Below are 56,215 nucleotides of genomic sequence, written 5' to 3' on the forward strand. Positions count from 1 at the left end.
TCCAATTGAACTGCCAATACGCCTCGATATTCACCCCGGCACCAAGCCCCGACGCCAGGCTCAACATCGGGGCCGGCAGCAAGGCTTCCTTGAGCTGGGTACCGGGACGCGACAATGCCATGACATCGTAAGCGTTGGTGTTGTTGATGCCGCCAGCAGCGAACAGACTCTCGCCCCAGTTGATCACCTGATTACCCAGGCGAGCGCGAACACGTTGGTCACCGACATCGAAACTCTTGCTCACCCACAGATCCAGCAGACGCGCCTTGAACTCCAGATCGTCTCGGGCGCCACTGGTGAGGCCGTCGCTACCGACACCTTCAGGCCGGTTAGCCGATAGCGCACCGCTGGTGTCGGTCGCGGCAAAGTCCCGAATCCAGCTACCGCGCGCCATGAACGTGTAGTCTTCGGGAAACTTCAGCACCAGTTCATGGATGCCTTTTATGTAGTTGGTGAACAGGTCGCCCCGGTCGTAGTTCAAGTCGCCCTGGTCACCAACACCTGCGCTGGGCGCCAGACAGCCGCTGGGTGGATTGTGCCCGCCGGGGCCGCTGGTGATAAGGTTGCAGCCGCGCGATTCGGTGCGCAGTCCCATGCCCACGGCGATGGTGGAGTCGAAAGAGCCGCGAATGTTTTCGGTTTCAAAGGTGAACGCCATGGCAAATGGGGTTGCACACGCGATGACAAGACCTGAGGTTCTACTGATTATTTTTTTCATGTCTGTTCCCGAAAGCCGCTATCAGCGTTCGCTGTTGGCGCGCAGGTTGTCGGAGGTGTAGAAGTCGCGTTTCAGGCGCGGATTGCTCGCCCCGTCGGTCAGCCAGCGATGGTCGTTCTTGCCGGTGCCAATGGAGGTCATGTCGTACAGGTAGCGACCATCAACCAGGTTGTATTGCGCCTGGGCTTCCATGTCGCAGGTGCCGGTCTCGTACACCGGGATCGTGTAACCCTCGCGGACCTTCCAGATTTGCCCCTGCTTGTCGTAGTCCACCGCCATCAGCGCGTTCCAGCTGTCTTCGTCGATGTAGAACAGACGCTTCGGTGCCTGATGGCGCATGCCTTGGCGGACGGTCGCTTCGACCACCCACACGCGGTGCAGCTCATAGCGACGCGATTCGGGAGCGATGAAGTCGCGCTTGGCCACCTCCTCGATCTTCGCCGAGTTGTCGTAGGCCCCGAACGAGTTGTAGGGCACAAGCATTTCCTGCTTGCCCAGCAGCTTCCAGTCGAAGCGGTCCATGGGGCCGAAGAACACGTTGGATTCATCGATGGTGTATTGATTGTCCAGGCCGATTTGCGGTGCGTCGTAGGAATACGCCGGCATGCGCCGCACGCGGCGCTGGCCCGGGAAGTAATAGAACGTGGTGGCTTGCTCGCCGGCCTTGGTGGTGACCACCCCGGCTTGTCCGGCAAGCGCGGCGGGGTCGGTGTAGCTGAAGTAGGTGGCGACTTCCAGGCGATCGAATGACGAGAACAGCGCGCTGCCCTTCACGCCCCATGGTGTGTACATGAACCAGTCGGTGGAGGTGCGCAGCCAGTCTTCACTGCCCTTGCGTGGCGAAATTCCGGAAACGGTTTTCGACATATCGAAGCCAACGCCGCGATAGCGCATTTTCATGTTCCACATCACTTCGGCACCCGAGGCTGGAAATGGAAACGGAATGCCTGGAACATAGGCTTCCTGCAACGCCAGGCCGTCGCCGTCGAGCTTGGCGAAACCGACGTTCTTCTTCGTGTTCTGCGCGACGAAATCCGGCACGCCACAGCTGCGTCGTGTCGGGTACACGTCCATCCGGTAGCCGGGAATCTTCTTGAACATTTCTACCTGGCCCGGTGAAAGCTTGCTGGCGTATTTATCGACGTTGCCCGAGTCGATGCTGAACAGCGGCTTGTCATCCTTGAACGTCCATTGCTTGCCGCGCACTTGGCCATGGGTCCAACTGCCACCTTGAGGACCGGGTGCTGTCCACGCGGGAATCACCCCGTCGGCACTGGCCGCCGCCTCGCCTCCCAGCGGAGTCAGTTTGGTGCCGAGTAATGCTGGATCCTTATCTGCTGCCTGTGCCGTACAGAAAAACGCCGAGGCCGCGACGGCCGCGACCAGATGCCGGATTACGACGCCAATAGAAAAATTGTTATGGGGGCGCTCAATCACTGTGTTCATGGGAGGGATCCTCGTGGGCCTTGATCAGCAACGGGGTGGTCTTTACGGTGGCAACCCGTTGCCTGCGCTAACCTAATCAACTGACTTGATCAAATGACCAAGTCGAGTAATCAAAGCAAGCCCGGTGCCAAGATCCACAGAGCGGGAATTAGTCGTTTCTTATCAATCGATTGCGCGATCGCGGGGTATACAGCGCGATAAAACTGCCGGAGGATGTTTCCGTTTGTTTCGCCGAAACGCACCGATTCGGGAAATAACGAAACAGTTGTTACCATTATTGGTGCAGCCGTTTCATGTCCCCTTTCCATTCATGACGCCTGGTGATTTGTTGCTGTAGGATCCGCAAGCGTCGACATCGCCCTTGTCGTTATAGGGCGCCAGGAATAAAGGAGATTGCTGAACCATGGCCAGAATGGGCGCTGAATTACGCCGGCAGGATTTCGTCGAGGCAACGATCAGAGTGATCGCCGAGCATGGCGTAGCCAATGCCACGACCCGCCGTATTGCGGCGCAAGCCGGCTGTCCGTTAGCTTCGTTGCATTACGTGTTCCATACCAAGAACGACCTGTTTTATGCGGTCTACGAATCGCTGTTCAGCCTGCCACCGCAAGCGCTGGAACAGGTACCGGCCGGGGCCACTGCTGCGGCGACGGCAGCCGAAGTTCTGCGGCAATTGATCACTTGGTTCATCGATCATCCGGATGCGGCCAGGGCGCAGACCGAGTTGTTCTTCTGGGCAATGCGCAATGACCCGCAAATGGCCAGCAAGATTTACTCGGTGGCCATTGAAGCCACCGAGCAGGCGCTGCAGCGAGCCATGGGAACTGAGTTGAGCGAAGCGTTTTTAAAGGCGTCCAGCCGCTTGCTGATTCAACTGGTAGACGGGCTGACCATTGCCTGGTCGGCCCACGGTGATCTGGATCGATTGCGAGCCGAAACCGAAACTGCTTGCACTGCGCTGGCCTTGTTGGTGGCCAGTCACTGAGTCGATCCTTGCCCAGGCGCCGCATGGGGATCAGATCGCGCAGGCTTCTTACAATTCATGACATTCGAACGGTGCGCAACGCCGATCCCGTGATGAACAAAAACTGTCTCAGATGAAGTCATTTGCTCTATTTCGGTGGTTTTCGTTGCAGTAATGAGCTTTTCCTGCACAATTCGGCGGATTGAAACTCGATTCGAGACCGACTGATGACCCTGACTCCTCAAGACGAACGACTTATCAAGGCGCTGGCCTTGGCCATCGTGGATCGCCCTCGGGCGACACTCAAGGAACTGGCTGAAGCGGCTGGCGTCAGCAAGGCTACGCTGCATCGTTTTTGCGGCACCCGTGACAACCTGGTGCAGATGATGGAAAGCCACGGTGAGACGGTGCTGAACCAGATCACCACCACCACCGACCTGTTGCACGGCGAGCCGGTACAGGCGTTGCGCAGTTTGATCAACGAGCATCTCGCGCATCGGGAAATGCTGGTTTTCCTGCTCTTTCAGTACCGCCCCGACACGTTTGCGGTCAATGGTGAGGGCGACCGCTGGCAGACTTATGCTGACGCTCTGGATGCTTTTTTTCTGCGTGGCCAGCAACTGGGCGCGTTTCGTATCGATGTCACCGCCGCGGTTTTCACGGAGCTGTTCCTGACCATGATTTTCGGCATGGTTGATGCCGAGCGCCGTGGGCGCGCGGCCAGTGCCAACTCGGCCAATGTGCTGGAACAGATGTTCCTGCATGGCGCGGCCGGCGCAGCGAGTGCGTTGTAAGCCTTACTCGGTTTTCCTGGAAAAAAAAGCCCCGAGACCTTTCGGTCTGCGGGGCAAAGGCGGTTGGATGCGCCAACCAAAGGAGCTCTTGTCAGGCGTTATCTAACGGTTGTCGGCGTGGACCAACCTCCGCCCAGCGAACGGAACAGATCGACCAGAGCAATCTGGCGTTGCGTGCTGACCTCGATAAACGTTGTTTCATTGACGAAACTGGTGCGCTGCGCATCGAGATAACGCAGGTGGCTGTCGATACCGCCTTCATATCGGGCCTTGGCCAGACTCAGGGTTTCAGTGCTGGTATTGGCCAGCGCGCGGCGCGCGGCCTCCTCCCGGCGCAAGGTGTCGGTGGCAGCCAATGCATCGGCGACCTCGCGGAACGCCGTCTGAATCGTGCCTTCGTAGGCCGCCACAGCTGAATCCTTGCGGGCTTCGGCCAGACTCAGCCCGGCACTGTTGCGACCAGCATCGAACAACGGCAGCGAAAGGTTCGGTACGAAACTCCAGGAGCGCGAACCGCCGTCGAACAGACCGGACATCTGCGCGCTGGAAGTACCAAAGCTGCCGGTCAGGCTGATACGCGGAAAGAACGCCGCCCGTGCCGCGCCGATATCGGCATTGCGCGCTTGCAGTCGATGCTCGGCCGCAAGAATGTCCGGCCGGCGCTCGATCAGCGTCGACGTGGTGTCCGCAGCGATGTCTTGCACCAGCATCGGCTGCGTCGTCAGCCGCTCGGGAATCACCTTGCCCGCGTCCTTTGTGCCCAGCAGCAAAACCAGCGCGTTGAACGCCTGCTGCTTCTCGCGCAGATTGCGTTCCTGTTCGGCCCGCGCCTGTTCCACTAGCCCCAGAGCTTCCTGATAATCCAGCGCTGTCGCCGTGCCGCTGGAGCGGCGCTGACTGATCAGCGCGAACGAGTATTCGCGGCTGCTCAGGGTTTGTTGGGTCAACTCCAGCCGACGCTGGGCGCCGTCGTGAACCAGATAGGCCTGGCTGACTTCGGCGATCAGCGCGATCTGCGCGGCGCGGGCTGCTTCTTCGGTGGCAAGGTATTCCTGCAGCGCAGAGTCACTGAGGCTTTTTACCCGGCCAAACAGATCCAGCTCGTATTCGGGCAGCGACAGACCGACCTGATACTGGCTGGCCACCCCTGCCCGGCCGTCACTGGCCAGGTCCGACGGTAAGCGCTGGCGATTGCCGGACGCGCTTGCGTTCAGCCCCGGAACCCGATCGGCTCGCTGAATGCGGTACTGCGCCCGGGCCTGCTCGATGTCCAAAAGGGTCTGGCGCAACGAGCGGTTGTTAGCCAGCGCAACACCCACCAGACGGCGCAGGTCGGGATCGACGATGAACGACTGCCACGCCAACTGGTTGATCGGAGCGCCCTGTTTCAACGACTCGCCCGCCCAGTTGTCCGCAATCGGTGCGATGGGCCGCTCATAGGTCGGCGCCAACGAGCAACCGGCCAACAACATGGCGATCACCAGCGTAGAAAATCCTGAAATACGCATGTGTCACTCCTGAGCCAAAGCGGGTTGTTCAATGGGAGCCGGTTTACTGCGCAACATCGACAGCACCCACACAAAACAGATCGGTACAAACAACACACCCAGCAGTGTCGCGCTGAGCATGCCGCCGATCACCCCGGTACCGATTGCCCGCTGACTTGCAGCCCCTGCCCCGGTCGCCAGTGCTAGCGGCACCACGCCGAGAATGAAGGCCATGGAGGTCATCACGATTGGCCGGAAGCGCAGCCGTGCGGCCTCGATCGCGGCGTCACGCAGGCTGTAACCTTTCTCCCAGAGTTCCTTGGCGAACTCGACGATCAGAATCGCGTTCTTCGCCGCCAGACCGATGATGGTGATCAAACCGACCTTGAAGTACACGTCGTTAGGCATGCCGGCGACCATCACCGCGAGTACCGCACCGATGGCGCCGATCGGCACAATCAGCATCACGGTCAACGGAATCGCCCAGCTCTCGTACAGCGCCACCAGCAGCAGGAACACCACCAGAATGGCCAGCGCAAACAGTTGCGTGGCCTGACCACTGGAGACCTTCTCCTGGTAGGACAAACCGGTCCACTCGTAGCTGAAACCGGCCGGCAACTGCGCGGCGATACGCTCCATTTCTGCCATGGCTTCACCGGTGCTGTAGCCCGGCCCGGCATCACCGACGATGCGCACCGACGGATAACCGTTGTAGCGCACTACCTGCACCGGACCTTCCTCCCAATGCGTGGTGACGAAAGCGCTGAGCGGCACCAGATCGCCCGCGCTGTTGTGTACGTACAGTTTGAGCACGCTTTCCGGAGTCATCCGGTCGCCCTGCTCGGCCTGCACCACCACGCGCTGCTGGCGGCCGGCATTGGTGAAGTCGTTGATCACCTCCGAACCGAAAGCGGCAGACAACGCACTGCTGATCGATTCAAAACTCACCCCCAGGGTGCGCGCCTTGTCACGGTCGATCACTACGCGCAATTGCGGCGACTCCGCCAGACCTTCCATCATCGCATAGAGAATTTTCGGGTTGCCGTTGGCCTGACCAAGCACCTGATCACGAGCAGCGAGCAACGCTTCCCGACCCAGGCCGGCACGATCCTGCAGGCGTAGGGCGAAACCACCGGAGTTGCCCAGACCGTCAATCGGCGGCGGTGGCACGGCCATCACCGCACCGTCGTTGGCCACGGCAAATTGCTCGTTCAGCGCATTGACTTCTGCCATGGCCGATTGATCTTCGCCACGCTCCGACCAGTCCTTGAACACCGGGAATGCCAGCGCTGCGTTATCGCCCATCCCGGAGAAGCTGAAGCCGGACACCAGGAACGTCGACTGAACCGCGTCACGGGTAGCCAGGTAACGCTCCAGTTGTTCGCCAGTCGATTCGGTACGGGTACGGGTCGCGCCCGGCGGCAGCTGGACGTCGACGATCATGTAGCCCTGGTCCTCCACCGGCACAAACGATTCCGGCAGGCGCAGGTAGAAGTAACCGAGCATGGCGATAATGCCCAGGTACACCAACATCATCCGGCCGGAACGCGCCACCAGCCCGTTGTTCAGGACTGAATAGCGATCGGTGAGCTTGGCAAAGCCACGGTTGAAGGCGCCGAAGAAGCCGCGCTTTTCATGGTGCCCTTGTGGAATCGGCTTGAGCAGCGTGGCGCATAGCGCCGGGGTGAACGTCAGCGCGAGGAACCCGGAGAACAGAATCGACACCGCCAGCGATACCGAGAATTGCTGGTAGATCACACCGACCGAGCCGGACATGAATGCCAGCGGCATGAACACCGCCGAAAGCACCAGGGTGATACCGATGATCGCGCCCGATACCTGCCCCATCGCTTTCACCGTGGCGTCGACCGGCGACAACCCCTCCTCGGCCATGATCCGTTCGACGTTCTCCACCACGACAATGGCGTCGTCCACCAGAATGCCGATGGCGAGCACCATGCCGAACATGGTCATCATGTTCACCGAGAAGCCCAGCACGTACATCATCAGCAGCGTGCCCAGCAGACACACCGGTACCACGATCGACGGAATCAAGGTGTAGCGGATGTTCTGGAGGAACAGGAACATCACTAGGAATACCAGGACCATCGCTTCGATCAGGGTATGAATAACCTTCTCGATCGCGACATCAACGAAACGCGAGGTGTCGTAAGGAACGGAATATTCCACGTCATCCGGGAAGTAGGCCGACAGTTCGGCCAGGCGCTGCTTGACCGCAGTTGCGGTCTGGATCGCGTTGGCGCCCGGCGACAACTGGATCGCCGCTGCCACGGCGGGTCTGCCATTCAGGCGCGAGTTGAAGTTGTAACTTTCCTGACCGATTTCCACGCGGGCGACGTCGCCCAGTTTGACCGTCGAACCGTCCTCGTTGGCACGCAGGACAATACGAGAGAATTCTTCCGGATTATCCAGCGTACCTTTCACCGCCAGGGTGGCGGTCAGTTCCTGCTGGCTGCTGGTCGGCGTACTGCCGAAGCTGCCAGCCGGCACTTGCACGTTCTGGCCACGGATGGCCGCGCTGACGTCGTCGATGGATAGCCCGTAGCCCACCAGTTTCTGCGGGTCGAGCCAGACGCGCATCGCCGCTTCAGAGGAGAAGAACTGCAGCTTGCCGACGCCCGGAACCCGGCGTAGCTCGTTGTTGATATTGCGCGCGGCGTAGTCGCCCAATGCGGTGGTGTCACTGTGCTGGGTGCCTTCCTTATAGTTCAGCGCATAGATCAGCAGGAAACCGGCACTGGTTTGCTCCACCTCCAGACCTTGGGTCAGCACGGCTTGCGGCATCCGCGCTTCGGCTTTTTTCAAGCGGTTTTGCACATCAACCTGAGCGAGCTGCGGATCTGTGCCCGGCTGGAACGTCACTGCAATTTCGGCGATACCGTTGGAGTTGTTGGTCGACTCGAAATACAGCAGGTTCTTCGCACCGTTGAGCGACTCTTCGATCACGCTGGTGACCGAGTCCACCAGCACCTTCGCGGAGGCGCCGGGATAGGTCGCCGTCACCTTGATCTGCGGCGGCGCGACGTTGGGGTACTGCGCTACCGGCAGCATCGGAATGACCAGCAGACCGGCCAGAGAAATGAACAGCGCTACCACCCAGGCGAAGTTCGGGCGTTTGATAAAAAACAGAGACATCGGAATATCCTCGCGGCGACGGCGCCCTTACTGGTGCGACTCAGGCGACTGAGCCTGGGCTTGGGGCTGGGCGGGTACGACCTTGGCACCTGGTTGCAGGCCGCTCAGTCCGCTGACAATCACCTGATCGCCAGCCTTCAGGCCTTCACTGATCTGCCAGCGCGAACCCTGCATGGAACCGGTCGCCACATTGCGCGCTTCGGCGCGGCCGTCGGCGCCGACGACCATGACCTGCGCGCCGCCATCGCTGCCGCGCTGCACCGAGCGCTGGGGCACGAGAATGGCCTGTTTGTCGGTGCCTTGAGGCGTGCGCACGCGCACGAACATGCCCGGCAGCAACACGCCGTCGCTGTTGGCGAACTTGCCGCGTAATGACACCTGCCCGGTGCCGCGATCAACGGCGATATCGGTAAACATCAGTGCGCCCTGACGCTCAAAAGCGGTGCCGTCGACACGAATCGACAACGTCTTACTGTCATCAGCGGAGAGTTTTCCGCCATTGAGCGATTCGCGCAGGCGCAGCGCGTCGGCGGCCGACTGAGTGAAATCGACATAGACCGGATCAAGCTGTTGAATCCGCGCCATCAACGTCGCGTCCCCCTGACCGACCAACGCACCTTCGGTTACCAGTGCACGGCCGACACGCCCGGAAATCGGTGCAGTCACCGAAGCATAACCAAGGTTCAAGCGCGCGCTTTGCAGATCGGCCTGAGCCGAGCGCGTGGCCGCCTGGGCGCTGCGCAGGTCGGCCATGGCACTGTCGAAGTCTTGCTGGCTGACCGCCTCGACCTTCACCAACGGTTCATAGCGCTTGACCCGCGCCTGTGCCTCAAGTGCGACGGCCTGGGTGCGGGCCAATTCACCCTCTGCTCGCGACAAGGCCGCCTTTAGCGGCGCCGGGTCGATCTGGAACAGCAGGTCCCCGGCTTTGACATCCGCGCCCTCTTCAAAACGCTTTTGCATCACGATGCCTGGCACGCGCGCGCGCACCTCGGCGACTCGCATGGGCTCTACCCTGCCCGGCAAATCCGAAGTCAGAGCCAGAGGCTCCGTCTTTACTGCCAGCACCTCTACAGCACGCGCCACTTCGGCCACATCCGTTTGTTCATTCGACGGCCCACACCCGGCCAGCGCAATGGCCGCTGCCAGCGAGCCTGCCATCCCTATCGCACGCAAATTTCCCATCTCTCACCCAAGGCTTGATTGAACTTGGTGCGGATGCTACTTTGCAAACTCTAATGAGTCAACATTGTCTCATATGAGAATATTGTGATCCCTGTATAAACATCGCTAAAGGCGTGGTGATGACACCCAATTCCCATGATGAACAAATGCTCAAGTCGCTGACTATGGCGGTTGTCAATCGCCCCCGGGCGACAATGAAAGAGCTGGCGCAACTGGCGGGCATGAGTAAAGCGACCCTGCACCGCTACTGTGGGACACGGGAAAATCTAGGGCAGAGACTGGAGGAGTACGCCGAAAGTACGCTCAATCTGATTATCCGCAGCGCCGGTTTGCAGCACCTGCAGCCCTTGGACGCGCTGCGTCGATTGATCCGCGAGCAATTGGCTCATCGCGAATTGCTTGCCTTTCTTATGGCGCAATACCGCCCAGACTTCCTCGACTTCGAACGGGGTGACACACGCTGGCAGTTTTACCTGGCGGCGCTAGACGAGTTCTTCCTCAGAGGTCAGCAAAGAGGACTGTTTCGCATCGACATTACCGCAGCGATTTTTACCGAGCTGTTCATCACCCTGGTCTACGGCTTGGTGGATGCCGAACAGCGCGGGCGTGCAGCCAACGCCGAGTCGGCCCGAACGCTGGAGCAAATGTTCCTGCACGGAGCACTTTCTAGTGGCGAGTTCCGCGAGCACGCCTCTGTGCAGGAGCACGCTTCAGTCCTCAGAAATGCGTGAAGGCATCGCTGATGCTGGCAACCGGCGGGTGATTGGCATGATGAACAACATTGTGGTCAGCGGGCCGTGGCTGAACATACAGCGCACCCGAAATCAGCGCGACCACCAGCAAAGCGAACAGAAACCGACGCATCGTATACCTCCATCGTCCAGCCTTGGGCCGAACGCAGGTCTTTTGTTATTGGTCGTTCGAGTGTGGTCTCGGGACAAGGGTGAAAGCTTTGCATATCGCGCCAGAGATTTTGCATATCGTGCCAATACTTCTAAGGCCAAAGGCAGTATTTCATTCGAGAGGCTCAGATGATGTCCACAGTGCGTGGTGTTGCTTTGCTTGGTTTCAAGGCGTTTGCTACCAGTCAGGGGATTGATCCGGTTTCGGCGCTGGCGGAGGTAGACCTGCCCGAAGATCCGCTGAACGCTCAAGTATCCGGCGCTCAATTCAATGCGTTGGTCCAGTTATGTGCGTTACGGTCGAGCAATCCCTTGTTCGGCTTACAGTTAGGCTTGCACCAAGGCACGCAAAGTCTAGGCACTCTGCTGTACGCCATGCGTAACGCGGCCAATGTGGGCGAATCGCTGAATCTGCTGACACGCTATTTCCATATACACAGTGACGGCGCACTAGTGCGCCTTGAACGCCGAGGCGGCAGTGCCCTTCTTGTGTACGAAGTCATTGACGGTACGTTGGCCTCAGTACATCAGACAGTGGAACTGGCGATGGGAGTTGCCGCATGCTTGCTCCGCGAACTGCTAGGGTACGCCTGGAAACCGAGAGCTCTGATGTTGCGCCACAGCGCTCCGGCCAGCCGCATTGCCTATCGCACGCTGCTGGGTGTCCCTCCGCGCTTTGACAGCACCGTCAATGCCTGGGTTTTCGATGAGTCATTACTGGCGAGACCTCTCGGAGCTACAGACTTCAGGTGTCAACTATTAGCCCAGCAACAGATCGACAAGTTAGCGCGCGTAACACTGCAAGAATTACCGTCTTATGTGCAAAAAAGGCTACGCAATGAGCTTGCCAATGGTCCGGTCACGCTTCGCGACATGGCCAAGTACATGATGATCAGCCCGCGCACCTTGCAACGTTATCTTCGGGCACAAAACACGCGATTTCAGGAGCTGCTGGACGAAACGCGCCAGACGATGGCCGCACGCTACCTCTGCGACTCATCGATCAGCCTGACACAGCTGGCAGGTATGTTGGGTTATGCCGACCTGAGCACCTTTTCCCGGGCTTTCACGCGCTGGAATGGCGTCAGCCCGCAGAAGTGGAAGCAGCGCATGCAACAAACTCTTGGGTAAAAAATGGCGTCCAATCCATTTATTCGTGCAATCAGTCTGACAGGGTTCGATCAATTTGCCCGGCGTCAGGGTCTGGACCCAAGCCGTATACTGCTACAGGCCCGTGTGCCTGCGATGTCGCTGCAGCGCCCGGAAGATATCCTCTCCTTCCAACAATATTGCAGCTTGTTGCAAATGTGCCGGCAGCGTTCGAATAACGCATTGTTCGGCCTGGAATTCGGGCTCCACCAAGGTGTCGACGTCTTCGGTGATATGTTTTTCCTGATCCACAACGCTCGAACCATCGGCGATGCATTGCTCGAACTGCGCGCGAATTTCGGGCTGTACAACGGCGCGGCACAGGTTGATTTGGAGGTTGTCGAAGGCGTCGCGTTGCTGAGTTATCGAACCGATGAGATGTCGATTGTCGGATTGCCTCAAGCAGAAGAACTGGCGTGTGGTGTCGGTTTAAAACTGATGCTCGCGTTGGCGGGGGATCAATGGCAACCTGAGGCGGTAATGCTTCGTCATCCGCCCCTTGCCGATGAGTGGGGCTATCGCCAGGCACTGGGTATTACACCAACGTTCTCAGCAGCACGTACTGGTCTGCTATTTGACGCATGCGTGCTGGCGCAACCACTGGATCGCTCCAGCGAAGCACTACATCAGATTCTTGCTACACATCTATCAGGTATAGAGCGCTTGTCGACAGACGTGATGCCTGGCTACGTCAGGCAATTGCTGCGTAACTTGTTGCCCAGCGGACGTGCAACGATCGACAAGGTGGCCGATTGCATGGCAGTCACCCCAAGAACCTTGCAGCGCCACTTGGCTCAAGAAAATACGTCTTTTCAGCAGTTGCTGGATGAGACTCGCCAACAACTGGCACGCAATTACCTGCTGGTTCCGACAGTCAGTCTTACACACGTGGCGCATCTGCTGGGTTACGCCGATGTCAGCACTTTTTCGCGGGCGTTTCATCGCTGGTTTGGTATGTCTGCGCTTGAGTGGTGCAGCCAGTCGGGGGTGAGCAGGCAGCCTTTATTGATTACGAGCCGGATGAAAGATCAGCTTTGAGCGGAGCGACCCAGCCCCTGCGTTTGCGGGGAAGACAAACCACGTCCAATGGCTCGTCTTGCGGCCCGCGCGCAGCTCGTCCATGACCCGACTGAACACCCGGCGCTGCGCCTCGACGAAACGGGACAGATTGAACGAATCCTGCATTATTCGCTCCTCCTACGATGAGCGCGTCGGTAATCTCAGTTCAGCGCACAGTCCGCCGCCTTCGCGGTTTCTCAAGGTCAGGGTGCCGCCGAGGGCTTGTGCCAGTTGCTGGGCGATAGCCAGGCCCAGGCCCGTGCCGCCGGTGCTGCGGTTGCGCGAATTTTCCACGCGGTAAAATGGCTCAATCACACGGGCCAGCTCCTCTTCGGCAATGCCGGGACCACGATCCATCACGGTCACCGAGAGGCTGTCGCCCTCCTTCGGCTCCACCCGCAGTTGCGCTGCACCGGCGAATTTGAGCGCGTTATCCGTGAGGTTTACTAGCACTCGGCGCAGCGCGTGGGGCCGCGTGTGAATCACTGCGTTGCTTTTGCCGCTGAGCTGCACGTCCTTGCCCATGTCCTGGTAGTCGAACACGAGGCTGTCGAGGAATGAATCAAGATCGGTACGGCGGCTTTCCTCGGTGGCGCCATGCACGCTGCGGGCATAGGCAACGCCTTCACGCACCAGATGTTCCATCTCGCCGAGGTCATTCCACAATTTGTCTTTGTCACCGCAGTCGTCCATCAACTCGGCACGCAGCTTCATGCGCGTGATCGGGGTTTGCAGGTCGTGGGAAATCGCCGCCAGCAGTTGCATGCGTTCTTTCAGATAGGCCGCAATGCGCGCCTGCATGGCATTAAAGGCGATGGCAGCGTGTGCGACTTCGGACGGGCCTTGTTCATCCAGATGCACCGGGTGAGTGTTGGGATCAAGGTTTTCCACGGCCTGGGCCAGTCGGGTCAGCGGGCGTATGGCAATACGCACAGCCAGCCACGTGCATAGAATCATCAAGGCCAACTGGCCCAGCAAAACCACCGGCAGCCACGGCGACAACGGCACCATCGAGGGGCGCACGTCGATGGTCACCGGGCTGCCGTCGGCCAGTTTCAGATGGACCTGGAAATGTTTGATAGCCCCGGGAATGTCTGTCACGGTCATCGGGTAATCCTTGCCGATGGCCTCCTTGATCGAGGTCACTGCAATCGGCGTGTCACGCAGAGCGACGCCTGGCGAGCCTTCGCCGAGCAAATAGCGGTAATTGCGTCGATCCAGTTGTTTCAACCAACTCATGCGTTCCTCGGCGGGCAAGCGGTCAAGGATGGCAATGGACGTCGATACATCGGTTTCCAGGTTACCGAGCATGGTGTTTTTCGCGGTTTCGTAACGCTCGTAATACTGCACGCCGAAGGACAAGGCTTGCGCCAGGGTCAACCCGACCAGAAAGATCAGCGACAGCCGCGAGATGAGGGTACGAGGCCAATGCAGCGAAGGCTTCATGCCGGTGCTCCAAGCACTTCCACTGGCAGCGAGAAGACATACCCTTCGCTGCGCACGGTTTTGATGTAAGCCGGCTCGCGGGCATCGTCAAGCAGGCGTTGGCGCAGGCGGCTGACCAGCAGATCAATGGAACGGTCGAACAGGTCGGCGTCACGGCCCTGGGTCAGGTTGAGCAACTGGTCGCGATTGAGTACCCGTTGCGGATGATCGAGGAACACCCGCAGCAGGCGATATTCGGCGCCGCTGAGGGCGACCATGGTGCCGTCGTTATCGAGCAGATGGCGGGCGGATGTGTCCAGGCGCCAGCGCCCGAACCCCAGCAACCTTCCGGTTTCGGTAACAACCAGGTTGGGCGGCAGCATGCGCGTGCGGCGCAGCACAGCGTTGATGCGCGCCAGCAATTCACGGGCGGCGAACGGCTTGACCAGGTAATCGTCGGCGCCCATTTCCAAGCCGATGATGCGATCGGTTTCGTCGTTGCGGGCGGTCAGCATCAGCACCGGCGTGGCCTTGTGTTTGCCGGCGCGAATGTCGCGGCAGAGCACCAGGCCATCGTCGCCGGGCATCATGATGTCCAGCACGATCAGGTCTACCGGCGTGGCCTCGAGAAACGAGCGCATCTGGCGGCCATCGGCAACCACGGTGGTCCGCAGGCCGTTCTTTTTCAGGTAGTTGCCTACCATCTCTCGAATCTCACGGTCATCGTCCACGATGAGGATGTGATCAACGTGTTCCATGGGCCAAGCCTCTGTCAATGGGAATTGCGGCTCAGTCTATAGGGACTGAGCCCGTTCGCCCGCGGCGGTTTGTATTGCAGTGTATCTGCTGTGGCGAAGGATACATGCAGAGGCAAAACAACAATTTCCTAGGTTTTGTATGGCTGTGTATCGGGACGGGGTCCTGATACGAACCGATTTATCCGCGCCTGTTTTTGACACAGACGAGATACCTCGCGGGCTTCTAATGAGCCACATCGAGGCCAACCCTAGCGCCTCGGCTCAACTGAACTACCCAACCCTTGAAGCCTTGAGGAAACGACCATGAACACCAATACCCTCTATGCCACTTGCCTGTTTGCCGCCCTGAATATCTGCACCTTCTCGGCCCGCGCCGAAGCCGACGTCACGCCGCAGACCTACACCTACGGCACGCACCTGGACATCCAGAAAGTGGTGGCATTGACACAGGATGCCGGGGCTGCCTGCGACATTGTCGATGCCCAGCTGACCTACCTGAATTCGCAGGGCAAGACCGAGATCCTGAACTACCGCAAATTTGCCGAATGCCACAGCGATAACTGAGCCCTGCCCACATTTCATCAGGAGACCCTTATGTTCCTCATCGCATTCCTGGGCGGCTTATTGACCGTCCTCAGCCCTTGTATCCTGCCGGTCGTGCCATTTCTGTTCGCCGGTATCGACCGCACACGCTCCTCGATCCTGCTTACCCTTGGTGGCATGGTTCTGACCTTCGCGCTGATTTCCAGCCTGGCCGTGGTCAGCAGTGAATGGGTGATTCAGGCCAACAACGCCGGGCGTTATGTGGCACTGGTGGTGATGGCGCTGTTTGCCTTGTCGCTGATCTCGGCACGAATCAGTGGCTGGCTGGCCAGCCCGTTCGTGTTACTGGGCAATCGCCTCGACCCCCAGACGCGCAAAATGTCCGGGCCGCTGGGTTCACTGATGATCGGCGTCGCCACCGGCCTACTCTGGGCGCCGTGCGCCGGGCCGATCCTCGGGGTGATCCTTACCCGCGCCATGCTGCAAGGCGCCAATGCGCAAACCAGCCTGCTGCTGGTGGCCTACGGCCTGGGCAGTGCACTGTCTTTGGGTACGCTGATTTTCGCCGGACGCGGTTTAGTCAATCGCCTGAAGGCCTCGATTCCGGTCACTGGTTGGCTGCGGCGCGTCACCGGTTTTGCGGTCCTGGCCGCAGCGCTGATGATTTCTACCGGTGCCGACAAGACGCTGTTGGCCGGGGCGTCGTCCGAAGGCGTCAGCGTGCTGGAAAAAGGCGTGCTGCAAAGCGTCCCCAAAGTCGTCGAATACTTGGTAAGCAAGGCCAAGGCCGAACCCACCCTCGACAACGCCCGAGGCCCGATGCCGTCGCTGTCCGGCGCCGTGGAATGGCTCAATTCGCCCGCACTGACCAGTGAATCGCTCAGAGGCAAAGTGGTGCTCGTCGATTTCTGGACTTACGACTGCATCAATTGCCAGCACACCCTGCCGTACGTGAAGGACTGGGCGCGGAAGTACGAGAAGGATGGCTTGGTGGTAATCGGCGTCCACACCCCGGAATACGGTTTTGAACGCATCATCAGCAATGTCAGGGATGAGGTGAAAAAGCTCGGCATCACTTACCCGGTAGCCATCGATAACAACTACGCGATCTGGCGCAACTTCGATAACCAGTACTGGCCCGCGCACTACCTGATCGACGCCAAAGGGCAAGTGCGTTTCACCCACTTCGGAGAAGGTCGCTACGAGACGCAGGAAAAGATGATTCAGCAACTGCTGCAGGAGGCGAAAGCTCCAGCCGCGTAACCCTTGAAAACCCATGGCCCACAGGCAACGTGCTGTGGGCCATTAGCTTTTTCTCCTGCGGCCTGGGTTGCGCGACCACCCTCTCCCGCCAACCCCAGGCTAATCCGACACGATGCTTTTGGCCTCAAGAAATGCTTCCAGCCCAAAGACTCCAAACTCCCGGCCGACACCGGACTGCTTTACCCCGCCGAACGGCGCCAGCAGCTCTGGCGAAATTCTGTTGATCAACACCGAGCCGGCCTGCAGCTGGGTCGCCAGGCGTTGGGCACGTTCCGGTTGCCGGGTAAACACATAAGCCTGCAAACCGTAGAGACTGGCATTGGCAATAGCGATCGCCTGTTCTTGCGAGTCATACGCAATGATCGATAGCACCGGGCCGAAAATCTCCTCTTGCGCGATGTCCATGTCATTGCTGACGTCGGCAAAGACCGTAGGCCTGACGAAATAGCCCTTGTCCAAGCCGGTCGGCCTGCCCTCCCCGCCGATAATCAACGTCGCGCCTTGCGCCTGCCCGCGGCGGATGAAAGCTTGTACGCGGTCGAATTGGGCGCGATTGACCAGCGGCCCGAGAGCAGTGGCCGGATCCTGCGGATCGCCGACGACCATCGCTTCAACCAGGCTTTTCACGCGCTTGATAATATCCTCGGCGTGCGAGCGTGGCACCAGCAGACGTGTGCCAGCGACACATGCCTGACCGTTGTTCATGAACGCAGCATTCAGAGCCAGGGGAATGGCGATGTCGAGATCGGCGTCATCCAGGATGATAGAGGCCGACTTCCCCGTGAGCGACAGGCTCACTCGCTTCATGGTCTCGATTCCGGCAAGTGCAATGAGCTTTCCGGTGGCGGTGGACCCGGTGAATGAAATTTTCGCGATGAGTGGGCTGGCGCTGATTTCGTCACCCACGTCACTGCCGCGTCCCAACAGAATATTGAAAACTCCGTTGGGCAACTCTGCGCGATGCAGCGCTTGGGCGAGCACGGTGGTTTGCAAGGGGCTCAACTCGCTCGGTTTGATGACCGAGGCACAACCCGCCGCGATGGCCGATGCCAGTTTGCTGCATATCGTCCCGGCGGTGCTGTTCCAGGGGGCAAACAGCGCCGCGACTCCGACCGGCTCCATCACCACGGTAGCGTCACCGACCGAACGACTCAGGTCGAAGTGTTTCAACACCTGCGCCGCATTGGTAAATGACTGTGAAGCGTAGCGACTGACCCATTGCGCACGGGCAAACGGCGCACCGTACTCTTCGATGGCGGTATCGCGAATTTCATTCGTGCTCGCCAGCACGGCAGCCTGCAACTGCTCGAGCATGTCGATACGTTCGGCCTTGGAGGTGCGGCCCATCGCGACTTGAGCATGCGAAGCCGCCGCGATAGCGCGCCTGGCATCTTCACGATCAGCCAGAGTGAGCGTACCGATGACCGCCTCGGTAGCCGGATTGATGCATTGCACCGTTTCATTGCCATGAACAGGAACGAATGCTCCGTCAATGTAACTGTGATTGATCTTCCACATCGTGGCGTACCTGATTGATTGCGGTTGCCCGCGATAAGCACAACGCCCGGTGTGCCCAGGCGTTGGCCGCGTCGAATACCCCCCTCTCTTGCGTTTCAGCGTTGCACAACTTCAAAACGAAACCCGCCGGGCGACGTGCAAAACTCGCCTCGGCGTAGAGCGCTGAAAGCGCCGCTTCGCCCTTGGCGTGTCATTTCGCCGTGGCGGCTTTTTCGATGAGGCGGGCAACCGGTTCCGGGTTCGAAACCATCACCACATGTGAAGCGCCCTTGACCACTTCCACGGCTTTGGCAGCGGCGCGCTTGGCCATGAATGCCATGGCTTGCGGGGGAATGTTCTTGTCCTTGTCGCCGTAGATGTACCAGGACGGAATATGCTTCCAGGCAGGGCTGCCGGATGCTTCGTTGAGCGCCGCTTCCGTTACCGGGCGTTGGGTGGCGGCCATCAATGCCGCCTCTTTCGCGGGGACGTCAGCGGCGAACTGGTTGTGAAATTTATCCTGCTGGATGTACAAGTCCTTGCCCCCATCGGCCAACGGTACAGGCGCAGCCAGCGTTGGACCCAGCGTGCTGCCCGGGAATTTGCCGGCCAGCCCGGCGACGGTTTCCCCGGCCTCAGGTGCAAACGCACTGACGTAAACCAGGGCTTTGACGTTTGCATGATCGTTGGCCGCATCACTGATAACGTTGCCGCCATAGGAGTGGCCGACCAACACCACCGGCGAATGAATGCTCGTCAGCAATGCCGAGATTGCCGAACCATCGCTCTTTACACCGCGCAATGGGTTGGCAGCGGCAACCACCGGGTAACCGTCCTTCTCGAGAATCTTCACGACGCCATTCCAACTCGACGCATCGGCAAAGGCGCCATGTACGAGCACAATCGTGGTTTTTTCAGTTTGCGACCAGGCGTGTGTCGCCATGCTCAGGCTGACGGCGACGGCCAGTGCGGTTAATACTTTTTTCATTGTTGACTCCGGGTTTGACGGGAAATCAGGGAGCGAAGCGCGTGAAGACAAAGTCGTGATTACGCACTCGCGCCTGGTGACAGGCGAAGCAGGTTTCGTGTTGGGCTTCATCGGCCGGTTTACCGTTGATAAACCGCCCGAATCCCCAGCCACCGGTTGCTGCATATCTTTTCGAGTCCTTGACCATCACCTGCACGGTGGTGGCCGGCCCCGGGATGGACGCCGGCTCGAATTCCGGGGACTGCACATGTTTCCAGGCCAGCTTTACCAGCACCGTGCCATCAGGGAACGGCAGCGTTGAATCCTGATAAGCCTTGATGGCCAAGTCATTGCCCAGCACGGCTCGCAGTTCGTTCAAGGGGGCCGCTTCCTGCGCGGGCGCAATCAGCGGCCATAGGCGGTAGTTTTCAGGCAATTTCACGCCATAGATCGGCGAGGCGTCGCCCTTACTGGCGTCGCCCGAGGCAACACCGGTAGCGGTCAACGCTGCGATTGCAATGGCAGCCGACATCGCGGCCAGAAATTTCAGCTTCATTCTCGCCATCCTCTCCGCCGGTTTTCAAAGATGATCGGCGTCGATCACCGCCTGGGCGAAGGCTGTCGGCGCTTCCTGCGGCAAGTTGTGGCCTACTCCACCGGTGATCAATCGGTACTCATACTTGCCAGTGAAGCGCTTGGCGTACGCTTCGGCAGGTGGATGCGGTGCGCCGTTCGCATCACCTTCCAGGGTGATGGTGGGCACACTAATGGATGGAAATGCCGCGAGTTTCTTCTCCAGCGCGTCGTATCTGGCCTCGCCCTTGACCAACCCCAGGCGCCAGCGATAGTTGAAAATCGACACGGCCACGTGATCAGGGTTTTGCAAGGACGCCGCGCTGCGCTCATAAGTGGCGTCGTCGAAATTCCACTGTGGCGACGCCAGCTTCCAGATGAGCTTGGCGAAGTCATGGGTGTTTTTCTCGTAGCCCAGGCGCCCACGCTCGGTCGCGAAGTAGAACTGGTACCACCACTGCAGTTCGGCGGCTGGCGGCAATGGCGCCTTGCCTGCCTCTTGGCTGCCTATCAGGTAACCGCTCACAGCGACCAGGGCTTTCACTCTTTCCGGCCACAGTGCCGCAACGATATCTGCAGTGCGGGCGCCCCAGTCAAACCCACCCAACACCGCGGTCTTGATCTTCAGCGCGTCCATGAAGTCGATCAGGTCGGTCGCCAGCGCAGCAGGTTGACCATTGCGAGCAGTCTTGGCCGAGAGAAAATGCGTATCGCCATAACCACGCGCAGAAGGGATCAACACTCGATATCCCTTGCCCGCCAAAGCAGGAGCGACATCAGCGTATGCGTTGATATCGTAGGGCCAGCCGTGCAACAAAATGACCACAGGACCATCGGCTGGGCCGAGTTCCGCGTAAGAAACGTTCAGCAGCCCCGCTTTCACATGCTTAAGTGCACCGAGAGAGGTGTGAGCTCCCGGGGTGATAGCCCCAATGGTGGACGCGGGTACATCAGCCGCGCTGGCTTGGGAAAAACCGACAGCCACCGCCGCGAATTGCAGCACCGCTGCTGCCAACAGCGATGGGGCAAGACCCCGCAGGCGGCTGGATTTATTTTGATTGTTCAGCAAGGTCATCTCCATGGTATTTCTCCGTAGCGAGCCGCCGAATAGCGGCCAGGTGTGTTGGCTGGGTTGCGTGTGAGCTACTGGGCTGTCTTCGTTGCGCTCAGCTTGGCGCGCAGCGGCCGGAAGGCCTCCCGCAACTCTTCGCTGAACAATTGAGGTTGCTCCCAGGAAGCGAAGTGGCCGCCCTTGTTAACCTCGCTGTAGTAGGAAAGTGATGGGTAAGCGCGTTGCGCCCAGCTTTTAGGCGCCTGATAGATCTCGTGCGGGAAGACCGTGATCGCCACCGGCACCTTGATGCTTGCGGTGTTCTGCGCGGCAGCGCTGAAATTGTTGTTGTTGTTTTCCCAGTAGAAACGCGATGACGATGCGCCTGCGTTCGTCAGCCAGTACAGGCTGATATCGTCCAGCATCTCGTCACGGGTCAATACCCGTTCAGGCTGGCCATCACTGTCCGTCCACGCGGCGATTTTTTCGTACATCCACGCCGCAGTTCCGGTAGGCGAATCGGCCAGCAGGTAACCGATAGTCTGCGGGCGCGTAACCATCATCGCGCCGTATGCTGCATTGCGGCCGAAGAAGGTGCTCAAGGAATCAAACGCCTTGCGTTCAGGCTTAGTGAGCCCTTCAGGGGCCGGGTCACCACTATTGATCGGCTTGACCAATTCGGGCGGGATGGTGGCCGGCATGTTCAAGTGAATGCCCAACAGCCCCGGCGGATTCAGGCGGCCCAATGCATCCGATATGACCGAACCGTGATCTCCGCCCTGGGAGACATAGTGGGTATAACCCAGACGCTTGATGAGCACATCCCAAGCCTTCGCGACCCGATCCGGCCCCCAGCCCAATTCAGTTGGCTTACCGGAAAAACCGTGTCCCGGAATCGATGGAATGATCACGTCGAACGAATCTTCAACCTTACCGCCGTAAGCAACGGGATCCGTCAGCGGGCCGATCGTCTTCAGGAACTCAAACTGTGAGCCAGGCCATCCGTGTGTCAGAAGCAGCGGCATCGCGTTGGGGTTTGGCGAGCGAACATGGATGAATTGAATATCCACGCCGTCAATAGTCGTGATGAATTCAGGCAGCGCATTGAGCTTCGCTTCGGCCTTGCGCCAGTCATAGCCGCTGCCCCAATACTTCACCAGCGCCTGGACCTGGGCCAGCTGCACGCCTTGGGAAACGTCACTGACGGTCTCTTTGTCCGGCCAGCGGGTCGCCGCAATGCGCTTTTTCAGATCGGTCAATTGAGCCTCATCGACGTGAATTCGATAAGGTCTAATCGATTCGGGATTGGTCGAGGCCGAGGCAATTGACGCATCGGCGGCCGGGCCAGCAGCCCAGGCACCACCGCTGCCGGCTATCAGGGCCAACCCCAAAGCGCCCATTCTCACGGAAGAAGCCAGACAATGGCGCCAGGTGAAACCGAACGTAGCTGCAGGCATTTTGAATTTCCTATAAGTCATTGGTCGACAACGTCGCGAAACGCGCAGAGATAGCCGCGAGTTAAATGAGTCATCCATTGAAGAAGGTTTGCGCCTTCTCGTTGGGTTCATTTAGAGCCCCGCAGGTATCCCGTATGTGTCATCAACCGACTTAAAGGAATCGCTGTGTATCTATCCAAAGCGCAGATACAAAACGATACAAACCGACCACTCGCTCATAAAAAAGCCAATGCCCCGACTTGTCGGGGCATTGGCTTTTCTGGGACCTGGAAAACATAAGGGCTTTTCAGCCCATCAAGCTCGGCAAAGGGCATAGAGACCGCGTCGATTGCCAGGCAGCATGACTTGGTTACCCAAGGAACAGGCAGATACCCCGCTCCACTTCACGCCCTTCCACGCCTGCAAGAAACTCCAGAAATTTGCCCCTGATTCTGGTTAGCGTTCACCATCGTCTCTACCGTGCCAGCAATCTTATTGAAGCTACTGCTGTTCAGCGACCAAGCAATCTCTTCAGCACCAGTAGAGCAACAGCCCCGATTGCCAGTGCAGCAACCGGTTTTTCCTTGACGAATGTAGAAACGCTGTCCAGTGCGTCACCATAGGTTTGCGTCAGTTGACCCGCAGCCTGGCGTCCAGCGCCCTCAGCTTCCAACTTCGAATCGCCAAAAAGCTTCCCGACTGCGCTCTGCGCTTTGCCAGCAACCTTTTCTACAACGCCTTCTACCTGTTCGCTCTTCATGATTAACCAAACCTTCGTGTGTGATTGGGTAACCCAGGAAAACCCCGGGCTTGAGGCAACGTGCAAAGCGTTAGGTGGACAGGCTTAGTGATTAGTTCAAAGTTGATGAAGCTCACTTGGTCCAGATCAACCGATAAGTCTTCTTCCCTGTAGCGGCATCGTGATAGGGATTTTCGCCCGGGACCTCTCGCGTGCGCACGCACGGGCGTCCCTCGCAGTCAATAATGGCAGCTTCACCACCCTGGCGTTTCAACGCTTCTATGTTTTGCTCAAGCACCGCTAACTCTCGTTGCCTTTGCGCAATCTCATCGGTGCTGGGGACCGCAAAGAAAAACAGCAACGCCAGAGGCAATACCACACCTAGATGAATGGCGAAGATGCTGAGCCAGAATCGACGCTTAAGGCTGTCACTGGCGGCCTGGTACTTTTGCGCCGCATCAAGCGCCGCGGCATCGGCCTGTCTGAACCTGCCAACCAACTGCTCGGCCGCCTTTGAAGCCACTGAATCTGCGATCTGCGCCGCTGAAGCGCCCAGTATCGTCGGAATCTGTTGCAGGCTCTGCTCAACACGTTTTTCCAGATAGCCAAGACGCGCAATCGCCTGCTCAGCGGCTTTTCTGTCATTTTCCGCTGCGCTCATGATGCCCTTGGCAGCAACGGCCATGGCCCGCAGGCTGAGGTCATTCTCGTTCACGTGTTCGTCCATGGGTCATTACCTTCCATATTCGGGGCCGTCGCGGTGTTTGGGACGCTTCATGCTTCGCTCCAACGCAGGCACAGATCGCTCCAGCTGCGGACCGCTCATTTCCAGCTCCAGCCATTGCCTGTGCGGCATACTCAAATCACAGACGTCTCGCAGCTGAACAAAATGCATTGCTCCACCTGCGCCCATGACCAGAAGCACACCACCTGCGCCCACCGGGTCGTCAGCTTGAATATTGCGTAAAAATCGCAGGTATATCTGTGAGCGCTCACGCAACATCGGGTCCAGGCCGCGAACAGCTTCGCGCGCGGTTTGCTCCACGAGTCGTTCAAGGCTTCCCGCGGACAACGCCAAGTGTTCTTCGTCGAAGGCGTCCAGATAAGGCACGGCTCGCGAAACCAGAGGCGTGTCGGTGTCATTGGCGCCCACCTCCACATACCAGTGCAGGCTTCTGGACGTTTCGACCAATACCTGATTTTCACCTGCCAGGGCGGCCATGAGTAAACGATGTCGCAGTCGTTCTTTTTTCAGGCTGGCGCCCTTCATCTTGAATTCGATCAAGCGCACGACACCTGGAAAGCTCAGCAGTACGTCAGCCAGCTCGTTGTCTGCAGGTGTCTGCTGTAGCAGGTTGACCACGCTTGGGATCGAGGTGTTTGCGTCTAGACATGACCGCACGGCGAATCCGAGACCGTACAGGAAGTTTCCTATCACGACGTTTTCATAGAGTTTCTTCGTTCGGTGACGTTTGTTCTGATGACCAACATCATCCTGATCTTGCTGGTTCAACGGCACTCCGTTACTCCTGATGCTTGGGATGAAGGACCTTATATATCTGCAAAACCACCCGCCTCACCGCCTCTTCGATCGTCCCTTCATTGCGACACATGACCCACCCCTGCTCCACAGCCGCTCGCTCAAACGCCTTGGTACACGCAACTTGCTCCTCCAGCTTAGACATCACCGTACTGCTCAACCCCCGCCGTCGTGCTGCTGCCCGCGCCCAGGATATTTGCGCCGCGGTGACAACCCCCACGTGCAGGTCCGGCACTTGCACCTGCCGATTAATGTTCAGCTCAAGAATGTCTGCAAAGGGTATCAACCGACGAAACGCGGCATCAGACGGGTACCAGCGATCCATCAGGATGATGCTGTCAGGTGGCTGCGCGGCCAGTACGTTCCGAGTAATCCAGCTGCGGCTGTCGGCAAAGCGCTCACACACCTCAAGCTCCAGATCCCGGCTGGGATCTCGGGCGAACGTGTTAACCAGAGCCATCGTTTGCGCTCGACAGGGATCGCTCTTGCGCTCGCACAGTCGCACGACCTTTATGTTGTCGGCCCTCAACGCTGTCGTAACGGCCTCCAACAGCGTGGTTTTACCGGTGCCTTTGGGGCCATCCATCGAGATAAACAGCGCACGAGTCATACGGGCGCTGCATCATCGTTCAGGTTGTGCAGTTCCATGGGGCCTCGGGGTCTGAGCGTTTGGGCGAGTTGGCCTCCATTATGGGCAACCCTATTGCCCAATGCGAGGCTGGACTGGCCGACGCGCCCTCCCCGCGTCGACGGTCAGTCATTCAGCATCCGGCTTTCCGGCACACCAGCCTCATACCTCAACGCCCATGGCGCAATCAACCGCTGTGGGGTCTGGCAGGCTTTGCGTTTAAACACGAAGTTGCGGCATTTCTCGGCAAACTGCTGGCGGTTTTCCACCATGTCCAGTCGCATCTGTGCCAGCTCCTGCTCGCGACAGCGTTCAACTTGCTGAGTATCCAGCATGGCTTTTCGCGTGCGTGCGTGAAGGTACTTATCATCGGTCAACGCACGGTCAGCCTCTTGCAAAAGCCACAGGCCGAATGCCTGCAGACAGCGGGGCCCGATGCCCTGGACCATGCCGTACTGCTGGGCCTGGATGGCGCTGATGGGCAGGCATTCTTCGGTGAGCTTATGCGCGATTTCGCTGCCCACCGCCCGTGGCAGGCTGTAGGTCCAGTATTCGGAGCCGTAGAGTCCCATGGTCTTGTAGTGCGGATTGAGCACCACACCTTCGCGAGCCAATACAATGTCGGCGGCCAGCGCCAGCATCACGCCGCCTGCGCCCGCGCTGCCAGTCAGGCCGCTGATCACCAGTTGCCTGGCGGTGAGCAGCTCCAGGCACACATCGTCGATGGCTTGAATGTTGGCCCAGGCTTCCAGCCCTGGCACTTCGGCGGCCTGGATGACGTTGAGGTGAACGCCATTGGAAAAGCTGCCACGTCCGCCCTTGATCAGCAACACCTGGGTATCTCGCGCCTTGGCCCAGCGCAACGCTGCGACCAGCCGCTGGCATTGTTCGGTGCTCATGGCGCCGTTGTAGAACTCGAACGTCAGTTCGCCGATATGGCCGAACTCTTGGTAGCGAATGGGTTGATAGACCCGCTCTTTGAACGCCTGACGGGCTATTGAGCTGTCCAGCACCGGAACGCCGGCCAGCCTTTGCGCCAGTACGTGCCGTGCCGGCAGCTTGAAGGTCTCCGGGCCTTTGGGTTTGAGCGAGCCGATCCACAGGCTGTGATCTCCGGCCGCCACCAGCACAGCGTCGTCCTGTACCGCGAGGATTTCTCCGGGAGCGCCCTGGCGGGCGTCCAAGTGCGCGTCGTAGAGGTAATATTGCCCGCCCAACAGGCTGGCCAACACGCCGGGCTGGCCATCGGCAGCGTCGATGCTGCGCTTGATAAATCCTGCGCAATCGAACCAACTGAAGGTGCGGTCGGCCTGGGTCATGTTCGGCTGCAAGTGCCCGATGACGCTGGGTTGGGTGTAATCGAGCGGTGTGGGGACGAAGCCCTTGGCGAATTTCGCCACGACGTCACGAATGCAAACCATCGCGGCGTCGCTCACCAGGCCGTTGTACAGCTCGGATTTGCGCACCTGGTCGGGCATGTCGAACTCACAGGTGGACCATATCGGTCCTGCATCCATTTCTTCCACCGCTTGCAAAGCAGTGACGCCCCAACGGCGGGCCTGCTGGGTGATAGCCCAATCCAGCGCACTGGCACCACGGTCACCAACAATGCCCGGATGGATGATCACCACCGGGCGCTGCGGATGGCTCCATAGTTGGTGCGGCACACGATCCTTCAGAAACGGGCAGATCACCAGGTCGGCACCTGACGCCTCGACCTGCTGGCACACCGTGGCTTGATCGGTGAACACCACAACGCTGGGGTCGTGACCCGCCTGGCGCAGATCCAGCCAGGCTCGTTGGGTCAAACCGTTGAATGCCGATGATAACAACAGGATCTTGAGTGATCGCATGGCTGACTCTTCCTTGAGAATGTGCGACCAGAGCTGCTCGTTGAGCCGTCCCTGGCCATCGATAAGCGCCCAAGGTTATAGAGCGGGCCAGCACGGCCACCTGATCGAGATCAATAGTCGGGTTCTGTTGTTCTCAAGGTTCGGCCGGTGAAAGCGGCTTATATTTTCTGAATCACTGCGCAGCCCACTCATCAAACGAACATGCCCTGCTCGGGTTTGCCTTGTTAACCGTAACGGAGCCACGTTCATGTTCGAGAAAGCGCATTACCTCATCAGTTTCATCCTCGACAACCAGCCACAAAGCCGCACGCTTGAGCACGATGCCGACACGCTGGACCCGCAATGGGCCGAGTCCCTGCTCAGGCAGCGCTTCGCAGAGCTCAAGGACGCGAAATTGAGCGACGTCCAGGTGCAAAAGCGCAACAAGCCGGCCGATGAAGGCCATGACATCCCAGGGCATTACCAGCAGCCCTGATTTACGTATCAGAACACCGCTGCCCGTTTATCAATCACTGAATATTCGGAGGACCTATGAACCCGACAACTCAAGGTTGGACCTGCGCCTGCCCAGGCTGCACCTGCCAGGTGACCCATGACACGCGTCACCAGCGCAACGGCAAAGCCTACTGCAGCCAGGCATGCGCCGACTTGCACCCCCAGGGTCAAGCGTGCCCCAGTGCCGATTGCCATTGCGAGTCGAATGTGAAGGTGCAAGACCGCGCTGTCAGCGATAGCCAGCTCGACGAGGCGATCGAAGAAACCTTTCCTGCGAGCGATCCCATATCGCCTTGATCATTCAGACCCATTAGGAAAACGGGGGCTGCATCGTGGCTCTAGGGTCTAGCAGTTGACAGCCCCCGGCAAAACTCAACAACCTGCACGTGTCACCGCCCTGCCCTGAGGCTGCCCTTGGACTATTTCACCGCGCTCACCGCCTTCATCGAAGCCGCCGAAGGCAACAATTTCTCGCGTGCCGCCGAACGCCTGGGAATCAAGGCCTCAACGGTTTCACGCTATGTGAAGGACCTTGAGCAAGACTTGGGCATCGCGCTGTTCAACCGCTCCACACGCACGCTGCATCTGACCGAAGGCGGCCAGACCTTCCTGATACACGCACGCAGGGTATTGGATGAACTGGAACACGCCAAAGCCGCCACGTCTGCGCTGAACCAGCATCCCCGGGGCGTGTTGAAACTCAACCTGCCGCCGGCGTTTGCTCGGCATCACATTCTGCCGGCGTTGAATGACTTTCTGGTGCGCTACCCGCAGATCAGCGTGGAACTGGTGCTGGATAACACCCAGGTCAATTTGATTCATGCCGGCGTCGACTTAGCCATACGCATTGGCGAGCTGGCCGATTCGACCCTCAAGGCACGCAAGCTCAGCGACGGCCACTACCGCTTGGTGGTCAGCCCGGCGTTTGGCATGCAGCACCCTCCTCCTTCCACGCCCACCGACCTGGCCGGTTTGCCTGCGGTGCTGGGCACGGCTACCACCGGCGATATCAGTTTTGTATCCGCCGGCCGCGCGCTCCCGTTGCAGCATGACGGCGTTATTCGAATCAATGACCTGGACGCGCAACTCATCGCCGTGCGCCAAGGCTTAGGCTTTGGGCTGTTGCCGGACTGGCTGGTGGCGCGAAGTATCGAGGCCGGCGACTTGGCAGTGTGGCTGCCCGAATGGCATATCCAGGGCGTGGAGCGGGCGTTTGCGGTGTGGTTTGTGTACCCGCCCAAGCGCATCGTATCGTCCAAGGTCCGGTGTTTTATCGACTTTATCGTTGAACGACTGGGCGAAACACCGGACTGGAAGTGACTCAACTGAAGCGGATATCCAGCGCACGCAGGTAGGTTTGCAGCCCCGCATCCTGAATCGGGATCAGGAACGCCTCGCTATCCGATTCATTAAAATGCGCATGCCAGTAACCCGGTGGCGTGACAAACGCCAGGCCGGGAGACCAGTCGACCCGCTGCGGGTTACGAATTTGCCCATCCGCGTCCAGCTCGGTGCCCACCAATGAATAACAGCCCGTGGGGCAATCAATAATGAAGTCCAGTGCAATCGACTGATGCCGATGGGGTTTCTGCACCGATCCCGCCGGCAGAATCCCGTACATGGCCCACAGCACGTGGGTCACCGTGCGCGTCTGCGGGAAATGACGGTTGCCCAGCAGGATGCTGATGCGGCTGCGGTCCTGTGCCCTGGGATCATCGGCCGCTTCACGCAACTTCGCGTTAGCCAGTGCTGCTGGGTACAGGGTCGGCGCAAAGCGATCGGCGCGGGGTGTCACCCCCAGGTAACGCAGCAACGGCTCATCGTGCACATAGTAAAGACGTGCATCCTCGCGGGCACTGAAGTGCGCTTGCTGTAATCCCGGCAGGGCGATAAAGCAGCCCTTGGACCATTGAATCTCATACTCCCCCTGAACCACGCTGCCCTCCCCGGCAATCACGTAGAACACCTGGGAAGTGGCGTTGGGTTGCAGGGTCAGCGTGTCGCCACGGTTAAGGCGCATGAAGTTCGCGCATAGCCCGGGGCCTGTCGCAGGGCCTTCGCAGCCCAAGGCGTCGCTGAGGTCCAGCGGTACCACGCGGGAGGGGCCACTGTCATACAGCGAGGCCGGAAAGCTGTGGTAGGGAATGCGGGAAATCAGGTTGGCACTGATGGGATTCGCCGCCTTGCTGTACTCGAAGTACTCGGCGTCCACTTGGTTGATATCCGTCAGTGCGGGGTCGAATTCACGGTTCATCAGGCTCACCTCAGTCTTGGGCTGGATCGCGCAGCACGGTTGAAGCGCTGCACGGGCTAAGTGGACTATAGGCATTGCCCACTGGCGGATGAATGCCTGTAACGGCACAGCAGTTATGCGAAACGGGGCAGTTAACGCAATTGGAACCAGGTGGTTTTCAACTGGGTGTACTTATCAAACGAATGCAGCGACAAATCGCGCCCGAACCCCGACTGTTTGCCGCCGCCAAACGGCACGGTCACGTCCAGGGCGTCAATGGTGTTGACCGACACGGTACCAGCATTCAGGGCACGCGCCACGCGATGCGCACGGTTCAGGTCATCACTCCACACCGATGCCGCCAGGCCGTAGACGCTGTCGTTGGCTTGCTGTATCGCCTGTTCTTCGGTATCGAAGGCACTCACCGCCAGCACGGGGCCAAACACCTCATCACGGGACAGGCGCATGTCAGCGGTGACGTTGGCAAATATCGTCGGCTGGATGAAGTTTGAACAACCCTCGATGTTCAACTGTTGGCCACCGCTCAACAGCGTGGCGCCTTCTGCGCGAGCCTGCCCGATGGCTTGCATGATGCGTGCGGTTTGCCCGCTGTCGACAATTGCACCGGCGGCGCTGGCGGGGTTCAGTGGGTTGCCGGGCATCCAGGCGTGGGATTTATCGATCAGGCGCTCGATGAACTCGTCGTGGATGCAGCGTTGCACATAGAGGCGCGAATTCGCCGAACACACCTCGCCCTGGTTGAAGAATATCCCGAAGGCCGCCTTCTCCGCCGCCAGGTCCAGGTCCTGACAGTCTGCAAACACCAGGTTCGGGCTCTTGCCTCCACACTCCAGCCACACCTGCTTGAGGTTGGACTGCGCGGAGTACTGCATGAAGTACTTGCCCACTTGGGTCGAACCGGTAAATACCAGGCAATCGACGTCCGGGTGCAACCCCAGTGCCTTGCCGGCGCCCTCGCCCATGCCTGGCACCACGTTCAGCACGCCCTCGGGGACGCCCGCCTCGAGCGCCAGTTGGGCCAGGCGCAGGGCGGAAAACGGCGATTGCTCAGCGGGCTTGAGTACCACGCTATTGCCTGCCGCCAAGGCGGGTGCCAATTTCCAGGCGGCCATGTCCAGCGGGAAATTCCACGGCACCACCGCTGCAATCACGCCCAATGCTTCGCGGGTAATGGTCGCCAACGCGTTGTGGGCAGTCGGCGCGACCTGATCGTAGAGCTTGTCCAGGGCCTCACCGTACCAGGCGAAAACATGGGCCGCGCCGGGTACGTCGACGTTATAGGCGTCCATTACCGGCTTGCCCATGTTCAGGGAGTCCAGCAGTGCGAGTTCTTCGCGGTGGGTCATCAACAGGTCGGCGAGTTTGATCAGGACTTTTTTGCGTTCGCCTGGAGGCATGCGCCGCCAGGGGCCGTTGTCAAAGGCGCGGCGTGCGGAGCGTACTGCCAGGTCGACCTCCGCTGCACCGCAGGCGGCGACCTGCGCAAGCAAGCGGTTGGTCGCCGGGTTGATGGTGTCGAAGGTCGCCCCGCAGAGTGCACCTACGGGCTGGCCGTCGATCAGGGCGGTGCTGATGAAGGTTTGGCGGGCAGCGCGTTGCTGCCAATAGTCGAGGTTGAACATGCTGTACTCCTGAATTGGGCCGTAAGGCTTTTGTAGGAGCGAGCTTGCTCGCGAAAAACTCAAGGGCGCCGCGTTCATCCAGGAAGAACGCGTTATCGTTGACGTTTTTCGCGAGCAAGCTCGCTCCTACGGATGAACCGAGGTGGGGCCTGTTCATTCGGCCATTTGCAGCTCCGGCATGCGTACCCGGAACCCACGCGTGACGCAGAACAAACACAGCAGCCCCAGGGCCATCCAGCACAGGCCGATGGTGAACGACAGGCCGGACAGGCTCGTCCACAACCACAGCGTGCTGAGAAACCCCAGGCCCGGCAGGGCGGCGTACAGCAGATAGTTGCGTGTACCGCGCAGCTTCTGGTCGCCCAAGTAATGCTTGATCACGGCCAGGTTCACCGCCGAAAACGCGAACAGCGCGCCAAAGCTGATCATGTTGGCCACGGTGTCCAGGCTGATGAACAGGGCAATCAGCGAAAACAGGCTGACCAGCATGATCGCGTTGGCCGGCACGCGTTTTTTCGTCACCAGCTTGCCGAATACCCTGGGCAATGCGCCGTCGCGGCCCATGGCGAACAGCACGCGGGACACGCTGGCCTGGGAGACCATCGCGGAGGCGAAACAGCCCGCCACATAGGTGGCGGTAAACGCACTCACCAGTAGCTCGCCGCCGACCCGGCGCATCACATCGACCGAAGCCGAGTCGGGATCGGCAAAACTATTCCATTCCGGGAAGACCATCTGGGCGCAATACGACACCACCAAAAACAGCAACCCACCGATCAGCGACACCGCCATGATCGCCTGCGGAATGGTACGACGCGGGTCAGGTGTCTCCTCAGCCATGGTCGACACGGCATCAAACCCCAGGAACGACAAGCACAGCACCGCCGCGCCGGTCATGATCAGCGGCACGCTGAAACCTTCATGGTGAAACGGCTTGAGCAGCGACACCGGCTCGGCTTGCCCGCTGAGGTTGTGGATCGACGACCCCACGAACACCACGATGAACACCAGTTGGGCCACGATCAGCACCCAATTGACCCGGGTAATCGACTCGATACCCACTAGATTCAGCGCCGTCACCAGGGCAATGGAGCCCAATACCCATACCGCGGTGGGCACGGTAGGAAAGTATTCGGACAAGTAGATGCCGATCAGCAAATAGCTGAGCAGCGGCAGGAAGATGTAGTCCAGCAGCAAGGTCCAGCCGGCGATAAAGCCGAAGGAGGCGCCAAACGCCTTGCGCGTATAGGTGTAGACCGAGCCCGAATACGGGTGCGCCTTGACCATGCACCCATAGCTGTAGGCCGTCAGCAGCATGGCAGCCAGGGTCAACAGGTAGGCGGTGGGCAGGTGCCCCTTGGTCATTTGGGTCACCAGACCGTAGGTGGTGAACACCGCCAGCGGCACCATATACGCCAGCCCGAACAGTACAAGCCCGACAAGGCCCAGGGGTTGTCGAAAGCGGCGCGATGAGGTTGGTTGGGTTGGGGTTTGATGGACGGGAGTATCGGCTACGTTTGTTATTGTATTCATTGCTGACTCCTGGAAAGTGGAATGCAGGGCGCCGCGGCGTTCGATCAAATCGACACCTTTGATGAGTCATCCATTGGGAGCGGTGGGCAGGCCGCTATGGGCCGCCCACCCTGTTCAACCGAAGCGGCATGCGGGGGCTCAGCCCTTCACAGTTTTCCCGCGATCCGTGCGGTGCGGTCCACCGCAATGCGGGTCTTGTCGACCAGTTCATCGAGCTCCACGCGGCTGGCTACCAGGGCCGGCGCCATGATCATGCGGCCCAGGGTCGAGCGAATGATCACGCCTTCTTCAAAGCCAAAAGTGCGGCATTGCCAGGCCAGGTCGTTTTCATTGGCAAAGCGTTTGCGCGTGCCTTTGTCCTCGACAAACTGCAAGGCTGCCAGCAGGCCGGTGCCCTGGATCTCGCCGATCAGCGGGTGGTTGCCAAAGACTTCGTGCAGGAGCTTGTGCAAATACGGCCCGGTGTCGTCCTTTACCTGGCGCACGATCCCTTCGTCACGCAAGGCCTTGAGGTTGGCCAGGGCCACCGCCGCCGCAACCGGGTGCCCGGAATACGTCAGTCCATGGGCAAACACCCCGCCCCGCTCTACCAGGGCTTCGGCCATGCGCTTGCTCAATACCAAACCGCCCATGGGCAGGTAACCTGAGGTCAGGCCCTTGGCGATCGACAACGTGTCGGGTTCGAAGCCGAAATGCTGATGGGCAAACCACTCACCTGTACGACCGAAACCGCCAATCACTTCATCAGCGCACAGCAGCACATCGTATTGGCGACAGATACGCTGGATCTCTGGCCAATAGCTTTCTGGGGGGAAAATCATGCCGCCGGCGCCCTGGAAAGGTTCAGCGATAAAACCGGCGACGTTTTGCGCGCCCAACTCCAGAATCTTTTCTTCCAGTTGCAGGGCGCAGCGCCGCCCGAACTCGGCCGGAGTCAAGTCACCGCCCTGGGCGTACCAATAAGGCTCGTCAATGTGCGCGACGTCCGGGATCAAGCCGCCCATTTCATGCATGAATTTCATGCCGCCCAGGGCAGACGCCGCCAGGGTGGAGCCGTGATAGCCGTTCCAGCGACCGATCATGATCTTCTTCTGCGGCTTGCCGAGCACTTGCCAGTAGCGGCGTACGGTGCGGATCAGCACCTCATTGGCTTCGGAACCGGAGTTGGTGTAGATCACATGGCTGTAGTGCCCTGGCAACAGGCTGAACAGCAACTCGGACAGCTCGATCACCGCCGGATGGGTGGTGTGAAAGAACATGTTGTAGTACGCCAACTGATCCATCTGCGCAGCCGCCGCAGCCGTCAGGTCCTTGCGCCCATAACCCAGCTGCGTGCACCACAGGCCCGACATCCCGTCCAGGTAACGCTTACCCTCGCTGTCCCACAGGTACAGGCCCTCACCGCGGACCATTACGCGCGGGCCTTCGGCATTCAGCGCCTTTTGATCCACAAAGGCATGGATATGGTGGGCCGCGTCCGAGGCCTGGTAGTCCTGGGTCTGGCGTTGCGGTTCAAAGGGTAGGTTCATGGCTTTTTCTCTTGTTGTGGGTAGTCATGCAGCCGGTCAACGGCCTTTGCTCATGTAGCGTTCGAGGGGGTCTTTGCTCAGCCCGCCCTGGGCCTCGGCCAACGAGTCGATAAACAGGGAAAACAGTTCCGATTGCGTGCCGATGTCGAGCTTGCTGTAGATGTGCTTGCGGTGGGACTTGATGGTGTCTTCGGAGACCCCGAGGCGCTCGGCCAGCGAACGTGTGGAGTGGCCGCGCAGGATCAACTGGGTGATCCGGCATTCGCGTTCGGTGAGCAGCGAGGAGCCGAAGTTGTTGAGTGCCGAGTGAATACGCTGTTCCAACAGGCTTTCGAAACGCGCGCCCTGAGTCTCCAGGCCGACGAAGTGCTTGCCCAGCACTGCCAATACCCATGGTGCTATGCGCTTGAAATGCTCGGTGGTGTCCGCGTCGAGCTTCTGCGTAAAGGCCAGCGACACCGCCAGGCTCAAGCCGTTGCTGGCCTGCAGGATGTAGTTGAGCTCATCCTCCAGGTGCGAATGCCGGTAAAACGACTGGTAGTACTCGCTGTGCTCAAAGTGGTCGGGGGCCACATCGGCGAGGTCGTAGCAGCCGGAAGCCGCCCCCTCCACGCAGGCGCCGTAGAACGGGTCGAGCAAGTAAAAACCGGAGAGGTACTGGCGCACATTGCCCTGGGGCAGCCATGGCCCGTCCAGTTCGAACAATGCGCTGGGCATGCCGTCGTGGGGGTACAGGTACAAGGTCGTGGCCTGAATGGGGTGGATACACCCCAGGGCATCGAACAACGTGGCGGCAAACCCCGCGTGCCCGATGCTCTCGGTCACCCTGGCTATCTGTTCGAACCACTGGGCTGAAGACAGTCGATCATTATCCACTTCGAAGACTCGCCGTCATAACGGTTGGGTGCGACACCAGATCACTGGCGCCGGGGACTGAAGTGATAGTCCCACACCCGCAAAGTCATCGAAATCACCCCTTAGGGTGAGGGGGTGCGCTGGAACCTCGGAATCGCCAAGCCCAGGCTTTCGCGCAAGGTCGAGCCCTCGTAGGCCGTGCGATAAACACCGCGCTCTTGCAGCAAAGGGATCACCTCCTGAGTAAAGCGATCAAATTGCCCAGGGTGCCCGATGTAGATATTGAACCCGTCCACCGCCCGTGCCTCGAACCAATCCGCCATTTTCTGCGCCACCGTGGCCGCGCTGCCCACGAACGCGCCTGGGCGCAATTGCCGGCCAAATTCGACGGCCTGGCGCAGGCTGAAGCCCTGCTCCCGCGCCTGGTCGGCGATGCGTTTGGCAGCGGTGAAAAAACTGCTGCGCGCGGCCTCCAGGCTCTCTTGCGGGAACGGCGCATCCAGGTCGTATTGGCTGAAATCATGCCAGCCAAAATTGCGCCCGAACTCCTTGAGTGCCAGCGCAAAACTGTGGTCGAGCTGATGGTAGTGCTGCTCGATTTCCTGGGCATGGGCATCGGTGTCGCCCACATAAATTTCCGCACCGGGCATGATCAGTACCTGTTCCGGATCGCGCCCCCGTTGTGCCGCCCTGCCCTTGATATCCCGGTAAAACGCCTGGCCCTGCTCGATACTGGCCGCGTGGGTGAAGATCACATCGGCGGTGGCGGCGCCTAGGTCGCGGCCTTGCTCCGAGTCGCCGGCCTGGAAAATCACCGGCTGGCCTTGGGGCGAGCGCTGGATATTCAGCGGGCCCACCACCGAGAAGTGTTCGCCCTGGTGATTCAGGCTGTGCAGCTTGCTCGGGTCGAGAAACTGCCCAGTGGCACGGTTACGCACAAACGCATCGTCTTCGTAAGAGTTCCACAGCCCCTGTACCACCTGAACGTGTTCGGCGGCACGCCCGTAGCGGGTGGCATAGTCGTAATGTTCGTCGCGGCTGTAATTGCCGGCGGTACCGGCATCGCCACTGGTCACCACGTTCCAGCCGGCGCGGCCTTTGCTGATCAGGTCCAGGGAGGCGAGGCGCCGGGCGACGTTATAGGGCGAGTTATACGAGGTGGTCAGCGTACCGACCAGGCCGATATGCCGCGTGCTCACGGCCAGTGCCGACAGCAAGGTCAGCGGCTCCAGGCGATTGAGGTAATGAGAAGGCGAGCTCTCGGTGATGAACTGGCTGTCGACGATGAACAGCAGGTCGAACAGCGCCGCCTCGGCCTGGCGCGCTATCTCGATGTACCAATCGACGTTGACGCTGGCATCGGCCGGCAACTGCGGATCAAGCCACAGGTTATGGCGGCCCGGCCCACCGCAGCCCATGGTCAGGGCGCCCAGTTTGAGCTGTCTTTTAGTCATTGCGCAGTAGTCCTTCAAGCGGTCAGGGCTGGGTGGTGGCGACGGCGGGCTGCAAGGCGGCTGCAAATGAAGGGTCGAACAACGTGGCGGCCGAGTAAGACTTGACCAGGCCCAGGCCGGCAAAAAAGTCCACGGTCTTTTGCGCCTCAATGGGCGCCTGAGGCGTCAGCGGCTCGACGGTGGTGCGTGCGCGGGCAAACCAGACGCGAGCGATGTCGGCATCAGCGCGGGTGCGCTTGGCCCAGGCATCGGCATACGCGTTGGCGTTGGCCGGGCTTTGGCGGGCCCAGTCGCGGGCTTTTTTCAGGCGCTGGACGAAGTCGCTGATGGGTTCACGCTTGGCCTCGACAGCACTGGCGTTGGCGGCAATGAAACTCTGGGCCGGGATCAAGTCTTCAGCGGTTGCCAGCACCCGCGCACCTTGGCGTTCCTGTTGCGTGACGTAGGGTTCCCAGGTGGCGATCACGTCAACTGCACCGCCTTCCAGCGCGTGGGAGGCATCCAGGGCGCTGAGGTAGCGCCATTGCAGCGAATCCCGCGCAACCCCGGCCTTGTCCAGTGCGGTCAGCAACAGTTGCTGGCTCCAGGAACCTTTCCAGATCGCAGCGCGCTTGCCTGCCAGATCGGCCAGGCTGTGGATCGACGAGTCTTTTTTTACCAGGATGGCTACGCCGTCGAGATTTTGCCGGCTGACGGCAATCACCTTGATCGGTGCACCCAAGGCGCCCAGGAACAACACCGGGGCATCCCCGAGCAGGCCCAGGTCCAGGCTGCCGACGTTGAGCGCTTCGGCCACCGGCGACCCGGCCGTGAACTGCTTCCAGTCCAGCGTGTAAGGCAGGTCATCGAGCACCCCCGCCGCTTCCATCACGGCCTGAGCGTTGTAGCTCTGGTCGCCGACCACCAGGGTTTGGGCCTGCGCCGTCAGGCACAGCAAAGAGGCGGCCAACCCGGCCGCCAGGGTTTTGAGGTAACGCACGTTCGTCTCCAGATGCCTTGTGGGGCATTCAAATCGATCCGCACGCACGGTCTCGGTTTTAAAAAGCTTTTATCTGTGGCGAGGGAGCTTGCTCCCGCTGGGCAGCGTAGCGGCCCCATGCTCCTGACAAAGAGCAGGGCCGCTTCGCGCCCCAGCGGGAGCAAGCTCCCTCGCCACAGGTTTTTGGTGTCCGGGCTATTTTCGTGGTGCTGAAGGCGAGATGTAAAATACTGATAACGCATAACCTAATTCATTAATAATGCGCATATCGCATCACGCTAGCGCGGCAATTCAACCCGAGCCGCCAACCCCGAACCACGTCGATTGCTCAGGCTCAGCTCACCGCCCTGCTCGCGCACAATGGCCCGCGCTGCCGAGAGCCCAAGCCCTACCCCGCCGGTATTGCGGTTGCGTGAGGTCTCGAGACGAAAAAAAGGGTCGAACACACGCTCCAGGTCCGCCTCGGGAATCCCCGGGCCCTCATCGTTGACCTCGATACATACCCTCTGATCGTCAACACTCAGAGCAATGCCGGGGTGACGGGCATACTTGGCGGCATTTTCCAGCAGGTTGACCACCACCCGTTTAAGCGCCAGTGGCCGGCCGTGATAGACCAGATGGGGCGGCCCCCGGAAGTCGACCACCAGCTGCTGGTCGCGATAGTCGTCGATGATGGTTTGCAGCAGTTCAGACAGATCGAATGCCGTGCTGTGCTCCAGCACCGTATCGTCGCGGAAAAACGCCAGCGCGGCGTTGATCATCGACTGCATTTCCTCGACATCGCGAATCAGCTTGTGCTGATGGTCCAGATCCTCCATGAACTCACAGCGCAGGCGTATCCGCGTCAAAGGCGCGCGCAAATCATGGGAAATGGCTGCCAGCATCTGGGTGCGTTCGCCGATGAAGTGCTGGATCTGCGCCTGCATGGTGTTGAAGGCGATAGTGGCCTGGCGTATTTCGTCGGGGCCTTCGATGTCGATGGGCGGTGCGCGCAGATCGCCGCCGAAGCGTCTGGCGGCACTGGCGAAACGCTGCAACGGCTTGGCCAATTGCCGGGTGGCCACCCAGGCGACCAGCAAGGTGGCGATCAACCCCAGGATGATGATCACCGCAATCCGCGTGGGTGCGCTCAGGCCCCAACTGCGTTCGGGTGGGATGAAGGACAACCAGCTGCCATCAAGTAACTGCACCAGCGCGACATAATGCGCGTCGGGGCTGCCACGGGGCCAATCGTCCGGGCTGTACACCTGAATGGTGCGCCCCGTGCCAAACAACGCCTGTATCCCAGGGACTTCGCCCGCCTGTAGCACGTTGCCTCCGCTGGGCAGGCCGAAATCCACGGGGTCGGTATGCCACGTCACCTGCAACCGCGCATCGCTGGCCGCTGCCGCCAGGTGCGAGCGTAACGGCGCAGGCGCCGCCTCGATCACTTTCAACGTCGCGGCCATTTGTTCCAGCAACCCCGTGCGGTCGATGGGCGGACGCGCCCACACCCCGGCCACCTGCACGAACAAGGCATTGAGGGCGAGTGAGGCGAGCATCGCGGCGAGAATGGTCAGGGCGATCCGCCGATTCAGGGTGTCGCGGCGCAGCAGGCGGCGAATCATGCGCGGGTCACCGGGGCAGTGAACAGATAGCCGCCATTGCGCACGGTGCGGATCAGGTCCGGGCGCTTGCAATCGGGCTCGATCTTGCGCCGCAGCCGGCTGACCTGCACGTCGATGCTGCGGTCGAAGGCGTCGTGGCCCTGGCCGTGGGTCAGGTCGATCAACTGGTCGCGGGTGAGGATGCGCTGGGGGTGTTCGAGAAACACCACCAACAAATCGAACTCGCCACCGGACAGCGGGATCATGACGCCCTCCGGCGAACGCAGCTCGCGACAGGTGATATCCAGATGCCAACCGGCGAAGGCAATCACCGGGCGTGAGCGCTCGTCGGCCGCGATGACCGGCTGTCCCGCACGCCGTTGCACAGCGCGCAGGCGCGCCAGCAATTCGCGTGGGGCGAAGGGTTTGGTCAGGTAGTCGTCGGCGCCCAGTTCCAGGCCAACAATGCGGTCGCTCAGCTCGCCCATGGCCGTGAGCATGATGATAGGGATGCCGAACTGCGCCCGCACTTTCTGGCAGAGGCTGAGGCCGCCTTCGCCGGGCAACATGAGGTCGAGGATGATCGTGTCCGGCCGCTGTTGTGCGATGGCCGCCCACATGGCCTCGCCGTCGGCGGCCACGTCGACTTCATAGGCGTGCTGGACGAAGAATTTCTTCAGCAATGCCAGCACTTCCACGTCGTCATCGACGATCAGCAGTCTGCTCACGTTCACAGATTCCCAGGCCAAAAAAAGAACGCCATCTAAAACCATTCCGGCGCCGGGGTCATTTATTTCAATCGAGCAACATTCCTTCGCCACGGACACAACCCGGACATCTTTGGGCAAAACCTGTCGGGCATTCTGCACGTCTTCCACCCAAGGAGACGCCTATGAAAGTTTCGAGCAGCAGGTACACCGAGCAAGCAGCAGGCGATGCGCGGCCACTGGTACTGAGCCAGCGCACCTCTTCCCCGGCTCAGGACAGCCCGATGCTGTTCCAGGAATCCTGCCTGGGGCTGAACGCGGACCTGGACCGTATCGTGCTGCGTCGCTACTTCGAACACTACAGCCCCGACGCCGGGCGCTGGGTCGAGTACGCCCACTCCATTCCCATCGCCGACCTTATCCACTGGATCATGACCCATGGCCAGTTGCATATCGAATCGTCACACGACACTCCAAACGAACAGGCAACCCATTGATGGCCCGTAAATGCTCACTCCTGCTACTGATGGCGGCCACCCTGAGCCTGATGGCTTGCAGCAGCAACAAGGTCGAACCCGAGCGATATACAGGCTTTCTTCATGACTACAGCCTGCTTAAAGAACAACAGAGCCCGTCGGGCCAGACCGTACTGAGTTGGATCAGCCCAGCCTTGAAGCGCGGCCGCTACAAGCAGGTCTACCTGGCGCCTAGCCAGTTTTTCCCGGCTGTTGAACCCACCGCTCAGATCCCCCAAAGCACGCTCTCCCACGTCACCGGCTACTACGACCTGGTACTGCGCTCGGAACTTGGCAAATACGTTTACCTGGCCTCAAAACCTGGCCCTGACACCCTCACAGTACGCCCTGCCATCACCCGCATCGCCACCAGCCCCCAGGGACTGCGGTTGTATGAGTGGCTGCCGATCACCCTGGTCGCAGCGGGCGTGAGCGCCGCCACAGGCATACGCGATCGAGACAGTGAAATCGCCACGGAGCTGTCATTGGAAGATGGTTCGACCGGCGATGTCGTGGCGGCCATGGTGCGTAAAGGCACCGGCGCACCCCTGGCCAATGACAAGCAAGTCATGACCGCCGACAACGTCAAGGACGTGCTCGACGGCTGGGCCCGCGACCTGGGTACGTCGTACAGTGCAGTCGCTCGATAACCCTCGCCGCGCTCAAACGTCATAATCACAGGGGCATCTGCGTGGTAATCTCCCGGCACCACGAATAGACATTGATCGTCACTTGACGATGACCAAAGCCAGGAAAGACCATGCCCAAGATTTCTCACTCAGCGCTACGCCGTAACTTCCGTGACCTGCTGGCAACGCCCCTGTGCGTTGAAACCGCCTCCGTATTCGACCCCATGTCTGCCCGCATCGCGGCCGACCTGGGGTTTGAAGTGGGAATCCTGGGCGGCTCGGTCGCCTCCCTGCAGGTGCTGGCGGCCCCCGATTTTGCGTTGATTACCCTGAGTGAGTTCGTCGAGCAAGCCACCCGCATCGGCCGTGTGGCCCAGTTGCCCTTCATCGCCGATGCCGACCACGGCTACGGCAACGCCCTGAACGTGATGCGCACCGTCGAAGAACTGGAACGTGCCGGCGTCGCAGCGCTGACCATCGAAGACACCCTCTTGCCCGCGCAATTCGGGCGTAAATCCACGGACCTGATTTCCGTCGAAGAAGGCATCGGCAAGGTCAAGGCCGCGCTAGAGGCGCGTGTCGACCCGGCGCTGTCGATCATTGCGCGCACCAATGCCGGCGTGCTGCCCACCCGCGACGTGATTGCGCGGACCAAGGCCTACGAAAAGGCCGGTGCTGACGGCATCTGCATGGTCGGCGTCAAGGACTTCGACCACCTGGAGCAAATCGCGGAGAACCTCAGCGTTCCGCTGATGCTGGTGACCTACGGCAACCCACAACTGCACGACAGCGAGCGCCTGGCCAGCCTGGGCGTACGCATCGTGGTGGCCGGGCATGGCGCCTATTTCGCCGCGATCAAGGCCACTTACGACAGCCTGCGTGCCCAGCGTCAGCTGACCCACAGCACCTCGAACCTCAGTGCGACGGAATTGACCCACACCTACACCTTGCCTGAGAGCTATGTGGCGTGGGCCGAAGAGTTCATGGATGTAAAAGAGTAATCAATCACTCACGGCTCAGCCGTTGGCGCATCCCTGCGCTGGCGGCCGGGCCGGGCTGTACCACGCACTGATCCATCGCCACCCACGCACCCTCCTCCGTCGCCATCATCGGCTGCACCGGCCGGCCCGTCTCGCGTTCCACCACCTTGACACTGATGCCCTCCTCGGCGTAATGCCGATTGCCCCACGCCACCAACGCCATCAGCACCATACGAAAGTCTTCGCCTCTGGCCGTCGGCACGTATTCGTACCGTGGCGGCCGCTCGCTGTAGGCGCGGCGCTCCAGCATCCCCGCCTCTACCAAACCATTAAGGCGGCGCGTCAGCATGTTGGGCGCGATGCCCAGGCTGCGCGAGAACTCGTCAAAACGGCGCAAGCCGTGCAAGGCGTCGCGCATGATCAGCATGCTCCACCACTCCCCTACCCGTTCAAGGCTACGGGCGATGGGGCATTCGGCACTGATGAGGGATTTGCGCTGCATAAGTATTCCTGTGTGCGAGTACAAACTTGTATGACGCCATGTTACTTTCATGATGATAGTGACGTCCATACGCTGTGTACCCTTCAAGCAACAGGAGTCGATTGAGCATGAGTAAACGTATCGTCGTGACGGGCATGGGCGCGCTGACGCCGCTGGGGTCGAGCGTGGAATCCACTTGGCAGCGCTTGCTGGACGGGCAGTCGGGCATCCGCCGGTTGCCGCAAGAGTTGATCGGTGATCTGGCGGTCAGCATCGGCGGCCAGGTGCAGAGTGTGTTGCAAGACCCCGAAGCCGGTTTTGATCCTGATCGACTGTTGGCAGCCAAGGAACAGCGCAAGATGGACCGCTTTATCCTGTTTGCCCTGGCGGCGGCGGATGAAGCCCTGAAGCAGGCCAATTGGGCCCCCAGAACACCCGAGGAGCAGGAACGCACGGCAACCATCATCGCCTCCGGCGTCGGCGGTTTCCCGGCCATTGCCGATGCGGTGCGCACCACCGACAGCAAGGGCCCGCGTCGTTTGTCGCCCTTCACCATTCCATCGTTTCTGAGCAACATGGCCGCCGGGCATGTGTCGATCAACTATGGCTTGAAAGGCCCTCTGGGTGCGCCAGTAACCGCGTGTGCCGCCGGGGTTCAGGCTATCGGCGACGCAGCGCGAATGATTCGCGCCGGGGAAGTCGACGTCGCGGTATGCGGCGGTGCCGAAGCGGCGATTCATCGCGTCAGCCTTGCCGGATTCGCCGCAGCGCGAGCGCTGTCCAGCGATTTCAATGCCACCCCGCAGCGCGCTTCGCGACCCTTCGATCAGGCGCGCGACGGCTTTGTGATGGGCGAAGGCGCCGGCATTCTGGTAATTGAAGAACTCGAACATGCCCTGGCGCGGGGCGCGCAGCCGATTGCCGAACTGGTGGGCTATGGCACCAGTGCAGACGCCTATCACATGACCGCAGGGCCTGAAGACGGTGACGGTGCGCGCCGGGCAATGACTCAAGCGTTGCGCCAGGCGGGCATCGAGGCGTCGCAGGTGCAGTACCTGAATGCCCACGCGACCTCCACACCTGTGGGCGACAAAGGCGAGCTGGCGGCAATCAGGACGCTATTCGGTACTGGCGGTAGCCCGGCGATCAGCTCGACAAAATCCGCCACCGGCCACTTGCTCGGTGCTGCGGGGGGCATCGAAGCCGTCTTCACCGTGCTTGCCCTGCGTGACCAGATCGCGCCAATGACACTCAACCTGGAAAACCCGGACGCCCTCGCCGACGGCCTGGACATGGTGCGCGATGAGGCGCGTCCTATGCCGATTGAATATGCGCTGTCCAATGGCTTCGGCTTTGGCGGCGTGAACGCCAGCGTGCTGTTCCGACGCTGGATATAAGCCGGGGTTTGCCCCTGGAGTGAATTTCACCGACCATGGCGCCTTTCTGTTCCTGCCAACACGAGGTGCCCATGGCCAACCACGACCTGTCCTATACCCCTGACCCGGACGCCGATTCCATCTCCTCCGACGTAATCGGCTTCAACGGCATCCTGGTCTCCACCCAGATTCCCACCCATGCCGATGGCAGCCTGGAACTGGGCGATATCACCCTGCAAAGCGAGTGCACCCTGCAAGCGCTGAAAGTCGCGCTGGAAAAAGCCGGCAGCTCCATGGACCGGGTCATGCACCTGACCATCTACCTCACCGACATGGCCGACCGTGCTGCGTTCAACGAGGTCTACAAGCGCTTTTTCGCCAAGCCCTGGCCAGTGCGGGCGGCAGTGGGCGTTGCCGCCTTGGCGGTGGAAGGTATGCGGGTGGAAGTGACGGCGATGGCTGCCAAGGCTTGAATCTGTGACGCCGTTAACGCCGATCTGATAGGAATGTCGAACGCGGTCAAAGAGGTGGGCTTGCCTGCGATAGCGGTGGTGAATGTTCCATCGCCATCGCAGCATAGGTATCTACACAACTGTGCAGTTCGCCGCAGCCCCCGGTAACTACGATGCGAAGCGAGCCGCTCTTGATCTTGATCTGCTTTTGATCTTAGGCGCCCCGTTAAACCACGATGGCCGGAATTCGACAGGGATTTGGGGGGTAAACCGGCAGGGATGCCGGTTTAGCCGCCCCGCGCCATGGATGGCGCGTGGCGGCGGCCCCCCAAATCACTGGCGGATTACGGGCACACCGAGCCTAGGCGAGGTGCCGAGTGGTGGGGCAAGAGCCCTTTGGTTACTTTGGGGCTCTTTTCCAAAGTGACCCGCCGTCAGGCGGAACCCTAAGTGGCAGTTACCGCAGGAATGGATATGTACACGGTCCAACTGGGTTGACTGTCAGGCCGTCTTCGCAGGCAAGCCAGCTCCCACATTTGGACAGCGGCGCGTCAGTTAGAACAGCGCTGGCTGTCAGGCCGTCACGGGAGCAAGCTCCCTCGCCACAGGTTCAGCGTCGCACCAAAATTGTGTAGATACCTATGGCCATCGCAGGCAAGCCAGCTCCCACATTGGGGCTTCGTTGCGTTGAGTAATGCGTTCGCTTAACGGACTTGCATTAGGCCCGACAGCCCTGCGGTAGATGCCGCCCAGGCATTTCACGGCTACAATGCGCGCCTCGACCGTGACAAGCCTGACTAAAAAAACTATGTCCTTGCCCAAGCATCACCTGGAATTGCTCAGCCCTGCCCGCGATGTCGCCATTGCGCGCGAGGCTATCCTGCACGGCGCCGACGCCGTTTATATCGGCGGGCCGAGCTTCGGCGCCCGCCATAATGCGTGTAACGAGGTGAGCGATATCGCTCAACTGGTGGAATTCGCCCGCCGTTACCACGCCCGCGTCTTCACCACCATCAACACCATCTTGCATGACAACGAGCTGGAACCTGCGCGCAAGCTGATCCATCAGCTCTACGATGCCGGTGTCGATGCGCTGATCGTGCAAGACCTGGGCGTGATGGAGCTGGATATTCCGCCGATCGAGCTGCACGCCAGCACCCAGACCGACATCCGCACCCTAGGCCGGGCCAGGTTTCTCGACCAGGCCGGTTTCTCGCAGTTGGTACTGGCCCGCGAGTTGAACCTGCAAGAGATCCGCGCCATTGCCGACGAGACCGATGCCGCCATCGAGTTCTTTATCCACGGCGCCCTGTGCGTGGCGTTCTCCGGGCAGTGCAATATCTCCCACGCGCAAAATGGCCGCAGCGCCAACCGTGGCGACTGCTCCCAGGCCTGCCGCCTGCCCTACACCCTGAAAGATGACCAGGGCCGCGTGGTGGCCTTTGAAAAGCATCTGCTGTCGATGAAAGACAACAACCAGAGCGCCAACCTGCGTGCCCTGGTCGAAGCGGGCGTGCGTTCGTTCAAGATCGAAGGCCGCTACAAGGACATGGGTTATGTGAAGAACATCACCGCCTACTACCGTCAGCGCCTCGACGAGATCCTCGAAGACCGCCCGGACCTGGCCCGCGCTTCCAGCGGCCGTACCGCGCACTTCTTCCTGCCCGACCCGGAAAAAACCTTCCACCGTGGCAGCACCGATTACTTTGTCAGCGACCGCAAGATCGACATCGGTGCCTTTGACACCCCGACCTTTACCGGCCTGCCCGTGGGCACCGTGGAAAAAGCCGGCAAGCGCGACTTGCAGGTGGTCACCCATGAGCCACTGTCCAACGGCGACGGCCTCAATGTGCTGATCAAGCGTGAAGTGGTGGGTTTTCGCGCCAATATCGCCGAGCCCAAGGGTGAGTTCGAGGAAGACGGTGAGAAGCGCTACCGCTACCGCGTCGAGCCTAACGAAATGCCGGCCGGCTTGCACCAACTGCGCCCGCATCACCCGCTCAATCGCAACCTGGACCACAACTGGCAACAGGCCCTGCTCAAGACCTCGGCCGAGCGCCGTATCGGTTTGTCATGGGTCGCGCGCCTGCGTGAAGAGCAGCTGCAAATCACCGCCACCAGCGAAGAAGGCATCAGCGCCAGTGTCACCCTGCCCGGCCCGTTTGGCGTGGCCAACAAACCGGAACAGGCGCTGGACACCCTGCGCGACCTGCTCGGCCAGCTCGGCACCACCGAGTACCACGCCACCCGTATCGAACTGGATGCGCCGCAAGCGTTCTTCATCCCCAACTCGCAGCTCAAGGCGTTGCGCCGTGAAGTGATCGAAGCACTGACCGCCGCACGCGTCGCCGCACATCCGCGGGGTGGGCGCAAGGCTGAAACTTCGCCGCCGCCGGTGTATCCCGAGGCGCACCTGTCGTTCCTGGCCAACGTCTACAACCAGAAGGCCCGGGACTTCTACCACCGTCACGGCGTGAAGCTGATCGATGCGGCCTTCGAAGCCCACGAAGAAACCGGCGAAGTGCCGGTGATGATCACCAAGCACTGCCTGCGTTTCTCGTTCAACCTGTGCCCTAAACAGGCCAAGGGTGTGACCGGGGTGAAGACCAAGGTGGCACCCATGCAATTGATCCACGGTGACGAAGTGCTGACCTTGAAGTTCGACTGCAAACCCTGCGAAATGCATGTGGTGGGCAAGATCAAGGGGCATATCCTCGGTCTGCCGCAGCCTGGCAGTGCGGTGGAGCATTTCAGCCCGGAAAACCTTATCTACCAGGGCACGCACTAACCCTCTTCTGTAGGAGCGAGCTTGCTCGCGAAGAACGAGAGAACGCCGCGTTTCAACCCTGATACGCTGCGTCATCGTTAACCTTCTTCGCGAGCAAGCTCGCGCCTACCGAGGTTGCGGGGCCACCACCAGCCCCTCTGCAACCCTGCCGCTGCCAGCAGAATCGCCGCCACACCCAGCCATTGCAGCCACCCCAGGCGATGCCCGAACGCAATCCAATCCACAAAGATCGCCGCAATCGGGTAGATGAACGACAGTGCGCCGGTAATGGCCGTCGGCAGTTTCTGGATCGCGCCATACAGCAGTACATACATCAAACCCGTGTGCACCACCCCCAAGGTGACCAAGGCCGCCCACGTCGTGGTGGATGCCGGCAGGCCATTCCAGGGCACCAGCGGCGCCAGCAATAGCGCGCCAGTCGTCACCTGGATCAATGCCATCAAATGCGGCGGTACTTCCTTGAGGCGCTTGATGATCAACGCCGCGACCGCATACAAAAATGCCGCGCCCAGGGCCAGCGCGATGCCTACCAGGTAATCTCCTCCACCCGTTTGCTCGCCATGGGCGGTAACAATTGCCAACATGCCCAGGAACGCCACGCTCAACCACGCCAGTTTCTGCACGGTGATTTTTTCACCGAGAAACACCGCCGCCAGCATCACCAGGATAAACGGCTGCACGTTGTACACCGCGGTGCTGATCGCGATGGAGGCACGGGAGTAGGATTCGAACAGCAGCAACCAGTTGCCGACAATGGCCACGCCGCTGAGCACGGCCAGCCCCAGTTTTGCCCAACTGAGCAGGTCCAGGCGCAGGTAACCCAGCCAGGCGCACACCAGTACCAGCGTCAGCGCACCGATCACGCAGCGCCAGAACACCACCTCGATCACCGACACGCCAGACACCAGCACAAACCAACCAATGCTGCCCGAGATCAGCATGGCGGCGACCATTTCCCACGACCCGCGACGGATGGATGAATCCATGATTGAGGCTCCTCAAGTGAGGCTCCAGTATGGCAATCTGTTGGCGACGGCTACAGCGACTAAAAAAGGCAAAAGCCCGAAATCACCTTTTCTTATTAGGCACAGACCATGATCGACACCATCGACCAGCAGTTGATCGCCGCTTTGATGGACGACTCGCGGTTGTCCCTCAAAGCCCTGGCAGGCATCACCGGGCTGTCTTCACCCAGCGTCAGCGAACGCCTGCGCCGCCTGGAAGAACGCGGCGTGCTGACCCACTACACCGTCGACATCGACCCCAAGCACTTCGGCTACCTGCTGCAAGCCATCGTGCGCATTCGCCCCCTGCCCGGCAAATTGCAGGAAGTGGAGCGCCAGATCCAGGCGATCCCCGAGTTCACAGAGTGCGACAAGGTTACCGGGGACGACTGCTTTATCGCACGCCTGCACGTACGCACCATGGAACACCTCGACACGCTGCTGGACCGGCTGAATACCTATGCCGAAACCAACACCGCTATCGTCAAGAAAACCCCGGTGAAACGGCGTTTGCCGCCGTTGGCTGACTAAATAAGTTGTTCAGGTACTCATGCCCAGTGCACGGCGCGCTCACTGGTCAGCTTTTCCACAAACCCCACAATCCGCCGACAGGCCTGCGCCAGGCGCTCCTCGCCCAGGGTAAAGGACAGTCGAACGAACCCCTGGGCCGGCTCGCCGAAGGCTGCCGCGTCCAGCACCGACACGCCCGCTTCACGAAACAGGCGCCAGGCAAAATCCAGCGACCCCAGCCCCGTGCCGCGCACATCCACCAGCACAAACATGCCGGCTTGCGGCGCCAGCACCCGGATGCCTGGGCAGGTGCTCAAGGCGGTCACTACCAGGTCACGTCGGCGTCGGTAGGTCTCCCGCATACCTTCAGTGACTTCATCGTGGGCCAACACCGCGGCGGTCGCCGCCTCCATCACAAAGCCGGGCAAGCCGTACATCATGCTCAACAGCAGGGTTTCGGCGTGCTGCACCATTTGCACTGGAGCGATGAGCCAGCCGATACGCCAGCCGGTCATGGCGTGGGACTTGGACAAGCTGCCGATCACAATGCAGCGCTGCGCCATGCCCGGTAATGCCGCGAGGCTGTGGTATTGACCGTCGAACACCAGGCTTTCGTAGACCTCATCCACCACCACCCACAGATCATGGGCGATGACCAGGTCGGCAATGGCTTGCAGCTCCTGCAGGTCAAGCACCACGCCAGTGGGGTTGTTCGGATTGGAAAAGAATATCGCCCGGGTACGCGGGGTGATCGCGGCGGCGAGCAAGGACGGATTCAGGCGAAAGCCGGCTTCAGCACTGCAGGGCACCCGCACCAGGGTGGCGCCGCTGGCCTTGAGCGTGGCTTCGTAGGTGACATACATCGGGTCGAGCACCAGCACTTCGTCGCCGGCCTGCAACAGGCACAGCGAACTGATGAACAGCGCGTTCTGCGCACCGGGCACGATGATCACGTTGTCGGCGGCCAACGGCCGGGCAAGGGTCTGGCTGTAACGGGCTGCGATCGCCTCGCGCAGTGCCGGGCGACCGGCGATCTCGGTGTAGTGAGAATCTCCCGCGTGCAAGGCATTGACGGCGGCGTCGGTGATAAAGGTCGGCGTGGCGAAATCCGGGTCGCCGACGCTGAGGATGATGACGTCTTCGCCCTGGCTGGCGGCGTCGAACGCGGCGTGGTGGATGTCCCAGGCGGCAACGCCCTGCCCTGCAATGCGCTCAACGAAGGGAGAAAACTTCATGCCAGAGCCTCTGGTGAAAGAAGAAAGACGCAGATCCGTAGATGCGCGAGCGACAAGCGGCCAACTTAGTGCATGGCAAACCTTCGTTCAATGGCTAAATAGGGCCTTGTCCCCGTGGCAGGCAATCACATTGAACCCCCTTCCGGTCGCCGTTCTCAAAGCTGCATAGACCACGGCCCTGGAACACGCACAATGACTTTCATTCTATGGTTGGCCGTATTGGGCGCCGTACTGCTTACCCTGGCCCTCACCTCCTCATACTTGCGCTGGATGCCGGTCACCACCTCGGCGGTGTGCCTGTTGCTGGGTATCGCCATCGGCCCTCTGGGTGTGGACCTGCTGCATCTGGACATCAAGGGCTCGGCGCGCTGGATGGAGCACCTGACCGAAGTGGCAGTGCTGTTTTCGCTGTTTGTCAGCGGCCTGAAATTGCGCCTGCCGCTCAAGCATCGCACCTGGCGCATCGCCTTCGGCCTGGCCGGCCCGGTCATGTTGTTGACCATCCTCGGCACCGGGCTGTTGCTGCATTACCTGCTTGATCTGTCGTGGGGGGTGTCTCTGCTGGTGGGCGCGATCCTGGCGCCGACCGACCCGGTGCTGGCGGGCCTGGTTCAGGTCAACAATGCCCAGGACTACGACGCGCTGCGCTTCGGTCTGTCAGGCGAAGCGGGGCTGAACGATGGCAGCGCCTTTCCTTTTGTGATCTTCGGCCTGCTGTTCATGCAACACGGCGGCTTCGATGGCGACTGGGTCGGCGGTTGGGTGCTGAAAAACCTGGTATGGGCGGTGCCGGTCGGGCTATTGATCGGCTACTGGATGGGCCGAGGTATCGGCCGGGTGACGTTGCGCCTGCGCCTGATCAATGCCGACAGCACCCTCTCGCCCAATGATTACCTGACACTGGCATTGATCGCCCTTGCCTATGTGACCGCCGAAGCCGTGGGCGGCTATGGCTTCCTGTCGGTATTCGCGGCGGGCCTGGGGTTGCGCCAGGCCGAGGTGAAGTCCACCGGCAACGCCCAGACACCCGCCGAGCACCTGGCGCAACCGGTGGTGGGCCACCTTGAAATCGAGCCCGAGCAAGCCTTGCATGGTGACGTCAGCCAATTGAAGGACACCCAGATCGCGGCAGGCGTGATGATGGGCGACATGCTGGCCTTCGGCAGCCTGGTGGAGCGGGCCATGGAGGTGTTCCTGGTGACAGTCTTGGGCATCGTGCTGGTCAGCCACTGGGAGTGGGCCGCGTTGGCGGTGGCACCGTTGCTGTTTTGTGTGATTCGCCCCGCCAGTGTATTCGCCATGCCTTGGGGCCGCCTGTTGGACCGGCGGCAACGCAGCCTGGTCAGTTGGTTCGGCATTCGTGGGATCGGCAGCATTTACTATCTGTTCTATGCGCTCAACCACGGGCTGGTGGGCACCAGCAGTGCGGTGGCGGTCAACCTGACGTTGTCGGTCATCGCGTTGAGCATCCTGGCCCACGGGTTGAGCACCCAGCCCATGCTGGCGTGGTATGAGCGTCAAGCTGCGCAAAAAAATTGAATCCTGCACCGCGCCGGGGTTTCAAACAGTCAGGACCCACAGTGCGAGTCAACTAATGAAAAACATCGCCCAACGATTGCTTGAGGAACGCCAACGCCTGGGATATTCGCAGCAATACCTGGCGCAGGCAGGCGGCGTGACCACACGCGAGCAACGTCAATATGAACTGGGCGAAGACCTGCCCCATGCCAACTACCTGGCAGCTTTGGCCGAGCATGGGGTGGATGTGGTGTATGTGATCACTGGCAAGCGCAGCACAGTGGTCAATATCAGCCGCGATCAGGCGCAGACGCTGATCGATAACCGCGTGGTGGGCCAGGAGGTGTCGCTGGACGGCGGGGCCGAGGAAGACGTCTACTTCAAGCTCAGCAATCCCTCGGGCCCGCCGCCGGATCAGTCCTGATTTTCAGTGTTGCCAACGTCCGCCGCTTCATCCAGGTCGTTCAGCGGTACCTCGGCATCGTCCATCAGCGAACCCGGGTCTTCGTTGCCCGGGTCGTTGAGTTCATCGTCCAGTTCTTTTGACATGTGCGTCTCCTCTAACCGCCTTGGGTATCGATATCGGCATCGGTTTCAGGCTTGTGCTCACGCTCAGGCCTGAAGTCTGGACTGTAGTCGTTTTCCTTGGCCTTTGGGTCGCTCGCAGGCGTTGGATCCTTGGGCGCTTCGGCGGCAGTGCCAGGGGCCGGCTCGCCGCCGTCGATGGCGGGGTCGTTGCGATTGTGGGTCTGGGGATCTTTAGGCTGGGTCATGAGGCACCTCTTTGCAGGCCGGTGAAAAATCTGTACCGCATAGAGCTAAGGCGTCACGGCCACGGCTGAAGTTCCGTCCAATTGCTCAGCGCAGTGGATTGTCCACCTGGATATAAAACGCATAGATGCCCAGCACTAGCCAGAACACCATGAACAACCACGGCGCACGCATGGAAAACAACAACGACTTGCGATAGCCCTTGTGGCTCGACTCCACCTCGGAAAACAGCGGCGATTCATCGTAGGCCATGCCCATCACCGGCTCGCTGCGCAGCAATTCGCTTTGCTTGTAGTGCCAGTGGTCGATAATTTCATACGCCGCACGGATACCGGGCCAGGCATTCAGCGAACTGAGAATACCCAGCGAGACCAGGAAGATCGGCACCACCAGCGTGAACAGCTTGCCCCATTCTGGGTTGAGGTTGCCCATGCCGGAGACAAAGGCAATCACCAGGAAGGATTGCGCGGTCAGGTAGGCGTCGGTGCGGTTGGCCAGGATGCTGGTTTCGTACTGGATCTCGCGCCGGTAAAAGTCGAGGCGGTCCTTGGGCGAGCCGAAAATCTTTGCGTTGTGTTCGCTGTGGTCGTTCAGGGCCGCTTCCGGAGTGTGGGGGGAGATGATTCTGGACACGACGGTGCTCCACAAGGTGACGAAACTCCTTAGAAGAATCGGGGCTCGGTGAAGTTCAAGTGGGTTGCTGCACCAATCTGAAACACGCCGCGCCCCATTGTGGTGAGCCCCCTCCTGTGGCGAGCGAGCTTGCTCGCGCTGGAGTGCGCAGCGCTCCCGCTTTTATTGGGGCCACTGCGCAGCCCGGCGCGAGCAAGCTCGCTCGCCACAGGTTATTGATGCCTAATTCGCATTCCGGCACAGGCATTGCTTTATCCATTCACCCCCCGGAAAACAGGAGCATACGTTACCCCCCGACCCAGAGCCGCCCCCATAAGAAAGTAAGGACCAGGCCTGTTGGCACCTTCAGCCACGGGCTCATAAAAACATGCGTTTTTTTAAGCGGCAGTGCCACCCAAAGCCACACTGGGCACTGACAAGGTACTGGAATGGCTCGATCTTTCTTTGATGAAATGAATGACGCAAACGGCGTATGCCGTGCGCACTATCAGGACTTCTCTCGCTGGCTGGCCAATACGCCGCCAGAACTGCTGGCCCAGCGTCGCCGTGAAGCGGACTTGCTGTTCCATCGCGCCGGGATCACCTTCACCCTGTATGGCGACGAGCAAGACACCGAACGCCTGATTCCCTTCGATATCATTCCTCGCAGCATCCCCGCCAGTGAATGGAGCCTGATCGAGCGTGGCTGCATCCAGCGGGTCAATGCACTGAACATGTTTCTCGCCGACATCTACCACGACCAACGCATCATCAAGGCCGGGATCATTCCGGCAGAACAGGTGCTGGGCAACGAGGGCTATCAGAAGGCGATGGTCGGCCTGGACCTGCACCGCGACATTTACTCGCACATCTCCGGTGTCGACCTGGTGCGCGACGGCGACGGTACCTACTACGTGCTGGAAGACAACCTGCGCACCCCCAGCGGCGTGAGCTACATGCTCGAAGACCGCAAGATGATGATGCGGCTGTTCCCGGAAGTCTTCGCCAAGCAGCGCATTGCACCCGTGGACCACTACCCCAACCTGTTGCTCAAGACCCTCAAGAGCGCCAGCCGCCTCGATAACCCGAATGTGGTGGTGTTGACGCCTGGGCGCTTCAACAGCGCCTTCTTCGAACACGCGTTCCTTGCCCGGGAAATGGGCGTAGAGCTGGTGGAAGGTGCCGATCTGTTTGTGCATGATCTCAAGGTGTTCATGCGCACCACCGACGGCCCCAAGCCCGTGGACGTGATCTACCGGCGCATTGACGACGCCTTCCTCGACCCCCAGGCGTTCAACCCCGAGTCGATGCTCGGCGTGCCGGGGTTGGTGGCGGCTTACTGCGCCGGCAATGTGGTACTGGCCAACGCCATCGGCACCGGGGTGGCTGACGACAAGTCGATCTATCCCTATGTACCGGCGATGATCCGCTTCTACCTGGACGAGGAACCGATCCTGCAGAACGTGCCGACCTTCCAATGCCGCAAGCCCGATGAACTGTCCCATGTGCTGGCCAACCTCGAACAGTTGGTGGTCAAGGAAACCCAGGGCTCCGGCGGCTACGGCATGCTGGTGGGCCCGGCGTCGACGGCCGCCGAGATCGAAGACTTCCGCCAGCGCATCAAGGCCCGTCCCCATGCCTATATCGCCCAACCCACCCTGAGCCTGTCCACCTGCCCGACCTTCGTCGAAAACGGCATTGCGCCCCGGCATATCGACCTGCGCCCATTCGTACTCTCGGGCAAGGAAACCCGCCTGGTGCCCGGCGGCTTGACCCGCGTGGCGCTGAAGGAAGGCTCGCTGGTCGTGAACTCGTCGCAAGGCGGCGGAACCAAGGACACCTGGGTGGTGGAGGGCTGACTATGTTGAGTAGAACCGCTGCAGATCTGTATTGGATGTCCCGCTACCTGGAGCGCGCCGAGAACCTGGCACGCATGCTGGAAGTCAGTTATTCCCTGTCCTTGATGCCCCAGGCCGGGCGCAGCGATGGCCTGGATGAACTGGCCATGTCGTTGCTCAGCAGCGGCACCCTGGACAGTTACCTCGAACGCCACCACACCCTGGATGCCGAGCGCATGCTGCACTTCTTCGCCCTCGACGAAGAAAACCCGGCCAGCATCTACAACTGCCTGCGCGCCGCCCGGGGCAATGCCCACGCCGTGCGCGGACGCATCACCGCCGACATGTGGGAAAACCTCAATGCCACCTGGCTGGAAATGCGCAGCATTGCCGCCGGCGGCCTGGCGCGACATGGCATCAGCCACTTCTGTGACTGGGTCAAACAACGTTCGCACCTGTTTCGCGGCGCGACCTCGGGCACCATCATGCGCAATGACGCCTATCGCTTCATCCGCCTCGGCACCTTTGTCGAGCGCGCCGACAACACCCTGCGCCTGCTGGATGCACGCTACGAGATGTTCGGCGAAGAGTCCGAAGAAGTCAGCGACCTGTCGGCCCGCGGCTATTACCAGTGGAGCGCCCTGCTCCGCGCGTTGTCGTCATTCGAGGCGTATACCGAGCTGTATCCCAATGCCTTGAATGCCCGCTCGGTGTCGGAACTGCTGCTGTTGCGCAGTGACGTGCCGCGCTCGCTGCATGCGTGTATCGAGGAGTTGAGCCATATTCTCGCGGATCTGCCGGGTAGTTATGGGCGCACTGCGCAGCGCTTGGCTGCCGAGTTTGAAGCGCGGCTGCGGTATACGGGGATTGATGAGATTCTGGAGGATGGGTTGCATAGGCGGTTGACGGAGTTTATTGAGGGCGTGCGGGAGTTGGCGGGGGCGGTGCAGAGCTCTTATCTGGAAGTCGTTTGATTGATACTGGGTGGCAGTGACCTATCTCTTGGTACCAGCACAGTATTACGCCGGCCCGTATTGATCGTTGAAAGAGCGCCAGATCGGGCAGATTTACTATTTAAATAAATCTGCCCCGTATTTCCAAAGGTACGGTGCCGGTGTTGAGTGTCGAAGGTCGAGTGATCGAGGAGAGCCTGGAGATCATGCAATGGGCTCTGGCGCAGCACGACCCGGATGATTGGCTGCTGCAAGGTGCCCCTGCGGTGCTGGCGTTGATTGCCGAGAATGATCAGGTGTTCAAGCATCACTTGAATCGATACAAGTATGCCGAGCGCTACCCGGAACAGCCGATGGAGCATTATCGGGCCGAGGGTGAGGTGTTCTTGCAAAAGTTGGAAGGCTT

53 protein-coding genes and 4 pseudogenes (2 of these 57 cut by a window edge) are annotated in these 56,215 nt (G+C 60.2%); 22 read left to right on the top strand and 35 right to left on the bottom strand.

The annotated features are described in order from the left end of the window. Both BT204_RS09810 and BT204_RS09815 read right to left on the bottom strand, forming a co-directional pair. Nucleotides 1-718: the beginning of a DUF1302 domain-containing protein gene (locus BT204_RS09810; protein ID WP_054896432.1), read on the bottom strand. It extends 926 nt beyond the left edge of the window; the window shows 718 of its 1,644 coding nt (coding positions 1-718); it begins with the start codon at nucleotides 716-718; its stop codon lies off the left edge, out of view. A gap of 21 nt (nucleotides 719-739) precedes the next feature. Beyond that, nucleotides 740-2,164 carry a DUF1329 domain-containing protein gene (locus BT204_RS09815; RefSeq protein ID WP_054896431.1) on the bottom strand — a complete coding sequence of 475 codons (1,425 nt, stop codon included), beginning with the start codon at nucleotides 2,162-2,164 and terminating at the stop codon, nucleotides 740-742. A 403-nt stretch (nucleotides 2,165-2,567) separates the two neighbouring features. Between BT204_RS09815 and BT204_RS09820 the strand changes: the two genes are divergently transcribed. After that, nucleotides 2,568-3,149 carry a TetR/AcrR family transcriptional regulator gene (locus BT204_RS09820; RefSeq protein WP_169918920.1) on the top strand — a complete coding sequence of 194 codons (582 nt, stop codon included), beginning with the start codon at nucleotides 2,568-2,570 and terminating at the stop codon, nucleotides 3,147-3,149. Between the two features lie 206 nt (nucleotides 3,150-3,355). Further along, nucleotides 3,356-3,922 (top strand): TetR/AcrR family transcriptional regulator, encoded by a 567-nt coding sequence (locus BT204_RS09825; RefSeq protein ID WP_044273809.1) that lies wholly within the window; start codon nucleotides 3,356-3,358, stop codon nucleotides 3,920-3,922. 98 nt (nucleotides 3,923-4,020) lie between these two features. On the opposite strand, the gene BT204_RS09830 is transcribed toward BT204_RS09825, so the two are convergent. The 3 genes from BT204_RS09830 to BT204_RS09840 are packed head-to-tail and all read right to left on the bottom strand — an operon-like array spanning nucleotide 4,021 to nucleotide 9,750. Next, entirely contained in the window at nucleotides 4,021-5,430 is a 1,410-nt protein-coding gene (locus tag BT204_RS09830; RefSeq protein ID WP_072446641.1) for an efflux transporter outer membrane subunit, read from the bottom strand. 3 nt (nucleotides 5,431-5,433) lie between these two features. Then, nucleotides 5,434-8,565: an efflux RND transporter permease subunit gene (locus tag BT204_RS09835; RefSeq protein ID WP_054918955.1), complete on the bottom strand. Its 3,132-nt coding sequence runs from the start codon at nucleotides 8,563-8,565 to the stop codon at nucleotides 5,434-5,436. 27 nt (nucleotides 8,566-8,592) lie between these two features. Beyond that, nucleotides 8,593-9,750, bottom strand: coding sequence for a MexC family multidrug efflux RND transporter periplasmic adaptor subunit (locus tag BT204_RS09840; protein ID WP_072446643.1), 1,158 nt, complete (start codon nucleotides 9,748-9,750; stop codon nucleotides 8,593-8,595). 119 nt (nucleotides 9,751-9,869) lie between these two features. Between BT204_RS09840 and BT204_RS09845 the strand changes: the two genes are divergently transcribed. Further along, a complete protein-coding gene (locus BT204_RS09845) occupies nucleotides 9,870-10,481 on the top strand; it encodes a TetR/AcrR family transcriptional regulator (protein WP_072446645.1) in 612 nt (203 codons plus the stop codon). On the opposite strand, the gene BT204_RS27855 is transcribed toward BT204_RS09845, so the two are convergent. Beyond that, a complete protein-coding gene (locus tag BT204_RS27855) occupies nucleotides 10,468-10,614 on the bottom strand; it encodes a hypothetical protein (protein WP_169918921.1) in 147 nt (48 codons plus the stop codon). The two genes, BT204_RS09845 and BT204_RS27855, sit on opposite strands and share 14 nt — an antisense overlap. 170 nt (nucleotides 10,615-10,784) lie before the next feature. Here BT204_RS27855 and BT204_RS09850 point away from each other — a divergent pair, with 170 nt between their 5' ends. Together BT204_RS09850 and BT204_RS09855 are read left to right on the top strand one after the other, a co-directional pair. After that, nucleotides 10,785-11,783, top strand: coding sequence for an AraC family transcriptional regulator (locus BT204_RS09850; RefSeq protein ID WP_233453307.1), 999 nt, complete (start codon nucleotides 10,785-10,787; stop codon nucleotides 11,781-11,783). Nucleotides 11,784-11,786: 3 nt separating this feature from the next. After that, nucleotides 11,787-12,839: an AraC family transcriptional regulator gene (locus tag BT204_RS09855; RefSeq protein WP_072446649.1), complete on the top strand. Its 1,053-nt coding sequence runs from the start codon at nucleotides 11,787-11,789 to the stop codon at nucleotides 12,837-12,839. Between the two features lie 9 nt (nucleotides 12,840-12,848). Here BT204_RS09855 and BT204_RS09860 read toward each other — a convergent pair. From BT204_RS09860 to BT204_RS09870, 3 genes and pseudogenes are all read right to left on the bottom strand, one after another. Further along, a pseudogene (locus BT204_RS09860) lies at nucleotides 12,849-12,986 on the bottom strand (DUF1810 family protein); the annotation flags it as partial. A gap of 12 nt (nucleotides 12,987-12,998) precedes the next feature. Beyond that, nucleotides 12,999-14,306 (bottom strand): sensor histidine kinase, encoded by a 1,308-nt coding sequence (locus BT204_RS09865; RefSeq protein WP_072446651.1) that lies wholly within the window; start codon nucleotides 14,304-14,306, stop codon nucleotides 12,999-13,001. Beyond that, a complete protein-coding gene (locus tag BT204_RS09870; RefSeq protein ID WP_054898507.1) occupies nucleotides 14,303-15,043 on the bottom strand; it encodes a response regulator in 741 nt (246 codons plus the stop codon). The genes BT204_RS09865 and BT204_RS09870 overlap by 4 nt, the downstream gene beginning before the upstream one ends. 303 nt (nucleotides 15,044-15,346) lie before the next feature. Here BT204_RS09870 and BT204_RS09875 point away from each other — a divergent pair, with 303 nt between their 5' ends. Further along, a complete protein-coding gene (locus BT204_RS09875; protein ID WP_072446653.1) occupies nucleotides 15,347-15,607 on the top strand; it encodes a DUF2790 domain-containing protein in 261 nt (86 codons plus the stop codon). A gap of 30 nt (nucleotides 15,608-15,637) precedes the next feature. Continuing rightward, the gene (locus BT204_RS09880; RefSeq protein ID WP_072446655.1) at nucleotides 15,638-16,849 is read left to right on the top strand and encodes a cytochrome c biogenesis protein DipZ; all 1,212 of its coding nucleotides are present in this window, start codon (nucleotides 15,638-15,640) and stop codon (nucleotides 16,847-16,849) included. A 99-nt stretch (nucleotides 16,850-16,948) separates the two neighbouring features. Here BT204_RS09880 and BT204_RS09885 read toward each other — a convergent pair whose 3' ends face one another. The 11 genes and pseudogenes from BT204_RS09885 to BT204_RS09930 all read right to left on the bottom strand — a co-directional run bounded on the left by BT204_RS09885 (nucleotide 16,949) and on the right by BT204_RS09930 (nucleotide 27,133). After that, on the bottom strand, nucleotides 16,949-18,367 hold the full coding sequence (locus BT204_RS09885; protein WP_072446657.1) for an aldehyde dehydrogenase family protein: 1,419 nt from the start codon (nucleotides 18,365-18,367) through the stop codon (nucleotides 16,949-16,951). Nucleotides 18,368-18,467: 100 nt separating this feature from the next. Beyond that, nucleotides 18,468-18,545 (bottom strand): annotated as a pseudogene (locus BT204_RS28100) (creatininase family protein); the annotation flags it as partial. A gap of 12 nt (nucleotides 18,546-18,557) precedes the next feature. Further along, nucleotides 18,558-19,334, bottom strand: coding sequence for an alpha/beta fold hydrolase (locus tag BT204_RS09890; RefSeq protein ID WP_072446658.1), 777 nt, complete (start codon nucleotides 19,332-19,334; stop codon nucleotides 18,558-18,560). A gap of 25 nt (nucleotides 19,335-19,359) precedes the next feature. Beyond that, entirely contained in the window at nucleotides 19,360-19,869 is a 510-nt protein-coding gene (locus BT204_RS09895; RefSeq protein ID WP_072446660.1) for a cytochrome P460 family protein, read from the bottom strand. A 24-nt stretch (nucleotides 19,870-19,893) separates the two neighbouring features. Next, the gene (locus BT204_RS09900; RefSeq protein ID WP_072446662.1) at nucleotides 19,894-20,967 is read right to left on the bottom strand and encodes an alpha/beta fold hydrolase; all 1,074 of its coding nucleotides are present in this window, start codon (nucleotides 20,965-20,967) and stop codon (nucleotides 19,894-19,896) included. 62 nt (nucleotides 20,968-21,029) lie between these two features. After that, nucleotides 21,030-22,394: an epoxide hydrolase family protein gene (locus BT204_RS09905; RefSeq protein WP_072446664.1), complete on the bottom strand. Its 1,365-nt coding sequence runs from the start codon at nucleotides 22,392-22,394 to the stop codon at nucleotides 21,030-21,032. 490 nt (nucleotides 22,395-22,884) lie between these two features. Beyond that, the gene (locus BT204_RS09910; protein ID WP_014718439.1) at nucleotides 22,885-23,133 is read right to left on the bottom strand and encodes a CsbD family protein; all 249 of its coding nucleotides are present in this window, start codon (nucleotides 23,131-23,133) and stop codon (nucleotides 22,885-22,887) included. Nucleotides 23,134-23,245: 112 nt separating this feature from the next. After that, nucleotides 23,246-23,839 (bottom strand): hypothetical protein, encoded by a 594-nt coding sequence (locus BT204_RS09915; protein ID WP_072446665.1) that lies wholly within the window; start codon nucleotides 23,837-23,839, stop codon nucleotides 23,246-23,248. A gap of 6 nt (nucleotides 23,840-23,845) precedes the next feature. Next, on the bottom strand, nucleotides 23,846-24,625 hold the full coding sequence (locus tag BT204_RS09920) for a hypothetical protein (RefSeq protein WP_072446705.1): 780 nt from the start codon (nucleotides 24,623-24,625) through the stop codon (nucleotides 23,846-23,848). 10 nt (nucleotides 24,626-24,635) lie between these two features. Then, nucleotides 24,636-25,262 (bottom strand): dTMP kinase, encoded by a 627-nt coding sequence (locus BT204_RS09925; RefSeq protein WP_072446667.1) that lies wholly within the window; start codon nucleotides 25,260-25,262, stop codon nucleotides 24,636-24,638. A gap of 143 nt (nucleotides 25,263-25,405) precedes the next feature. Then, complete coding sequence (locus tag BT204_RS09930) at nucleotides 25,406-27,133, bottom strand: hydrogenase maturation protein (protein ID WP_072446669.1); 1,728 nt, start codon at nucleotides 27,131-27,133, stop codon at nucleotides 25,406-25,408. A gap of 247 nt (nucleotides 27,134-27,380) precedes the next feature. On the opposite strand from BT204_RS09930, the gene BT204_RS09935 reads away from it, so the two are divergent. The 3 genes from BT204_RS09935 (at nucleotide 27,381) to BT204_RS09945 (ending at nucleotide 28,948) form a co-directional block, all read left to right on the top strand. Further along, nucleotides 27,381-27,608 carry a hypothetical protein gene (locus tag BT204_RS09935; RefSeq protein ID WP_034127424.1) on the top strand — a complete coding sequence of 76 codons (228 nt, stop codon included), beginning with the start codon at nucleotides 27,381-27,383 and terminating at the stop codon, nucleotides 27,606-27,608. A 56-nt stretch (nucleotides 27,609-27,664) separates the two neighbouring features. Next, nucleotides 27,665-27,925 carry a metallothionein gene (locus BT204_RS09940; RefSeq protein WP_034127423.1) on the top strand — a complete coding sequence of 87 codons (261 nt, stop codon included), beginning with the start codon at nucleotides 27,665-27,667 and terminating at the stop codon, nucleotides 27,923-27,925. A gap of 117 nt (nucleotides 27,926-28,042) precedes the next feature. After that, the gene (locus tag BT204_RS09945) at nucleotides 28,043-28,948 is read left to right on the top strand and encodes a LysR family transcriptional regulator (RefSeq protein WP_072446671.1); all 906 of its coding nucleotides are present in this window, start codon (nucleotides 28,043-28,045) and stop codon (nucleotides 28,946-28,948) included. Between the two features lies 1 nt (nucleotide 28,949). Here BT204_RS09945 and BT204_RS09950 read toward each other — a convergent pair whose 3' ends face one another. The 9 genes from BT204_RS09950 to BT204_RS09990 form a co-directional block, all read right to left on the bottom strand. Continuing rightward, a complete protein-coding gene (locus tag BT204_RS09950) occupies nucleotides 28,950-29,882 on the bottom strand; it encodes a cupin domain-containing protein (protein ID WP_072446673.1) in 933 nt (310 codons plus the stop codon). Between the two features lie 131 nt (nucleotides 29,883-30,013). Next, a complete protein-coding gene (locus tag BT204_RS09955) occupies nucleotides 30,014-31,504 on the bottom strand; it encodes an aldehyde dehydrogenase (protein ID WP_072446675.1) in 1,491 nt (496 codons plus the stop codon). A 153-nt stretch (nucleotides 31,505-31,657) separates the two neighbouring features. Then, on the bottom strand, nucleotides 31,658-33,037 hold the full coding sequence (locus tag BT204_RS09960) for an APC family permease (protein WP_054918927.1): 1,380 nt from the start codon (nucleotides 33,035-33,037) through the stop codon (nucleotides 31,658-31,660). Between the two features lie 146 nt (nucleotides 33,038-33,183). Beyond that, a complete protein-coding gene (locus BT204_RS09965; RefSeq protein WP_072446677.1) occupies nucleotides 33,184-34,566 on the bottom strand; it encodes an aspartate aminotransferase family protein in 1,383 nt (460 codons plus the stop codon). 36 nt (nucleotides 34,567-34,602) lie between these two features. After that, entirely contained in the window at nucleotides 34,603-35,442 is an 840-nt protein-coding gene (locus BT204_RS09970) for a helix-turn-helix transcriptional regulator (protein WP_072446679.1), read from the bottom strand. 101 nt (nucleotides 35,443-35,543) lie between these two features. Then, nucleotides 35,544-36,875: an LLM class flavin-dependent oxidoreductase gene (locus BT204_RS09975; RefSeq protein ID WP_072446680.1), complete on the bottom strand. Its 1,332-nt coding sequence runs from the start codon at nucleotides 36,873-36,875 to the stop codon at nucleotides 35,544-35,546. Between the two features lie 22 nt (nucleotides 36,876-36,897). Then, complete coding sequence (locus tag BT204_RS09980) at nucleotides 36,898-37,854, bottom strand: ABC transporter substrate-binding protein (protein WP_072446682.1); 957 nt, start codon at nucleotides 37,852-37,854, stop codon at nucleotides 36,898-36,900. A 278-nt stretch (nucleotides 37,855-38,132) separates the two neighbouring features. Further along, complete coding sequence (locus BT204_RS09985) at nucleotides 38,133-39,461, bottom strand: ATP-binding protein (RefSeq protein WP_072446684.1); 1,329 nt, start codon at nucleotides 39,459-39,461, stop codon at nucleotides 38,133-38,135. Continuing rightward, entirely contained in the window at nucleotides 39,458-40,213 is a 756-nt protein-coding gene (locus BT204_RS09990) for a response regulator (protein WP_072446686.1), read from the bottom strand. Before BT204_RS09990 ends, BT204_RS09985 begins: the two co-directional genes overlap by 4 nt. 119 nt (nucleotides 40,214-40,332) lie before the next feature. On the opposite strand from BT204_RS09990, the gene BT204_RS09995 reads away from it, so the two are divergent. The 3 genes from BT204_RS09995 to BT204_RS10005 all read left to right on the top strand — a co-directional run bounded on the left by BT204_RS09995 (nucleotide 40,333) and on the right by BT204_RS10005 (nucleotide 42,292). Continuing rightward, nucleotides 40,333-40,644, top strand: a complete 312-nt coding sequence (locus BT204_RS09995; protein ID WP_054918920.1) for a hypothetical protein — start codon at nucleotides 40,333-40,335, stop codon at nucleotides 40,642-40,644. Further along, the gene (locus tag BT204_RS10000) at nucleotides 40,644-41,312 is read left to right on the top strand and encodes a DUF3313 domain-containing protein (RefSeq protein WP_054898480.1); all 669 of its coding nucleotides are present in this window, start codon (nucleotides 40,644-40,646) and stop codon (nucleotides 41,310-41,312) included. Before BT204_RS09995 ends, BT204_RS10000 begins: the two co-directional genes overlap by 1 nt. A gap of 110 nt (nucleotides 41,313-41,422) precedes the next feature. After that, complete coding sequence (locus BT204_RS10005; RefSeq protein WP_072446687.1) at nucleotides 41,423-42,292, top strand: isocitrate lyase/PEP mutase family protein; 870 nt, start codon at nucleotides 41,423-41,425, stop codon at nucleotides 42,290-42,292. 4 nt (nucleotides 42,293-42,296) lie between these two features. Here BT204_RS10005 and BT204_RS10010 read toward each other — a convergent pair whose 3' ends face one another. Beyond that, complete coding sequence (locus tag BT204_RS10010; protein ID WP_054898479.1) at nucleotides 42,297-42,773, bottom strand: winged helix-turn-helix transcriptional regulator; 477 nt, start codon at nucleotides 42,771-42,773, stop codon at nucleotides 42,297-42,299. Nucleotides 42,774-42,880: 107 nt separating this feature from the next. Here BT204_RS10010 and fabF point away from each other — a divergent pair, with 107 nt between their 5' ends. From fabF to BT204_RS10030, 3 genes are all read left to right on the top strand, one after another. Next, entirely contained in the window at nucleotides 42,881-44,149 is a 1,269-nt protein-coding gene (gene fabF / locus BT204_RS10015; protein WP_072446689.1) for a beta-ketoacyl-ACP synthase II, read from the top strand. Between the two features lie 71 nt (nucleotides 44,150-44,220). Continuing rightward, a complete protein-coding gene (locus BT204_RS10020; protein ID WP_014718423.1) occupies nucleotides 44,221-44,601 on the top strand; it encodes a RidA family protein in 381 nt (126 codons plus the stop codon). Between the two features lie 787 nt (nucleotides 44,602-45,388). After that, complete coding sequence (locus BT204_RS10030; protein ID WP_072446691.1) at nucleotides 45,389-47,368, top strand: peptidase U32 family protein; 1,980 nt, start codon at nucleotides 45,389-45,391, stop codon at nucleotides 47,366-47,368. Nucleotides 47,369-47,445: 77 nt separating this feature from the next. Here the strand turns inward: BT204_RS10030 and BT204_RS10035 are convergent, their stop codons facing one another. Further along, nucleotides 47,446-48,354 carry a DMT family transporter gene (locus tag BT204_RS10035; RefSeq protein WP_034127661.1) on the bottom strand — a complete coding sequence of 303 codons (909 nt, stop codon included), beginning with the start codon at nucleotides 48,352-48,354 and terminating at the stop codon, nucleotides 47,446-47,448. A 108-nt stretch (nucleotides 48,355-48,462) separates the two neighbouring features. Here BT204_RS10035 and BT204_RS10040 point away from each other — a divergent pair, with 108 nt between their 5' ends. Beyond that, nucleotides 48,463-48,903 (top strand): Lrp/AsnC family transcriptional regulator, encoded by a 441-nt coding sequence (locus BT204_RS10040; protein WP_034119698.1) that lies wholly within the window; start codon nucleotides 48,463-48,465, stop codon nucleotides 48,901-48,903. Between the two features lie 47 nt (nucleotides 48,904-48,950). Here BT204_RS10040 and BT204_RS10045 read toward each other — a convergent pair. After that, nucleotides 48,951-50,117: pseudogene (locus tag BT204_RS10045) on the bottom strand (aminotransferase class I/II-fold pyridoxal phosphate-dependent enzyme); the annotation flags it as partial. Between the two features lie 192 nt (nucleotides 50,118-50,309). On the opposite strand from BT204_RS10045, the gene BT204_RS10050 reads away from it, so the two are divergent. Both BT204_RS10050 and BT204_RS10055 read left to right on the top strand, forming a co-directional pair. Then, entirely contained in the window at nucleotides 50,310-51,656 is a 1,347-nt protein-coding gene (locus tag BT204_RS10050; protein ID WP_054899060.1) for a cation:proton antiporter, read from the top strand. A 55-nt stretch (nucleotides 51,657-51,711) separates the two neighbouring features. Next, complete coding sequence (locus BT204_RS10055; protein WP_054899059.1) at nucleotides 51,712-52,059, top strand: helix-turn-helix domain-containing protein; 348 nt, start codon at nucleotides 51,712-51,714, stop codon at nucleotides 52,057-52,059. Here BT204_RS10055 and BT204_RS28275 read toward each other — a convergent pair. The 3 genes from BT204_RS28275 to BT204_RS10065 form a co-directional block, all read right to left on the bottom strand. Further along, a complete protein-coding gene (locus BT204_RS28275; protein WP_014718417.1) occupies nucleotides 52,050-52,184 on the bottom strand; it encodes a hypothetical protein in 135 nt (44 codons plus the stop codon). The two genes, BT204_RS10055 and BT204_RS28275, sit on opposite strands and share 10 nt — an antisense overlap. Nucleotides 52,185-52,195: 11 nt before the next feature. After that, nucleotides 52,196-52,408: a hypothetical protein gene (locus tag BT204_RS10060; protein ID WP_072446696.1), complete on the bottom strand. Its 213-nt coding sequence runs from the start codon at nucleotides 52,406-52,408 to the stop codon at nucleotides 52,196-52,198. 85 nt (nucleotides 52,409-52,493) lie between these two features. Then, entirely contained in the window at nucleotides 52,494-53,039 is a 546-nt protein-coding gene (locus BT204_RS10065) for a hypothetical protein (protein ID WP_014718415.1), read from the bottom strand. Nucleotides 53,040-53,467: 428 nt separating this feature from the next. On the opposite strand from BT204_RS10065, the gene BT204_RS10070 reads away from it, so the two are divergent. From BT204_RS10070 to BT204_RS10080, 3 genes and pseudogenes are all read left to right on the top strand, one after another. After that, complete coding sequence (locus tag BT204_RS10070) at nucleotides 53,468-54,877, top strand: circularly permuted type 2 ATP-grasp protein (RefSeq protein ID WP_034127666.1); 1,410 nt, start codon at nucleotides 53,468-53,470, stop codon at nucleotides 54,875-54,877. A 2-nt stretch (nucleotides 54,878-54,879) separates the two neighbouring features. Next, a complete protein-coding gene (locus tag BT204_RS10075; RefSeq protein ID WP_057975962.1) occupies nucleotides 54,880-55,830 on the top strand; it encodes an alpha-E domain-containing protein in 951 nt (316 codons plus the stop codon). A 125-nt stretch (nucleotides 55,831-55,955) separates the two neighbouring features. Then, nucleotides 55,956-56,215: pseudogene (locus BT204_RS10080) on the top strand (glutathione S-transferase); its annotated part runs 190 nt beyond the window's last position; the annotation flags it as partial.

Source organism: Pseudomonas sp. NFPP02 (assembly GCF_900119355.1).
Classification (GTDB): domain Bacteria; phylum Pseudomonadota; class Gammaproteobacteria; order Pseudomonadales; family Pseudomonadaceae; genus Aquipseudomonas; species Aquipseudomonas paracarnis.

Excerpts from the sequence above, each read along its gene's own strand:
- BT204_RS09865 (WP_072446651.1), bottom strand. The coding sequence starts at position 14,306 with ATGAAGCCTTCGCTGCATTGGCCTCGTACCCTCATCTCGCGGCTGTCG.
- BT204_RS09915 (WP_072446665.1), bottom strand. The coding sequence starts at position 23,839 with ATGGACGAACACGTGAACGAGAATGACCTCAGCCTGCGGGCCATGGCC.
- BT204_RS09965 (WP_072446677.1), bottom strand. The coding sequence starts at position 34,566 with ATGAACCTACCCTTTGAACCGCAACGCCAGACCCAGGACTACCAGGCC.
- BT204_RS09950 (WP_072446673.1), bottom strand. The coding sequence starts at position 29,882 with ATGAACCGTGAATTCGACCCCGCACTGACGGATATCAACCAAGTGGAC.
- BT204_RS10005 (WP_072446687.1), top strand. The coding sequence starts at position 41,423 with ATGCCCAAGATTTCTCACTCAGCGCTACGCCGTAACTTCCGTGACCTG.
- BT204_RS09940 (WP_034127423.1), top strand. The coding sequence starts at position 27,665 with ATGAACCCGACAACTCAAGGTTGGACCTGCGCCTGCCCAGGCTGCACC.
- BT204_RS09870 (WP_054898507.1), bottom strand. The coding sequence starts at position 15,043 with ATGGAACACGTTGATCACATCCTCATCGTGGACGATGACCGTGAGATT.
- BT204_RS10010 (WP_054898479.1), bottom strand. The coding sequence starts at position 42,773 with ATGCAGCGCAAATCCCTCATCAGTGCCGAATGCCCCATCGCCCGTAGC.
- BT204_RS09840 (WP_072446643.1), bottom strand. The coding sequence starts at position 9,750 with ATGGGAAATTTGCGTGCGATAGGGATGGCAGGCTCGCTGGCAGCGGCC.
- BT204_RS09855 (WP_072446649.1), top strand. The coding sequence starts at position 11,787 with ATGGCGTCCAATCCATTTATTCGTGCAATCAGTCTGACAGGGTTCGAT.
- BT204_RS09930 (WP_072446669.1), bottom strand. The coding sequence starts at position 27,133 with ATGCGATCACTCAAGATCCTGTTGTTATCATCGGCATTCAACGGTTTG.
- BT204_RS10075 (WP_057975962.1), top strand. The coding sequence starts at position 54,880 with ATGTTGAGTAGAACCGCTGCAGATCTGTATTGGATGTCCCGCTACCTG.
- BT204_RS10030 (WP_072446691.1), top strand. The coding sequence starts at position 45,389 with ATGTCCTTGCCCAAGCATCACCTGGAATTGCTCAGCCCTGCCCGCGAT.
- BT204_RS10050 (WP_054899060.1), top strand. The coding sequence starts at position 50,310 with ATGACTTTCATTCTATGGTTGGCCGTATTGGGCGCCGTACTGCTTACC.
- BT204_RS09995 (WP_054918920.1), top strand. The coding sequence starts at position 40,333 with ATGAAAGTTTCGAGCAGCAGGTACACCGAGCAAGCAGCAGGCGATGCG.
- BT204_RS09845 (WP_072446645.1), top strand. The coding sequence starts at position 9,870 with ATGACACCCAATTCCCATGATGAACAAATGCTCAAGTCGCTGACTATG.
- BT204_RS10020 (WP_014718423.1), top strand. The coding sequence starts at position 44,221 with ATGGCCAACCACGACCTGTCCTATACCCCTGACCCGGACGCCGATTCC.
- fabF (WP_072446689.1), top strand. The coding sequence starts at position 42,881 with ATGAGTAAACGTATCGTCGTGACGGGCATGGGCGCGCTGACGCCGCTG.
- BT204_RS10070 (WP_034127666.1), top strand. The coding sequence starts at position 53,468 with ATGGCTCGATCTTTCTTTGATGAAATGAATGACGCAAACGGCGTATGC.
- BT204_RS09830 (WP_072446641.1), bottom strand. The coding sequence starts at position 5,430 with ATGCGTATTTCAGGATTTTCTACGCTGGTGATCGCCATGTTGTTGGCC.
- BT204_RS09960 (WP_054918927.1), bottom strand. The coding sequence starts at position 33,037 with ATGAATACAATAACAAACGTAGCCGATACTCCCGTCCATCAAACCCCA.
- BT204_RS09975 (WP_072446680.1), bottom strand. The coding sequence starts at position 36,875 with ATGACTAAAAGACAGCTCAAACTGGGCGCCCTGACCATGGGCTGCGGT.
- BT204_RS10060 (WP_072446696.1), bottom strand. The coding sequence starts at position 52,408 with ATGACCCAGCCTAAAGATCCCCAGACCCACAATCGCAACGACCCCGCC.
- BT204_RS10000 (WP_054898480.1), top strand. The coding sequence starts at position 40,644 with ATGGCCCGTAAATGCTCACTCCTGCTACTGATGGCGGCCACCCTGAGC.
- BT204_RS10040 (WP_034119698.1), top strand. The coding sequence starts at position 48,463 with ATGATCGACACCATCGACCAGCAGTTGATCGCCGCTTTGATGGACGAC.
- BT204_RS27855 (WP_169918921.1), bottom strand. The coding sequence starts at position 10,614 with ATGCGTCGGTTTCTGTTCGCTTTGCTGGTGGTCGCGCTGATTTCGGGT.
- BT204_RS09880 (WP_072446655.1), top strand. The coding sequence starts at position 15,638 with ATGTTCCTCATCGCATTCCTGGGCGGCTTATTGACCGTCCTCAGCCCT.
- BT204_RS09885 (WP_072446657.1), bottom strand. The coding sequence starts at position 18,367 with ATGTGGAAGATCAATCACAGTTACATTGACGGAGCATTCGTTCCTGTT.
- BT204_RS09955 (WP_072446675.1), bottom strand. The coding sequence starts at position 31,504 with ATGTTCAACCTCGACTATTGGCAGCAACGCGCTGCCCGCCAAACCTTC.
- BT204_RS09985 (WP_072446684.1), bottom strand. The coding sequence starts at position 39,461 with ATGATTCGCCGCCTGCTGCGCCGCGACACCCTGAATCGGCGGATCGCC.
- BT204_RS09925 (WP_072446667.1), bottom strand. The coding sequence starts at position 25,262 with ATGACTCGTGCGCTGTTTATCTCGATGGATGGCCCCAAAGGCACCGGT.
- BT204_RS09815 (WP_054896431.1), bottom strand. The coding sequence starts at position 2,164 with ATGAACACAGTGATTGAGCGCCCCCATAACAATTTTTCTATTGGCGTC.
- BT204_RS09850 (WP_233453307.1), top strand. The coding sequence starts at position 10,785 with ATGTCCACAGTGCGTGGTGTTGCTTTGCTTGGTTTCAAGGCGTTTGCT.
- BT204_RS09890 (WP_072446658.1), bottom strand. The coding sequence starts at position 19,334 with ATGAAAAAAGTATTAACCGCACTGGCCGTCGCCGTCAGCCTGAGCATG.
- BT204_RS09825 (WP_044273809.1), top strand. The coding sequence starts at position 3,356 with ATGACCCTGACTCCTCAAGACGAACGACTTATCAAGGCGCTGGCCTTG.
- BT204_RS10035 (WP_034127661.1), bottom strand. The coding sequence starts at position 48,354 with ATGGATTCATCCATCCGTCGCGGGTCGTGGGAAATGGTCGCCGCCATG.
- BT204_RS09900 (WP_072446662.1), bottom strand. The coding sequence starts at position 20,967 with ATGGAGATGACCTTGCTGAACAATCAAAATAAATCCAGCCGCCTGCGG.
- BT204_RS09910 (WP_014718439.1), bottom strand. The coding sequence starts at position 23,133 with ATGAAGAGCGAACAGGTAGAAGGCGTTGTAGAAAAGGTTGCTGGCAAA.
- BT204_RS09895 (WP_072446660.1), bottom strand. The coding sequence starts at position 19,869 with ATGAAGCTGAAATTTCTGGCCGCGATGTCGGCTGCCATTGCAATCGCA.
- BT204_RS09990 (WP_072446686.1), bottom strand. The coding sequence starts at position 40,213 with ATGGTTTTAGATGGCGTTCTTTTTTTGGCCTGGGAATCTGTGAACGTG.
- BT204_RS09835 (WP_054918955.1), bottom strand. The coding sequence starts at position 8,565 with ATGTCTCTGTTTTTTATCAAACGCCCGAACTTCGCCTGGGTGGTAGCG.
- BT204_RS09905 (WP_072446664.1), bottom strand. The coding sequence starts at position 22,394 with ATGCCTGCAGCTACGTTCGGTTTCACCTGGCGCCATTGTCTGGCTTCT.
- BT204_RS09875 (WP_072446653.1), top strand. The coding sequence starts at position 15,347 with ATGAACACCAATACCCTCTATGCCACTTGCCTGTTTGCCGCCCTGAAT.
- BT204_RS28275 (WP_014718417.1), bottom strand. The coding sequence starts at position 52,184 with ATGTCAAAAGAACTGGACGATGAACTCAACGACCCGGGCAACGAAGAC.
- BT204_RS10055 (WP_054899059.1), top strand. The coding sequence starts at position 51,712 with ATGAAAAACATCGCCCAACGATTGCTTGAGGAACGCCAACGCCTGGGA.
- BT204_RS09820 (WP_169918920.1), top strand. The coding sequence starts at position 2,568 with ATGGCCAGAATGGGCGCTGAATTACGCCGGCAGGATTTCGTCGAGGCA.
- BT204_RS09935 (WP_034127424.1), top strand. The coding sequence starts at position 27,381 with ATGTTCGAGAAAGCGCATTACCTCATCAGTTTCATCCTCGACAACCAG.